The following is a 56,753-nucleotide window of genomic DNA, read 5'->3' as shown; positions in this document are numbered from 1 at the left end:
CGAAGGTCCGGCGCACGCCCCCAGTATCGCTGTCAGCCGTCCTGCTCGTGGCGGGGACGCATCGCCTGCCGCTGGACGCGCCGCCCGAACGCGGACAGCAGCGGCTCGACGGCGGCGCGCGGGAGCACCACCTTCTGCCGGCCCGTGGGCGGGGCCGCCACCTCGCCCCGGTCGAACGTCACGACCAGGTTCCCGCAGCCGGTGAAGGCCAGGTCGTCCAGGACGGCGCGGCGTGCCGCCGGGTCCTGCAGCGCGCGGAGCCCGCGCGGGTCGTGGCCGGCGCGGGCGGCGAGCGCCCGGACCAGGTGCCCGGCGAGGTCGCCGGCCGCGTCCGGACCGAGCATGGCGAGGGCGGGAAGCACCTCGCCGGAGCGGCCGTCGTACCAGTACGTGGCCGTCGTGGTGCCGCTCCCGGAGGTGGTGCCGTTCCCGGCGGCGGTGCCCTCGGCCGTCGTCAGCTGGACGCCGAGCACGTCCCCGGAGGCGGCCAGGAACGTGTACGAGATGGTGAACTCGCCCGCGCAGCCGGCATCGTGCCCGTGCGCGGCCAGGAAGTCCCGCAGCCCGCGGTGCACCTCGCGGTCGAGCGTCCGGGTCAGTGTCCGTGCGCCCGGCACGGACGGGTAGCTCGTCGACCAGCGGCAGGCGCCGCCGGTGCCCCGGGCGCCGATGACCCGCAGCCCGTGGATCCAGGTGGGCATGACCGCCCTGACCTCCTGTCCGTCGGCGGACGCGGTCGCGGGGGAGGGCTGCCCGCCGGAGGGCGACGTGCACGCGGGGACGGCCAGCAGCGCGGCCACGGCGACGGCGGCGATCGGCACGGACTTCACCCGGCGACCGTAACCACCCTCGGGGCCGGGGCGGTTGGCGGTGCCGTATCCGGACCGGGATGTGACAGGTTCGCGACATCGCGGCGGTCCCCCGCCCGGGGTCCTGGTGCTACAGTGCGAGGAGCACGGCTGTGCGCCCCTCTTCGGCGCCGGTGCTCACCGCGTGACCGCCCGGCGGTCCGCTCCCGCAGTCCACTGCGGTGTTCCCCTTCGCCCACGCCCCGCGTCGGCGATCTCCCCGAGGCTCCGCCTCTTGCGCCGCGTGTCCCGGCGGCCGGCCGATTCCGCCGCCGTACGCGCCCTTCCCCCGAGGACGACGTATGTCCACAGCTCCCACCACCACCCCCACCCCCGCTCCCGCTTCCTCCCCCTCGGGCGAACGGCTCGTCGCCGTCGCCGGGGTCCTCGACGTCGAGGGCGGGCGCGGCTTCCTGCGCACCGCCGGTTACGCGCAGGGTCCGCACGACGTCCCGGTGCCGCCGGAGGTGATCAGGCGGCACGGGCTGCGCAAGGGCGACGCCGTCGAAGGCGTGGCCACGGCCGGTCGCTCCCGCGCCCTCGTACGGGCCGACCAGGTCGGCGGGCTGCCCGCCGGCCTGGCCCGCGGGCGACGGCACTTCGCGGACCTGACCCCGCTCCACCCGTCCGAGCGGCTGCGCCTGGAGTGCCCGCAGGGCGGTCTGACCACCCGTGTCGTGGACCTGCTGGCCCCCGTCGGCAAGGGCCAGCGCGGGCTGATCGTGGCGCCGCCGAAGGCCGGCAAGACGATGCTGCTGCGGCGGCTGGCCGGCGCCGTCGCGGACAACCACCCCGAGTGCCACCTGATGGTGGTGCTCCTGGACGAACGGCCGGAGGAGGTCACCGACATGCGGCGCTCGGTGCGGGGCGAGGTCGTCGCCTCGACCTTCGACCGCACGCCCAGGCAGCACATCGCCGTCGCCGAACTGGCCGTCGAGCGGGCCAAGCGCCTGGTCGAGACCGGCCGGGACGTGGTCGTGCTGCTGGACTCCCTCACCCGGCTGTGCCGGGCGCACAACAACGCGGCGTCCTCGGGCGGCCGGACGCTGTCCGGCGGTGTCGACGCGGCGGCGCTGCTCGGCCCGAAGCGGCTGTTCGGCTCGGCGCGCCTCGCGGAGGAGGGCGGTTCGCTGACCATCCTGGCCACCGCGCTGGTCGACACCGGATCGCGCGCCGACGACTACTTCTTCGAGGAGATGAAGAGCACCGGCAACATGGAGTTGCGGCTGGACCGGGGGCTGGCCGACCGGCGGGTCTTCCCGGCGGTGGACGTCGGCCCGTCGGGGACCCGGCGTGAGGAATTGCTCCTCAGCCCTGCGGAGCTGGCGGCCGCGCGCGGTCTGCGGCGGGTGCTGCGTGGTGCGGGGAGTTTCGAGACGCTGCTGGAGCGGATGCGGGCGACCCCGGACAACGCGGCCTTCCTGCGGCAGATCCGCGGCACGGTGCCGGCCGCCTGACCCCGCGGCGCCCTCATCATGGAGCGGTGACCACACCGCAGCGCGTGGGGCCCCGGGGTGCCGTGCGGCGGGACCGGCCGCCCGGTTTCGTCTGGTACGCGGCCTACGGCTCCAACACCCACCTCGTGCGCCTCAACAGCTACCTCGCCGGCGGGGTGCCCCCCGGCGGCGGCCGGGAGTACCCGGGCTGCCGGGACGCGCGCCCGCCGCTGCGGTCGGTGCCGCTGGAACTGCCGGGGCGGATGTACTTCGCGACGCTGTCGCCGGTCTGGTCGGGCGGCCGGGCCTTCTACGACGGCGACGTGCCGGGCGGCGGGGTGCGCGCCAGAGCCCATCTGCTGACGGTCGGTCAGTTCTCCGACATCGCCGCCCAGGAGATGTACCGGTCGCCGGGCTCCGACCTCGACCTCGCCGAGGTGCTGCGCTGCGGCAGGGCCCGGCTGGGCGAGGGGCGGTACGAGACGCTGCTGTACCCCGGGGACGTGGACGGGCACCCGGTGCTCACCTTCACCGCCCCCTGGGGCTCCGGCGGGGCCGAGCACGTCAGGCCGTCCGGGACCTACCTGCGGCACATCGCCGAGGGCCTGGCCGAGACGGGCGCCTGGGACCTGCCCGGCATCGCGGCCTACCTCGCGGAGTGCGCCGACGGGGCCTGGGACCCGCGGGAGATCACGGCTCTGCTCGGACGGTGACGCGCGGCGCCGATGGATTACGGCGCCGCCGCCGGTCCTAGGGACGTACGCGGTACGCATCCCCGCATCCGCCCCAGGAGGTCGCCCATGGCCCGGCCCGCGCCGCCCCCGCCCGCGTCCCGACCGGGCGGTGGGCCCGCCGTGCTCGTCCTGACCGGGAGGCTCGACCGCGCCGGGATCCCGCCGCTGGTCGAGCGGCTGCACGCGCTGCTGGCCGAGCGGGGCGGCGGGACGGTGCTGTGCGACGTGGGCGGGCTCGACGGCGCTCCGGACGTCGTGCTGGTCGACGCCATCGCGCGGTTGCAGCTGACCGCCCGGCGCCACGGCGGCCGGATCCGGCTGCGGGGCGCCGGGGGCGCGCTGCGGGAACTGCTGGCGCTCACCGGGCTGGGCGGGCTAGCGGGCCTCGGGTGCGAGGCGCGCGGGGAGGCCGAACAGCGGGAAGAGCCGCTCGGTGTCGAGGAAGGAGTTGAGCCCGGTGATCCGGCCGTCTGATATCTCGATGACCTGCAGCGCCCACGGCTCGTGACCCCCGTCGGGGCTGGGCCGGTACTGCCCGAAGCCCGGTGTGCCGTTGGCCGTGACCGGGACGAGCCGCGAACCGCGGCAGCCGGAGCCGAGCCCGAGCATCCAGGCCTTGATGTCCGCCGATCCGCGCAGCCACAGGCCGAAGGGCGGCATGGACAGCGTGGCGTCCTCGTGGAGCAGTGAGGTGAGGGCGTCGAGGTCGTAGGACTCGAAGGCGGCGACGTAGCGGCCGAGCAGGGCGCGCTGCTCCTCGTCGAGCGGACGGGCCGGGTCGGTCGTGGCGGGGGCGGCCGCGGCGAGGGCGGCGCGGGCCCGCTGCAACGCGCTGTTGACCGAGGCGACGGTGGTGTCGAGCAATTCGGCGACCTCGGCCGCCTTCCAGGCCAGCACCTCCCGCAGGATGAGCACGGCCCGCTGGCGCGGCGCGAGGTGCTGCAGGGCGGCGACGAAGGCCAGGCGCACGCTCTCGCGCTGGTCGGCGAGGTCGGCGGGGTCGCCCGTCTCCGGCAGGACGCGGCCGTCGGGGGCGGGGGAGATCCAGGTGCTCTCCGGCAGGGTGCCGGGCAGCGGGCCCTCGGCGCTGCCGGGCGAGGCCAGGTCCATCGGGCGGGCCCGGCGTCCGGTGCCGCCCAGGATGTCCAGGCACGCGTTGGTGGCGATGCGGTACAGCCAGGAACGCAGGCTGGAGCGGCCCTCGAAGCGGTCGTACGCCCGCCAGGCCCGCACCATCGTCTCCTGGACGGCGTCCTCCGCCTCGAAGGCCGAGCCCAGCATCCGGTAGCAGTAGCCGGTCAGCTCCGCGCGGTAGCGCTCCAGCTCCTGCGCCACGTCCGGGGGTGCAGCGAGATCGCTCATGGTTCTCCTCCGCCTTCCGATGAGTTCCGGAGCGTCCACGGGTCTACTTCAGCACAGACCACTGACACAGACCCCGGAACGGAACGAGGCGGACCATGCCGACCCAGATCTTCGTCAACCTCCCCGTGCAGGACCTGCCCAGGTCGAAGGCCTTCTTCGGCGGCCTCGGCTTCTCCTTCGACCCCCGGTTCACCGACGACAACGCCGCGTGCATGGTGATCGGCGAGGGCATCTTCGCGATGCTGCTCGTCGAGCCCTTCTTCCGGCAGTTCACCAAGAAGGAGGTCGCGGACGCCACGAAGACCACCGAGTCCATCCTCTGCCTGGGCGTCGAGTCGCGGGAGCGCGTGGACGAGCTGGCCGACGCGGCCCTGGCCACGGGCGGGTCGCCCTCGAACGAGCCCATGGACCAGGGGCCGATGTACGGCCGCAGCTTCCAGGACCCGGACGGCCACCTGTGGGAGGTCGTGCACATGGACCCGGCCGCCCTCCAGGACTGACGCGCCGCCCGCTCAGCCCGGGTGGACGTCCGGGATCTCCTGCTCCGCCCAGATCAGCTTGCCGTCCGCGGTGTAGCGGGTGCCCCACCGGCGGGTCAGCTGGGCGACGAGGAAGAGCCCGCGGCCGCCCTCGTCGGTGGTCCGGGCGTGCCGCAGCCGCGGCACGGTGTTGCTGCCGTCGTAGACCTCGCAGATGAAGACCGACTGCCGGATCAGCCGCAGCCGGATCGGGCCCGAGGCGTGCCGGATGGCGTTGGTGACCAGCTCGCTGACGACCAGTTCGGTGGTCGTCCGCAGCTCCTCCAGCCCCCACTCGGCGAGTTGGCGCGTGGCCAGCGCCCGGGCCCGGCTGACGACCGCCGGGTCGACCGGCAGGTCCCAGGCGACGAACCGGTCCGTGGTGAGCGCGTGCGTACGGGCGACGAGCAGGGCGACGTCGTCGGCGGGCGGACCGGGCAGCAGACGCTCCAGCACGGCGGAGCACAGGTCCTGCAGCGGCAGTTCGGGGTGGGCCAGGGCGTGCGCGAGCCGCTCCAGGCCCACGTCGACGTCCTCGCCGAAGGTCTCGATCAGGCCGTCGGTGTAGAGGGCGACGATGCTGCCCTCGGCCAGTTCGAGCTCGGCGGACTCGAAGGGCATGGCGCCCAGGCCGAGCGGCGGGCCGGCGGGCAGTTCGGCGAAGGTGACCCGGCCGGAGGGGTCGACGACCGCGGGCGGCGGGTGCCCGGCGCGGGCCATCGTCAGCCGCCGGGTCACCGGGTCGTAGACGGCGTAGAGGCAGGTGGCGCCGGTGACGGTGGTGGCCACGGACGCGTCGGCGCTCTCCTCCTCGGTGAGCCGCATGATGAGGTCGTCCAGGTGCGCCAGCAGTTCGTCGGGCGGCAGGTCCATGTCGGCGAGGGTGTGGACGGCCGTCCGCAGCCGTCCCATCGTCGCCGCCGCGGTGAGCCCGTGCCCTACGACGTCCCCGACCACCAGCGCGATCCGCGCCCCGGACAGCGGGATGACGTCGAACCAGTCGCCGCCCACGCCGTCCTGGATGTCGGTGGGCAGGTAGCGGGAGGCGACCTCCAGCGCCGTGCCGCCGGTCAGGGTCTGCGGCAGCAGGCTGCGCTGCAGGGCGAGCGCCGCCTCGTGCTCGCGGGTCCAGCGCCGGGCGTTGTCCACGCACACCGCGGCGCGGGCCACGAGCTCCTCGGCGAGCAGCAGGTCGTCCGGCTCGAAGGCGCCGGGCCGGCGGTGCCGGATGAAGGTCACCACGCCGAGGACCGTGCCCCGGGCCCGCAGCGGCACCCACATCACCGACCGCATCCCGAACTCGCGGATCTTGGCCGCGCGGGCCGGGTCGTCGGTGAGCCACGACGCGCGGTCGATGGCGATGTCGGCCTCGATCTCGGGCCGGCCGGAGGTCATGCAGCGCACGTGCGGCGAGGTGTCGCCGGCGTTGATCCGCTCGCCGAGCGCGACGATCGACTCCGGGGTGCCCGGGTGCACCGAGCGCATGCCGGCGCGGCGCAGCGGCACGCGGCCCAGCGCCCCGCCGGCCGGCGGCTCGTCGCCGCGCAGCACCGGCTCCAGCAGGTCGACGGTGACGAAGTCGGCGAGCCGCGGGACCGACACGTCGGCCAGTTCCTGGGCGGTGCGGGTGACGTCCAGGGTGCTGCCGATGCAGGCCCCGGCCTCGTTGAGGAGCGCGAGCCGGCCCTGGGCGCGCCAGCGGTCGGTGACGTCCATGCCCATGTAGCAGACGCCCATCACCCGGCCCTCGGCGTCGTCCAGGCGGTAGAAGGAGGTGGAGAAGGACCGCTCCCGGTAGGGGGCGGCCAGCGTCCAGCCCTGGTACTCGTGGTCGATCACCGGCTCACCGGTCAGCAGCACCTCGCGCATGATGTTCTCCAGCGCCTCGGTGTCCAGACCGGGCAGGGAGTCGCTCATGCGCATCCCGATGCGGTGCTCGCGCGGCACGCCGGCGAAACGCTCCAGGGTGTCGTTGATCCACACGTACCGCAGGTCGGGGGTGAGCACGGCCATGCCGATCGGGGACCGGGTGAGGAAGCCCTCCAGGATGGCGCTGCTCACCGCCCAGGACGGGGTCCTGGCCAGGTCGATCCCGGACACCAGCCAGCGCTCGTGCCCGTCGGGCGCCGCCAGCGTGGACACCCGCAGGCCCAGCTCGATCCGGCGTCCGTCGCGGTGCCGGGCGGCTACGAGACCGCCCCAGATGTCCTGGTCGTGCCACTGGGCGGCGACCTCCGCGGCCTTGGCGGCCTGTTCGGAGGAGGCGAGCAGCTGCGCGGCGGGGCGGTGCAGCGCTTCCGCGGCCGGGTAGCCCAGCAGGTGCTCCGCGGCGGCCGTCCAGCCGACGATCGTCCCCTCGCCGTCGATCAGCGCCGACGCGGCGTAGGCAAGGTCGAACGGCGCCTTCGCCGGCGCCGCAGCGCTTCCCTCCGGCATGACCATCAGGGGCGTCCCATTTCCGCCGATCCGTGTCTTTCATGCTAGGACGTCCTGTGCGCGGGGGCTCCTCGCGCGGACCGGCCCCGGACCGGCTCCGGACCGGCCTCGACCCGGCCTCGACCCGGCCTCGGCCCGGCCTCGGCCCGGCCTCGGCCCGGCCTCGGCCCGGGCACCGCTCAGGGCAGCGGTCCCGGGGGAAGGGGCGGAGGGGTGGGACGCAGCGCGTGCAGGCCGCCGTCCACGGGGAGCGCGGTGCCGGTGACCGCCGCGGCCGAGGGTCCGGCGAGGTAGGCGACGGCGTCGGCGACCTGCTGGGCGGTGACCAGGCGCCCGCTGGGCTGGCGGGCCTGGAGCGCGGCCCGCTCGGCCGCCGGGTCGGGGGCTGCCGCGATCAGCCGCTCCACCCAGGGAGTGTCGACGGTGCCGGGGGTGACGCAGTTGACCCGGACGCCCTCGGGCAGGTGGTCGGCGGCCATGGCCAGGGTGAGCGCGAGGACGGCGCCCTCGCTCGCCGCGTACAGCGCCTGGCGCGGGAGCCCCGCCGTGGCCGTCACCGAGGAGATGTTGACGATCGACGCGTAGCGGGAGCGGCGCAGGTACGGCAGCGCGGCCCGGCTCGCCCGGACCACGCCGAGGAGGTTGACCTCCAGCACCCGGCGCCACTCGCCGTCCGGGTTCTCCTCCACGGTGCCGACGGCCCCGGTGCCCGCGTTGTTGACCAGGATGTCCAGCCCGCCCAGGTCCTCCACGGCCCGGCCGACCGCCCACCGCACGGAGGCGTCGTCGGCCATGTCGGCGGCGAGCGCGTGCACGTGTGCCGGTGCCCGGCCGGGGGCCTGGTCCAGCACGGCGACCCGTGCGCCGCGCGCCGCCAGTGTCTCCGCCGTGGCGAGCCCGATCCCGGTGGCACCTCCGGTGACGATCGCGGCGAGCCCCTGCAGTTCCCCGGCGGTCATCGGCCGGCCCCGGTCTCCGCGCGCGTGACATTGCTCCCTGAACGGGCCGGGCGCAAGTACCCATCACTCTTAAGAGTGAAGCCAATTTTCGTGCCCCTCCGGGGTCCTCCGGCGCGGGCGCACCGCGCGCGGCCGGACGGCGCACGCCGGGGCTTTCCCGTCGTGCCGCCGTGGGTCTCGCCGTACCGCCCGGGCACCTGCCGTGGAGCCGGTCGCTCCGGTTCGGCCCCGCCGCCCTCCGCGGCGCCCGCCCGTACCGCCCGCCCGCGCCCGCGGCCCGGCCCGGTGCGGATCCCGCGGGGGGCGCGTGACGTGGGGAAGCGGCGTTCCGGGGTCCTCGCTGGGGGGTTCGGCCCGGCGTGTTCCTGCTCGCCCATGAGGGCCTCCCGGGGCGCGGGGACCGGCGTCGCCGTCGATCGAGCCATCCGTGGTCAAACAGTTTATATCGGTCATTGCTCATGATCGAATCGTGGACGCACAGATGGTGAGGGAGCGCCCGGGAGGGGTTTGCGTCGACGCCGAAGAACCGATAACCATACGTCAAACGGCATGTGCCAAAGGCATCGTGAGGCGGCATCAGCCACGGAATGGAAGCGGCTATGCTACTTGCGGCTCAGCGTGTTGTAGCAATTACGCCAGGTCAGGCGCGGCCTGCTGATTGCCCACTCCGTTGACGCCGCAATCCGCTGCTCGTGCCGTGTTCGTTCCATGACTAGCGATCACCTGAGGATGCTGATGGTTCGTGCTGGATCGTCCCCCGGAGACCACCGGCCCACCGCGACGTCCGCGTGGTTATTGCCGGTCGTCATAGTCGCGGCGGTCGCGACCGTCGCCGTATGGACCGTCCCCTCGTCCGCCAGGGTTGCGGTGCTGTGGTGTGGGGTGACCGCCACGGTGGCCGTCGCCGTCCTCGCCGTCGAGGTCGCGCGCCGAGGGCACCTGACCGCGGAACTCCGTGCCGAGGTGGCCCGTCACGACGCCGAGCTGCGGTACCGGCTGGCCCAGCAGGAGGCCGAGACCGTACGCCTCGCCAAGGAACAGCTGCCCGACGCCATGGCGAGGCTCCAGCGCGGCGAGTTCCTGGAGGACGTGCTCAAGAGCGTCGAGACCCGCACCGAGGGCCTCACCGCAGAATTCCACAGCGCGCACCAAGCCGTTCTCCACTCCGTCCTCACGGCCGTCTCCGCCGAGGAGGACATCCGGGAGTCGTCGCAGCGCGCCTTCGTGAACATCGCCCGCCGCGTGCAGGCCATCGTCCACCAGCAGGCGAGTGCCCTGCGGGAGATGGAGGACCGCCACGGCCAGAGCCCGGAGGTCTTCGGCGATCTGCTCCGCCTCGACCACGGCACCGCCCTGATCGGCCGTCTCGCCGACAGCATCGCCGTCCTCGGCGGGGCCCGCCCCGGGCGTCAGTGGAGCAAGGCCGTTCCTCTCTTCAGCGTGCTGCGCGGCGCGATGTCGCGGATCACCGACTACCAACGGGTCGAGCTGCACTCGGTCTCCGAGGTCGCGATCATCGGCCCCGCGGTCGAGCCGCTGATCCACGCGGTTGCCGAGCTGCTGGACAACGCAACCCGCTACTCCCCGCCGCAGACCCGGGTCCACCTGACCGCGGTCGAGGTGCAGTCGGGCATCGCGATCGAGATCGAGGACGGCGGCGTCAGCCTGAGCGAGGAGGCCCGTCAGCGCGCCGAGCAGATGCTCGCCCAGGCGCAGGCCGGCATCGACCTCAACGGCCTCGGTGAGACGCCCCGTCTGGGCCTGGCCGTGGTGGGCCGTCTGTCGAAGGCCTACGGATTCCAGGTCTCGCTGCGGACCTCCGCCTACGGCGGTGTGCGCGCGGTCCTGATCGTCCCGCAGGACCTGATCACCACCACCACCAACGCGACGGGCCTGGCGCACGGCATCGGTGCCGCCTCCGGTCCGCGGTCGGTGCCGGCGCCGCGCACCGGTTCGGATTCCGGTTCCGGTGCCGCGCGAACGACGGGGCCCCAGGCCTCGGCGCCCGTGACGGCCGACATGGCGGACGACATCCCCGTCGTCCACGAGCGCACCTCGAACGGGCTGCCCCAGCGGCGTCGGCGCATCCCGCCCGCCCAGTCCGCCCCCGCGGGCTCGGCCGCCGGTTCCGTCACTGCTTCCCATGCCAAACCACCGGCCCAAGAGCCGGTGCAGCCCGGCATGTGGTTGGCCGCCTTCCAGAGCGGCGTTTCCGGGGAGACGCCCGCTGCCGCTCCCGTCAGCAACAGTGACGAGTCGTTAGATAAGGGTGAGTAGCCGTGATTCAGCAGCGGGCCAACATGGACTGGATGCTCAAGGACCTGGCGACCAGCGTTCCGCAGACCCGCCACGTGGTGGTGCTTTCCGCGGACGGCTTGCGCATGGCTCAGTGGGGAACGGACACGGACGCGGCCGACCGGATCGCCGCGGCCTGTGCCGGTCTGCAGAGCCTGGCGGCGGCCGTCGCGTCGGAGTTCCCGCACGGTGACGGCCGCATGAGGCTGGTCGTGATCGAGATGTCGGGCGGTTTCTTCTACCTGATGGCGGCCGGCGCCGGGGCGTACCTCGCGGTGCTCGCCGACGAGGGGGTCGATGCCGGACTGATGGGGCAGCGGATGCGCGACCTCGTGGCGCGCATCGGTGAGCACCTGAGCAGTCCGCCGCGTAGCGACGAGCATGCCGGATGAGCGAATCGGGTCAGGGATGGGAGGAAGGAAGCCCCGAGCGGCTCTACGTGATCACGGGAGGTCGGAGCGGGGGCTCCGACACTTCCACCCTCGACCTGGTCACGCTGGTCCGGGCGCGTACCGGGCCACCGCCGGGGATGCCGCCGGAGCAGGCGGCGATCGTGCGACTGTGCACTTCGCCCCTCTCCGTGGCTGAGATCTCCGCTTACCTCAATCTTCCGGTCAGCGTGGTCACGGTGCTCCTCACCGACCTGCTGGCCGAGAAAAGGGTGGAGGCGCGCTCGCCGATTCCGCCCGCCAACCTTCCCGACGTCGCTCTTATTGAGGCGGTGATGCATGGACTTGAGAAGCTCTGACCCCCTCGTCGTCACCGGGCCGCGGAGCGAGGACGCACTGCCGGAAACCGCCACCGCCGCGGTCAAGATAGTGATCGTCGGGGGTTTCGGGGTCGGCAAGACGACCCTGGTCCGATCGGTGAGTGAGATCAGGCCGTTGACGACCGAGGAGACCATGACCCAGGCGGGTGTCGGTGTGGACGACACCGCCGGAGTGGAACGCAAGACCGCCACCACGGTCGCCATGGACTTCGGCCGGATCAGCATCAACCGGGAACTGGTGCTGTACCTCTTCGGCACCCCCGGCCAGCAGCGTTTCTGGTTCCTCTGGAACGGGCTCTTCGAGGGGGCGCTGGGCGCGGTCGTCCTTGTCGACACCCGCCGCCTCGAAGTCAGTTTCGACGTCATAGGGCGGCTGGAGGAGCGCGGGGTGCCGTTCGTGGTGGCCATCAACACCTTCCCGGAGGCGCCTCCGCACCCCGTCGAGGACCTGCGGGCCGCCCTCGACCTTCCCGAGCACGTCCCGATCGTGCACTGCGACGCTCGCAAGCGGGACTCCAGCCGCGACGTGTTGCTCACCCTGATGCGATATCTGCACTCCCTCGCCCTCTCCACGGAGGCATCGTGACAACCCCACCCCCCGAGTGCCCCGCCCACGCCTCCGGTGCCGGCGGCATACGCCGCCTCTACGACCCCGAGGCCGAGGCCGACCCGATGGGCGTCTACGAGAAGCTCCGGGCCGAGCACGGAGCCGTGGCTCCCGTCCTGCTCCACGACGACCTGCCGGCGTGGCTGGTGCTTGGCTACCGGGAGAACCTCGAGGTGCTCCGCACCCCGTCCCGGTTCTCCTCCGATTCCCGGCGCTGGAACGTCTTCCAGCGAGGGGAGCTCAAGCCGGAGCACCCGCTCGCCCCCACCATCACCTGGCAGCCCTTGGTCGTCTTCGCCGACGGTGAGGACCAGAAGCGGCTGCGCGGCGCGGTCAGCCGCGGCATGGGGCGCTTCAACCGCCATGGCATCCGACGCCACGTGACGCGGGTCTCGAACCAGCTGATCGACGAGTTCGCCGCCGCCGGCAATGCCGACCTGGTGCCCCAGTTCGCCGAGCAGCTTCCTCTGCTCGTCATGACGAACCTGCTCGGTCTCCCCGAGGAGGAAGGGCCACGGCTCGCGGAGGCGTGCCGTGACCTGATGAAGGGCACCGAGACCTCCGGTGCCAGTTACGTCCACATCCTGGAGTCGCTGACCCGGCTGGTGGCGGAGAAGCACGCCGACTCGGGCCCCGACCTGGCGTCCTGGCTCATCGACGACGCCGCCGGTTTCAGCGACGACGAGGTCATCCAGCACCTGCGCCTCGTGCTCGTGGCCGCGAACGAGACCACCGCGAACCTGATCGCGGGCATGGTGAAACTGGTGCTCACCGATCCACGGTTCCGTGGCAACCTGTCGGGCGGCCACATGACGCTGCCTGACGGCCTGGAACAGGTGCTGTGGGACGAGCCCCCGCTCTGGGTGATGCCTGCCCGGTACGCCACGGGCCCGATGGAACTGGGCAACCAGCGCATCGAAGAGGGGGACATGCTCCTCCTGGGGCTTGCCGCGGGGAACACCGACCCCGCGATCCGTCCCGACCTCGTGACCCCGATGCACGGCAACCGGTCCCACCTCGCCTTCGGCGGCGGTCCGCACGAGTGCCCGGGCCAGGACATCGGTCGTGCGATCGCCGAGACCGGCATCGACGTCCTGCTGGCGCGGCTTCCCGATCTGCGGCTCACGGTCGACCCGGGCGAGCTCGCCCGGATTCCGGCGTGGACCTCGCACCATCTCGCGGAACTCCCCGTGGAATTCACGCCGCGCCGACCGCGCGAGGAGGAGGACACCGGGGCCAGCGTGAAGCCGGCACCGCGCGAAGTGATTCCCCAGCCGCTGCCGCAGGCGGTGCCCCAGCCCTCTGTGGCACCGGTTGCGCAGGTGGCCGCAGCGCCGATGCCCTCGGTTCCGGCGGGCAGGCGGTCTTGGTGGAGCGCTCTGCGGAGCTGGCTGCGCCGGTAGACCGAGCGTCTCATTCTGTGACCCGCGCACGGCGGGCGCACGGGCGGATGCGCCCGTGCGCCCGCCGTGCGCCTCTGTGTATACGGAGAGCCGTTTCCGCCTGGTGACGGCGCGAGGGCGCGCCGTCCGCGCACACGGCGCACGCCCGGCGCAAGCATTGCGTGGGCCAACTACCTTCCACATGGCGAGATCTGGCCACTTGACTGCATGGCCATATGCCGGAGTAATGGTCGCTGTAAATGATCCACTCGTGTTCCGCTTGGGCATGTGCCAGGCGAAATTGCCGGTGGTCAGAGGGTTGACAACTGAGAGGTGACCGTCAGTGGGGCCCGACCTGATAGTTCCACCGATCTACTCTCCACTCAGTCCGGCCATCCATCCCAGCCACGCCGCCATCGACGCGCGGACCGCCGAATGGGCCGACCACTTCTCCATCGGCTCCGACGCGCTCCGCAGCCGCCTCGTGCAGCACGACATCGGTACCTTCGCGGCACGCATCCTCCCGGATGGCCGCGAGGAGGTCATCACCATCACCGCGGACTTCATCATCTGGCTCTTCGGCGTTGACGACGGCTACTGCGAGGAAGGCGACATCGGGACCCGGCCGGGCGATCTCATGGGGGCGCTCTCCCGCTTGCTGCGCATAGCCCAGAACCCCGAGGTCTCGATGCTGGCGGACGATCCGCTGGCGCAGGGGCTGCGGGACCTCCGCTACCGGATGGACGTGTTCGGCACTCCAGGTCAGGTCGCCCGCTGGGTCGACGCCCTGCGCGAGTACTTCTCCTCCGTCGTGTGGGAGGCGTCCTTCAGGAGTCGCGGCACCGTACCGGACCTCAACGACTACACGCTCATGCGGATCTACGACGGCGCCACGTCCGTGATGATGCCGCTGCTGGAGATGGGGCACGGCTACGAGCTCCAGCCGCTGGAGAGGGACCTCACCGCGGTGCGTGCCGCGGCCGAGATGGCGTACTTCATCATCTGCTGGGACAACGACATCTTCTCGCACCACAAGGAGGAGCGGGCAGGCGGCTTCTACCTGAACGTGGTGCGCGTGCTCGCCGAGGAGCGGGGGCTTCCGCAGGACAAGGCCCTCACCCTGGCCATCGCACAGCGTGACCGCGTGATGAACCTCTTCCTCCGTGTCTCGGACCATCTGAGGATCTTCGGCAGTCCACAGCTGCGACAGTTCCTCGACAGCCTCGGCCACTTCATACGCGGGGCCCAGGACTGGGGCGTCAGCTCGGTCCGCTACACCACACCCGATGATCCGGCGAACCTCCCCTCGACCTTCTGTGACACACCCAGCGACGACAGTCTGGATCCGCTGGGCATCCCGGCGATCGACTGGTGGTGGGATCTGCTTCCCGAGAGGGAACCGTCCCGTCCGTCACACGAGTTCACCCAAACGGCAACCCTCGACTCCTTCATACACCCGATCGCACAGCGCACGGCGTAGATTCCGCGAAAGAAGAGGAGTTCTCGGGGTGAATGCAGACTTGCGCTCGGTTCCGCGCGCCCCCGGTCGGCTTCCGCTCATCGGCCACGTCTGGCCGCTGGCGCGCAATGCCCTTGGTTTTGTCACGTCGCTCCGCGACACCGGTGACCTGGTCCGGGTCGACGTCGGCACGATGCCCGTCTACTTCGTGAACAGCCCCGCGCTGGTGAACGAGTTGCTGGTCACCAAGGGGCGCAGCTTCGAGAAGGGGCGCTTCTTCGACCGGCTGAAGGTCCTGGTGGGGGAGGGGCTGGTCACCGCCGGGGGAGACACCCACCGCAGGCACCGCCGCCTGATGCAGCCGATGTTCCACCGGACCCGCATCGCCGGCTACGCCGAAGTCATGGCAACTCAGGCACGGGCGACGGCCGACTCGTGGCGCCCGGGGGACACCGTCGCCGTGGAGCGGGAGATGGCCGCCATGGTGGTCAACACGCTTGCGGGGACGATGTTCTCGACGGACATCGGCAAGCCCGCGGTCGACGCCATACGGGTGCACCTGCCGGTCATCGTCAACACCCTGCTCCTGCGCACCGCCTCACCCAAGTTCCTCGACAGGGTTCCCATCCCGGCCAACCGCCGTTTCGACGCCGCGGCGGGCGCACTCCTCCGGGTCATCGACGAGGTCGTCGCAGCCGCCCGCGAATCCGGCGACACGGACCGGCCCGACCTGCTGTCGACACTGCTCGCGGCGCGTGACGCGGACACCGGCGAGGCCCTGACGGACGTGGAGGTCAGGGACGAACTCAGCACCATCCTCTTCGCCGGTGCGGAGAACACCGCGACCACGCTCACCTGGGCGTTCCACGAGATCGCACGGCACCCCGAGGTCGAGGAGCGGCTGCTGGCCGAGATCGCGGCGGTATCGGGGTCCGGCCCGGTTGGGCTGGAGCACGTCGCCGCGTACGAGTACCTGTCGCGGGTCATCAACGAAGTGGTCAGGCTGCACGGTGTCACCCTGCTGATGCGCCGTGCCGTCGAGCCCGTCGAACTCGGTGGGGTGACCCTGCCCGCCGGCACCGAGGTCGCCTTCAGCCTCTACGCCCTGCACCGGGACCGCCGTTCGTTCCCGGACCCGGAGCGGTTCGACCCGGACCGGTGGCTGCCGGAGCGCAGTGCGGACCTGCCGCGGGGGGCGTTCGTCCCGTTCGGCTCGGGGACCCGCAAGTGCATAGGGGATTCCTTCGCCTGGACGCAGATGATCATCTCGCTGGCCACGGTGCTGGGCCGGCGGCGGCTGCGGCCGGCCCCGGGCCACACGGCACGGGAGGTCACCGCGGCGGTGCCGCACCCCGACCGGCTGCCGATGGTGGTCGAGGCCCGGGAGCGGGTCGAGGTCTAGGGGCCGTCCGCGCCCCGGGCCGGGTGGGTGTGCGCCGTCTCGCCGATCAACGGCGGCGCACAACCGCTCGGCCTTTGCCGTGCTGAACGCCGCGGCGACTTGATCCGTACCGGAGCGCGGCGGGCGCCGGCGCCTCCTAGGATCACGCCATGGAACTGACGTTCGTGGACGTGAAGTCTGGTGAACCGGCCATGACCGCTGAAGTCGGGCCGCTGATCAGGGCGTTGAGACCGGCTCTGACCGCCGACGGGTTCGCGGCCTTCGCCGCCGAGGCGCATGACCAGGGGGTGGTCTTCACGGCGGCGCTGGACGAGCGGGAGCGCTACCTGGGGGTGGCCACGCACCGGGTGCTGACCACCAGCAGGGGGCGGCTGCTGCTGGTCGACGACCTGGTCACGGCGCTGGACGCGCGTGGCGCGGGGGTGGGCACGCGGTTGCTGGCGGAGGTGGAGGCCAGGGCCCGGGCGGCGGGCTGCGAGCGGCTGGAGCTGGACGCGGGCGTCGCCAACCACGGGGCGCACCGCTTCTTCCACGCCCGCCGCATGGCGATCACGGCGCTGCACCTCGCGCGCGAACTCACCTGACGGGCGGGGCGCGGGACGGCGGGGCCGTTCAGAGGTCCCCGGCGAAGGCCACCAGCTGCGGGGTGCCCCACGGTTCGGGGACCGCGGTCCGGGTGGCGTGGTCGAGGAGCCACTTCTTCAGCACCTCGAAGCCGGCGTCCCCGTAGGTGTCCTTGTAGAGCGCGGCGATGCCGGTGACGTGGGGGGCCGCCATCGACGTGCCGCTCATGATCGCGTAGAGCCCGCCGGGGAAGGCGGAGGCGATGTCGACACCGGGCGCGTTCAGGTTGACGCAGCTGCCGAAGTTGCTGAACGCCGCCCGGTGGTCGGCCCGGTCGGTCGCGGCGACGGTGAAGGACTCCGTCGCGCTCGCCGGGGAGATGACGCAGGAGCTGACGTCGTCGTTGCCGGCCGCGACGACCGGGAAGACCCCGGCCCGGGCCAGCGCGTCCAGGGTCTCGTTCATCGTCGGGGAGTAGAGGCCGCCCAGCGAGATGTTGGCCACGGCGGGCTTCACCGCGTGCTGGGCGACCCAGTTGATCCCGGCGATGATGCCGGAGTTGGGGCCGCGCGCCTCGCAGTCCAGCACGCGTACGGAGACCAGCGAGACCGCCCGGGCGACCCCGGTGTGCTCGCCGCCGACCGTGCCGGCGACGTGCGTGCCGTGGCCCGCGCAGTCCGCGGCGTTGCGGCCGTCGTCCATCTCGTCGATGCCGGGCCTGGCGCGGCCGCCGAACTCCGGGTGGGTGAAGTCGATCCCGCTGTCGATGATGTACGCGGTGACCTTGGCGCCGGTCGCGCGGACGGTGAAGCCGTGCGTGGCCGGGGCGCGGTTGCTCACGCGCTCCAGGCCCCAGAACCGGCCGGTGCCGTCGGCCGGGGGCGGGCTGCCCGGCATCCGGCGGCTGGTCGACACCGGGATCCGGTCCTCCGCGGGCAGGGTGACCGTGGTGTCCTGCTCGACGCCGCGCACCGAGGGCAGCGCCCGTACCCGGGCCAGTTGCCGTCCGGTGAGCGGGGCGGCGAAGCCCCGCATCACGCTGTCGTACACGTGGGCCGGGGTGATCCCGGCCGCGCTCGCGACGGCGGAGGGGTCGCTGTCCGGGGCCAGGGTGACGATGTAGCGGCCGGGGATGGAGTTCGGCGCCCCGACGCCGAGCAGGGGTGCCAGGGCGACGGAGGAGTGCGCCTGTGCGGGCACCGGCGCGGGGAGGGCGGCCAGCGCGGGGACGGCGGTGATCAGCAGCGCGGCGAACGTCCGGCGCAGGGACACACGCATGTGTCGATCTCCTCGGGACTCGGCGGACGGCTCGGCCGACGGGCCGTCAGCCGGCCCTCTCCCCCACCCTGTCAGCCAGGATCGGACGCGGGCGCGCCCTGCTACGCCATCCGGGCCGGGGCGCGACGAGCAGCCCCAGGCCGATCCACACGTAGGCGCTGCCGCCCACGAGGGTGCCCGGGCCGCCGGTGCCGGGGTCGCCCCGCCACAGCCACACGACGCTGCTGCAGAGCAGGACGTAGCTGCCGACCGCCGCGACCGTCAGGCCCCGGGTCCGTACCCGCAGCGCCTCGCCGGCCAGCGCCGCCAACGCCGGGATCAGCCACACCAGGTGGTGCACCCAGGTCACCGGGCTGACCAGGCAGGCCGTCACCCCCGTGAGGGCGACGCCCGTCGTGACGCCGGACCGGCGCACCTTGTACGCCCACACCGCCAGCACCGCGACCACGGCCACCGCCCACACCCACGTGGGTGCGTCGAGCCGGGCGAAGGTGCCGCGCAGCGACTGGTTCGAGGCGTACGACAGCGAGCCGACGCGGTCGGTGTCCCACATCGCCCGGGTCCAGAAGTCGCGGGACGCGCCGGGCGCGGCCAGCGCCGCCAGCAGGGTCGCCCCGGTCGCGGTGGCGGCCGCGGTGAGGCCGGCGCGGCGGTGCCCGGCGAGCAGCAGCCACCCGATGAACAGCGCGGGCGTCAGCTTCACGGCGGCGGCGAGGCCGATCGCGCACCCGGCCCAGCGGCTGCCGCGGCGCAGCAGTTCGGCGTCGGCGAGCACCAGGGCGAGCAGGACCAGGTTGACCTGCCCGAAGGTGAAGGTGTCGTGGACCGGCTCCAGGAGCGCCATCAGGCACACGGCCAGCACCATCGCGTACCAGGGGGTCCAGCCCTCGCGGCGCACGATCGGCCACACCGTCCACCACAGGACGGCCGCCGCGGCGCAGATGTTGAGGGCGGCCGCGCAGACGACGGCCGCGGGCCAGCTCACCAGGGTCAGCGGCAGCATGCACAGCGCGGCGAACGGCGGGTAGGTGAAGCCGTACGTCGTCCCGGGACTGAGGTAGTCGTAGACGCCGACGCCGTCGTGCGTCCAGGCGTTGACGGTGCCCCAGTACACGCCGAGGTCGAACCAGTGCCGGTGCAGCGGCACGGTGGCCAGGAAGAGCGCGGTCGCGACCACGGCGGCGGCCGCCGTCACGATCCGCCTCATGAGGCGAACGCGGGACGTACGAGCCGGACCAGCCGCAGCGCGGCGAGCGGGAGCAGCGCGAGGGCCGCACCCGTGGCCGCCAGGGCGATCTGACGGGGCGTCGCGGCGAACCCGCTGGGCAGCACCACGAGCGCCAGCACCGCGCTGGCGAGCGCGGCGATCCGCCGCACCCGGCCGTCGGGTGCGGCCACGGCGAGCGGCACGAGTCCCCACAGCAGGTACCAGGGGCGGATGGCCGGGCCCAGCAGCGCCACCGCGAGCAGGCTGATCCCCAGGGCGTACACCGGCCCGAGCCGTTCGCGGTACAGCCACACGGCGGCGATGACGAGCGCGGCCGCGGCCATGCCGAGCAGCCGCCACACGTCCGGGGTGCCGACGAACCGTCCCAGGACGTTGACCAGGGACCAGTTGGAGGCCGAGGCGGGCGTGGTCAGCGCGCCGATCCAGCCGTAGCCGACGCCGGTGACGGCGGTGACCGCCACAGTGGCCGCGCCGGCGACCGCCGCCGTGGCCGCCCCGGCGCGTGCCAGGCGCCGGCGGCCCTCCAGGTGTTCGGCCCACAGGCTGGCCACGACCAGCAGTCCGAGCGCCGCGGGCGCCTTGACCAGGGCGGCCAGGGTGACCAGCGTGGCGGCCACGACCGGGCGTCGGGCGAGTGCCGCGCCCAGGCCCGCGCCGAGCAGGCCCAGCATCACGGCGTCGTTGTGCGCCCCCGCCACCAGGTGCAGCAGCACCAGCGGGTTGAGCGCCCCCAGCCACACGGCCGCGGCCGGGTCCGCGCCGCAGCGCCGGGCGAGCCGCGGCAGCAGCGTGGCCAGCAGGGCCACCCCCAGCAGCGCCAGTGCCCGCATCCCGGCGACCCCGGCGTGCGCCCCGAAGCGCGCCAGCGCCAGGAACGCCGGCCCGTAGGGCGCGGGGCTGTTCCGCCAGATCGCCGGCACCTCGGCCGCCGCCGTACCTCCCAGCACGCCCGGCCCGTGCGTGTAGGCGTCGATGCCCGCGTTCACCATCGTGCCCTGCGCCAGGTAGCTGTAGACGTCCCTGCTGAACAGCGGCGGGGCCAGCAGCAGCGGTGCCGCCCACACGGCGAACGTCGTCAGCAGCGCGCGTATCGACGGGGGCCGGGGCCCGCGCACCAGCCGGCCGAGCTGCCACCACGCCGCGACGAGCAGCCCGAGGCCGAAGTACGCCACCAGCAGTCCGGCCGCCGCCTGCCCCTGCGGCAGCGCGATCCCGTCCCGTACCGGCAGCGCCCCCGCGGCCCTGCCGCCGACCGCCAGCGCGGCGGTACCGGCCAGTCCGAGAGCCATCGTGCGAGTCACGCCCGCACGTTCCCATCACCGGATGTCCGCCGGACGACCGGCGGGCGACCGGCGGATGACCGGCCCGGACGCGCGGCGCCCGCTTCGCTACGGTGAGGGCATGTTCACACCCGGGGAACGCGACCGCCTGCGGGCCCGGCTGCTCGGTCTGGCCGCGGACGACCCGGACGTCACCGGGGCCGCGCTCACCGGTTCGCTCGCGGTCCCGGGCGGCGGCGACCGGTGGTCCGACGTCGACCTGGTGCTCGGGGTGCGGGGCGAGGTGGGCACGGCGCTGGCCCGCTGGACGGCGTGGCTGTACGGGGTCGGGTTCGGTGCGCTGCACCACTGGGAGCTGCCGGCGGGGGCGACCGTCTACCGGGTGTTCTTGCTGCCGGGGGCGCTGGAGGCGGACCTGGCGTTCACGCCGGAGGAGGAGTTCGGGCCCCGGGGGCCGCAGTGGCGGACGGTGTTCGGCGCCGCGGGCCGGGCGCCGGAGGCGGCGCCGGCCGACCCGGGGACGCCGGCGGGGCTCGGCTGGCACCACGTCCTGCACGCCGCGGCGAGCATCGAGCGGGGCCGGCTGTGGCAGGCCGAGCACTGGATCGGAGCGGTGCGCACCCAGGTCATCGCCCTCGCCTGCCTGCGCCTTGGGCACCCCGCGGCCTACGCCAAGGGCGCCGACCTGCTGCCGGACGAGGTCACGGGGCCGCTGCACGCGACGCTGGTGCGCTCGGCGGAGCCGGCCGAACTGCGCCGCGCGCTCGCCGCGGCCGCGTCCGCCCTCGGGCGTGAAGTGGCCCGCGCCGACCCGGAACTGGCGCAGCGCCTGTGGCCGGTCCTGGTGGAGCGGGGCGGCGCGGCCGGCTGATCCCGGCGGCGGCCGCCACGATGATCTCCGTGACGTGGCCGGGTTGTTCGAGGAGGACGCCGTGCCCGGCCGGTGAGGTCGATGTCGTCGGCGGTGCCGCCGACGGCGCGCAGCCGGGCGACGAGGGAGCGGCGGGGCAGGGTCTTCAGCGCGACCGCCCAGGCCGCCGTGCCCAGCACTGGTGGCTGGTCGAGCCGGCAGGCTGCGGCCGACGACGACGTCGCAGCCCGTGTCGGCGGCGAGCCGTCCCATGAGGCGGGCGCGGTTCCCGATCGACAGGTCCCCGGGAGTGGGGCCGCGCCCGTGACCGGGCAGGGCGACGGCCACCGGGCCGCATCCGGCGGCCGCCGGCGCGGGCTCGGCCGTGACGTCGGCGTGGAACCCGGTCGTGTGGATGTCCCGGCCCGCCGGGGCGGGCGGGCACGGTGCTCCGTGCGCGGCGTGTCGGTGCGATCCTGAACCGCGTGCGAGATGCGATGACGGTGGTCGAGGCGGCGTTCGCCGGTGTCCTGGGGGCGCCGGAGGGGGACGTCGAGACGGCGCTGGACGCCGGGGCGTCGGCGATGGCGGCGGCGGAGGCCGGGTGGGACGAGGTCGGCCGGGCGGTGGCGACCGCGGTGGGCGGGCTGCTGCGGGGTTGCCGGGCGCGCGGCTGGGAGGACGCCGACCTGCTGCGGATGGTGCGCCGCGAACTGCGCCCGGAGCACGTGCGGCTCGCCGGGCGCCTGACCGCCGACGGGGGCGGTGACCCGGCGGGCCTCCTGACGGCGTACGGGGCGGCCGAACGGCTGGACCGCTTCACCGTGGCGACGGCCGTGCTGGAGCTCGTCCGCCTGCTGGGGCGGCTGCCCGGGATCACGCCGCCGGCGGCGCCCGCGCCCGCCGCGGGAGGTGCCGGCGGTGCGGGGCATCCGATGCTGCGGCGGATCAGGGCGCTGCTGGCGAAGGCGGAGTCCACGGCCTTCCCCGAGGAGGCGGAGGCGCTGAGCGCGAAGGCCCAGCACCTGATGGCACGGCACAGCGTGGACGAGGCGCTGGTCGCGGGTACGGCACCGGGCGGCGGCGGTCCCGGCGCGCGGCGGATCGGCGTGGAGCGTCCGTACGAGGCGCCGAAGGCGCTGCTGCTGGACGCGGTCGCGGCGGCGAACCGCTGCCGTGCCGTGTGGTCGGCGGAGTTCGGCTTCTCGACCGTCGTGGGCTGGGAGGCCGACCTGGAGGCCGTGGAGGTGCTGTACACCTCGCTGCTGGTGCAGGCCGAGGCGGCCATGCGCGGCGGCGGCGCCCCGGGGCCGGCCACGCGTCGCCCGGGACGCAGGGGCGGCAAGGGCGGCGCCAGGGGCGGGGACCTGTCGCGGGACTTCCGCGAGTCCTTCCTCATCGCCTACGCGGGCCGGATCGGCGAGCGCCTGGCCGCGGCCGCCCGTGACGCGACGGAGGAAGCCGCGGAGGCGGGCGGGTCCACGGAGGTGCTCCCCGTGCTGGCGGCCCGCGAGGTCGCCGTCGGCCGCGCCGTGGACGCGATGTTCCCCGAGACCCGCACGGAGCGGCTCAGGGGCCGCGACCGCGAGGGCTGGGAACGCGGTACCGCCGCCGCCGACCGTGCCGCCTTCCACGGCCCGGCCGGCGCCGGACCGGGACGGGCGCGTGGCCGGGGCCCGGGTCCGGCCCCGGGCTCCCGGGGGTGAGGCCGGACCTCCGGCACGGCCTGCGCCACGTCCCGGCCACGTGCGCCTAGAACAGCCACCGGGTCTGGCTGTAGGTGGTGCCGCGGGCGTAGGCGAAGGCCGTGGTGGGTTCCACCTCGTACACCAGGGCCTCGTGGCCCTCGCCGACGAGGACCTGGTCGCCGACGTCGAAGTGCCATCCGGAGCCGTACTTGGTCTCGTACGCCGCGGCGATCCGGTGCAGCTGGTTCTCGCTGCGCACGCGGGCCGCCTTGCCCTCGAGCACCACGTCCAGGCCCTCGCCGAGCGCGTTGTTGCCGGTGGTGAGGACGACCCGGCCGTTGCGGGCGAGGTTCTTGGCCTTGCGCTCGTCGGCGCCGGTGCAGAAGTGCAGGGCGTCGTCCAGCCAGACCCCGATGAGCGGGGTGACGTGGGGGCGGCCGTCGGGACGGACGGTGGTCAGCCAGTAGATCTCGGCTCCGGCCAGGTGCCCGCGGGCGTCGTGCCAGGTGGTGGGGGCCGCGCCGGTGCTGCTGAAGCGGGCGTCGAGCCGCGGCTCGGGTTCCTTCTCTTCTGTCATGGGTTCACTGATACTCCATCAGCCCGCGCGCAGCGCGTACGCGCTGTCCACGGCTTCCGCCAGGTCGCGTACCGCGGGGTCCTCGGTGGTCGCCGCCAGGGCGTGCGCGCGGTCGCCGAGGCGGGCGAGGCCGGGGGCGCCGGGCAGCTGCTCCTCGCCGGTGTCGTAGGTGCGCAGCGCGTCGGCGAAGTAGGCGGCCACCGCGTCCACCCGGAGCCGCGGCGAGGTGCCGGAGTCCCACAGCCGGCCGGCCAGCCGGTCCGCCTCGACGGCGCCCGACGCCTCGTGCGGGGAGCGGTCGTGCGGGTCGAGCCAGCGCACGGTCGCGGTGGCGACGTGGCCGCGGGCGCCCGCCTTCAGGCGTACGGCGTAGAGCGCGGTGACGGTGTGGCCGGGGCCGACCTCGCCGCCGTCGACGCGGTCGTCGCGGAAGTCCTCGTCGGCGACGGCGCGGTCCTCGAAGCCGATCAGGCGGTAGCGCTCGACGGTGTTCGGGTCGAAGGAGACCTGGGCCTTGGCGTCGCGGGCGCGCAGGCCGATGTTGACGGGCAGCTGGTCCACGAACAGGGCACGGGCCTCGGCCGGGGTGGAGACGTACGAGGTGTGGCCGTCGCCCTTGTCGACCAGCCGCTCCATCAGTTCGTCGCCGTACTCGCTGCCGACGCCGACCCCGAACAGGGCGACGCCGTGCTGTGAGCGGGCCCGGTCGATCCGCTCCAGGAGGGCGTCGGGGTCCGTCTGCCCGGTGTTGGCGAGGGCGTCGGAGAGCAGGACGACCCGGTTGGTGGCTCCGCGCCGGGCGCTCTCCAGGGCCACGTCGTAGCCGGTGCGCAGGCCCGCCTCCAGGTTGGTGGAGTCCTCCGGCGCGAGGCGGTCGACGACGGACAGGGCGCGCTGCCGGGCGCCCCCGGTGCCGAGCCGGGTCGCCGGCAGGGCGACCCGCGCGCGGTCGCTGAAGGTCACCACGGCCAGGGAGTCGTCGTCCCGCAGCTCGCCGACCGCGGCACGGAGCGCCTTCTGGACGAGGTCCAGCCGGCCCGGGTCGCCCATGGAGCCGGAGACGTCCACGACGAAGGTGAGCACGGCCGGCGGCCGGTTCCCCTCGTCGGCGGGGCGGGTGGCGAGGCCGACCCGCAGGAGGGACCAGCCCTCCTCGTCGCCGATGCGGGCGCCGTCGACGGTGACGGAGAAGCCGTCGCCCTCGGGGGCGGGGTAGTCCTGGCGGAAGCTGTTGACGAACTCCTCGTGGCGCACGTCCGCGGGGGAGGGCAGCGAGCCCTCGTCGAGCCGCCGCTTGGCGTAGCCGTACGAGGCGGTGTCGACGTCCAGCGCGAAGGTCGACAGCTGTGACGCGTCGGGCGCCCGCTCCAGGCCCCGGTCCTCGTCCGTGCCCTGCCCGTTCCACTCGGAGCCGCCGTCCTTGGGGGCGCCGTCCGCGCCCCGCACCGGTCCGGGCCGCCGCGTGTCACCGGCGTGGCCCCGGTCCGTGTTCGCGCCGCAACCCGTCAGGACCGCTCCGGCCGCCACCGCCGCCAGCACCGCCGCCGTGATCCGCCGCATCACCGTCACCTGCTTCCCCCGGGGGCGCCCCCTGCGCCTTCTGCGACTGTGACGCAGGACGGGGCGGACGGGTGGCATCGGGGCCGTTGCGGATGGATCTCAGTCGGGCAACGCCCCCTCGCCCGGGACGGCTTGGCGGGCGTGGCCGGCCGGTGGGGAGTTGGCCTGCGGGGTGGGGTGGGCGTCAGGCGGGCCGGGTGTGGCGGGCGCGTGCCGCGTACAGCGCCGCCCCGGTGGCGAGGACGGCGGCGCCCGCGGCGACGGAGGTCCAGGGGAGGGCGAAGGCCAGGGCGAGGCAGCCGAGCAGCCCGAGGGCGGGGACGGCGCGCCGGACGCCGGGGCCCACGGTCCAGGCGGAGGCGTTGGCGACGGCGTAGTAGGCGAGGACGCCGAAGGAGGAGAAGCCGATCGCCCCGCGCAGGTCGGCGGTGGCGGCGAGCACGGCGACGACCGCGCCGACGGCGAGTTCGGCGTGGTGCGGCACCCCGGACCGGGGGTGCACCGCGGCCAGGGTCCGCGGCAGGTGCCCGTCGCGGGCCATGGCCAGGGTGGTGCGGGAGACCCCGAGGATCAGCGCGAGCAGGGATCCGGTGGCGGCGACCGCCGCGCCCACCCGCATCAGCGGCGCGAGGCCGTCCGCGGCGTCGGCCAGGGGCGCCGCGGAACGGGCGAGCCCCTGCGGGCCCAGCACCGCGAGGAGGGCGACGGCGACGGCGGCGTAGACGGCCAGGGTGATGCCGAGGGCGAGCGGGATGGCCCGGGGGATGGTGCGCGCCGGGTCCTTGACCTCCTCGCCGAGCGTGGCGATCCTGGCGTACCCGGCGAAGGCGAAGAAGAGCAGGCCGGCCGCCTGCAGCACCCCGCCGGCGGTCGCGTCGGCCCCGATGTCCAGCCGGGCGGCGTCCGCGTCGCCGCCGGTGAACGCGGCGACCACGAAGGCCGCGAGCACCGCGAGGACGACCGCGACGATGCCCCGGGTGAGCCAGGCCGCCTTCTGCACGCCCGCGTAGTTGACGGCGGTGAGCGCCACGACCGCGGCGACGCCGACCGCCCGTTGCTGCTCCGGCCAGGCGTACGCGCCGATCGTCAGGGCCATCGCCCCGCAGGAGGCGGTCTTGCCGACGACGAAGGACCAGCCCGCCAGGTAGCCCCAGAACGGCCCGAGTCGCTCGCGCCCGTAGACGTAGGTCCCGCCCGAGGCGGGGTGGAGCGCGGCGAGCCGGGCCGAGGACATGGCGTTGCAGTAGGCGACGACGGCGGCCGCCGCGAGCCCGAGCAGCAGCCCGGACCCCGCCGCGCGGGCGGCCGGGGCGAAGGCCGCGAAGACCCCGGCGCCGATCATCGAGCCGAGCCCGACGACGGTGGCGTCGAAGACGCCGAGCCGTCGTCGCAGTATCGCGTTCTCACCGGTCACGGCGCCAAAGCTATACCGTCCCACTGCTAGACACCGCGTCAACAAGCTGCCATCGTGGCCGCCGGGAACGGCGACGCGACGACGGCGCAACAAGGACGCGACGACCGACCGACGACGCGGTGACGCGAAGGCGAAGACGAAGGGCGGCGGACATGGCGCAGCGCTGGGTCACGGCCTCCGACGGGGTGCGGCTGGCGGTGTACGAGCAGGGGGACCCGGCCGGGACCACGGTGCTGTGCGTGCACGGCTTCCCCGACGACCACGGTGTGTGGGACGGCGTCGCGGGGCGCCTCGCCGCCCGCGGCTTCCACGTCGTGACCTACGACGTGCGCGGCTCGGGCGCCTCGGACGTCCCACGCCGTACCCGCGCCTACCGGCTGCCGCAGCTCGCCGCCGACACCACCGCCGTCGCCGACGCGGTCAGCCCGCGGGCCCCGGTCCACCTGCTCACCCACGACTGGGGGTCGGTGCAGAGCTGGCACACCGTCAGCACCCCGGAGCTCGCCCACCGCTACGCCTCGATCACCTCGATCTCCGGCCCCGACCTGGACCACACCGGCCGCTGGTACCGCGCCCAGCTGCGCCGGCCGACGCCCGCCCGCCTGCTGAAGCTCGCCAAGCAGTCGCTGGCCTCGCAGTACGTCGGCTTCTTCCACCTGGCGGGGGTCGCCGAGCTCGCCTGCCGCAGCGGCTTCCTGGACAGCGTCGTCACGGCCCTGCGCCGCCTGGAGACCGGCGAGGGCCCCTCCGGCTACGGCCCAGGGCTCGCCGCCCGCAACCGTGCCGGGCTCAAGCTCTACCGCGCCAACGTGCTGCCCCGCATGTTCCGCCCCCGGGTCCGGCACGCCGCGCTCCCCGCGGTCGTGCTGGCCCCGTCCAAGGACGTGTTCGTCCTGCCGCCCTGGCAGGCCGAGATCACCGACTGGGCACCCGGGGCCGAGGTCCACCACGTCGACGGCGGCCACTGGCTGCCGTCCCACCGCCCGGACCTCGTCGCCGAGCACGCCGCCCGCCTGGTCGAACGTGTCGAGAAGGAAGGGACCGCGGCATGACCGCCGAGCCCGAGCACCTCGTCCTCAAGCCGCGCGACGTGCACTGGGACTGGGACGGCCTGCCCGTCCGCTACCTGGACGACGACGCCTTCCTCACCCACTTCGCCAACGTCCTCAACATCCTGCTGCCCGAGGGCGAGGACTGGTTCCTCACCGTCTTCCAGCAGACCGTGCCGATGATCGGGGACGACCGGCTGCGCGAGGACGTCATCGGCTTCATCGGCCAGGAGGCGATGCACTCCCAGGCCCACCAGTCACTGCTGGGCCACTTCAACGACGCGGGTCTGGACACCGAGGGGTTCGTCGCCCAACTGCGCTGGTTCTTCCAGGAGATGCTCGGCGACCGCGGTCTGACCGGCAGGGCCGCCCACGGCTGGCTCGTCGAGCGCGTCGCGATCATCGCCGCCATCGAGCACGTGACGTCCTTCCTCGGCGACTGGATCCTGAACGCGCACGCGCTGGACGCCCTCGACAAGCACGAGAAGGCCGGGGCCGTCCTCGACCTCTACCGCTGGCACGGGGCGGAGGAGGTCGAGCACCGCGCCGTCGCGTACGACCTGTTCACCCATCTTGACGGCCGCTACCGGCACCGGGTGCGGGCGCACCTGGTCGCCTTCCCCGTGTTGCTCTACTGGTGGGTGCGCGGACTGCGCTGCCTCATGGCCGAGGACCCGGTGGGCGCCGGGAAGCCGCGCTGGCGCGACTGGTACCGCGGTGCCCGGCGGGGGCTGCTGCCGCCGCCGCGCGCGGTCGTCCGGCTCTTCTTCTCCTACCTGCGGCCCGGCTACCACCCGTCGCGGTACGGGTCCACCACGCAGGCCGTCGCCTACCTCGCGTCCTCGCCCGCCGCGCGCGCGGCGCTCCACTAGGGGGTCCCCGCACGTGTCCCTGCCCGACCCGAGCACCCTTCCCCCGCATCCGGCATGGGCGACCCCGCCGCCCCGCCGGGCCGGCGGCTCCCGTCCGGAGCCGCTGCTCGCGCTGCTCGCCCGGATCACCCCGCTGCTGGTGCGCGGCAGCGGGCGGCGGCCGGCGCGCGAACCGGCCGCCGTGGACCGCTCGCTGGCCCTGCGCGTCGCCGAGGTCACCGCGGCGGCCGAGGGCGTCGTGGGGCTGCGGCTGGTACGGGCGGACGGCGGCACCGCCGCGCTGCCTGCCTGGCACCCCGGTGCCCACCTCGACCTCGACCTGCCGTCCGGGCGCCGCCGCCAGTACAGCCTGTGCGGCGACCCGGCCGAACGGGACGCCTACCGGGTGGCGGTGCGGCTCGTCCCGGACGGGGAGGGCGGGTCCCGCGAGATGCACGCCCTCGCCCCGGGCGCGGTCCTGCGCACCCTCGGCCCGCGCAACGCCTTCCCCCTGGCCCTGACCGGCTCCGGGTCGCTGCTCTTCCTCGCGGGCGGCATCGGGATCACGCCGATCCTGCCGATGGTGCGCGCCGCGGCCGCCGCCGGGGCGGACTGGCGCCTGGTGTACGCGGGGCGCAGCAGGGCGACGCTGCCGTTCCTGGCGGAGCTGGCCGGGCTCGCGGGGCGCGAGCCGTGGCGGGTGCGGGTCCGCACCGACGAGGAGGCCGGTGGTCCCCTGACGGGGGCGGAGCTGCTGGCGGGCGCGGACGTGGGTACGGCGGTCTACTTCTGCGGTCCGCCCGCGCTGATCCCCGCGCTGCGCCCGGCCCCGGTGCTGCACGTGGAGCGCTTCTCGCCGCCGCCGATCACGGACGGCACCGCCTTCGAGATGCAGCTCGGCCGGGACGGGGAGGTGCTCCCCGTCCCGGCCGACCGCACCGCGCTCTCCGTCCTGACGGGGGCGCGGCCCGCGACGTCGTACTCCTGCCGCCAGGGCTTCTGCGGCACGTGCCGGGTCCGGGTCCTGGCGGGCGCGGACGCGGTCCGCCACGGCGGCAGTGCGACCGCCCGCCGCACGGACGACGCGATGCTCGTCTGCGTCTCGCGGGGAGCCGCCGGCTCCCGTCTCGTCCTGGACGTCTGAACCCGGCCCGGGGCCTACACGGACAGCGGGTCGAGCGGCATCGGGACGGGGTGGCCCTCCATCATCGCGCCCAGCCCGCGCACCGCGCAGACGTCGGGCCGGTCCGCGATCGTGACCGGCATCCCGGTGGCCTGACGGAGCATCATGTCCAGGCCGGGCAGCAGCGCGCTGCCGCCCGCGAGCATGATGCCGCGGTCGGTGAGGTCGGCGACCAGGTCCGGCGGGCACCGCCTGAGCGTCTGGCCGATCCCGTCGACCAGCGTCGCCATGGGCATCCGGATCGCCTGCCGCACCGCCTCGGTGTCGACGCGGACCGTACGGGCGATGCCGCTGGCGACGTCGCGCCCCTGGACCTCGGCGCTGGGCGCGGTGGGGCCGGGCGCCGAGAGGATCTCGTGCAGCGGCCGTACCGACTGGCTGGGCAGCACCAGTTCGTGGGTGTTGCGCAGGTGCTGGACGACGGCGTGGTCGATCGCCTCGCCGCCCACCGCGATGGTCTCCGCCGCGACGATCGCGCCCATCGACATGACCGCGATCTGCGTGGTGCTCGCCCCGGCCAGCATGATCATCGTCGCCTCGGGCTGCTCGACCGGCAGTCCGCACCCGATGGCGGCCGCGATGACGGAGTCGACGAGCTCGACCCGCCGCGAACCGAGGCCGTACATCGTCTCGACGGCGGCCCGCTGGGCCAGCGGTCCGCTGCCGTTGGGGGTGCAGACGGCCGCCCGGAGCATCGGCTTGCGCCGCCAGGCCTTGCGGAGCTGACCGCCCAGCAGGTGACGGAGCATGCGCTGGGCCATCTCGATGTCGACGACCATGCCGGCCTGGATGGGGCGGACCACGCGGATGTGCTCGGGCGTGCGGCCCGTCATCTTCTCGGCGAGCGAGCCGACCGCGATGAGGGCACCGCTGTGCGCGTTGACGGCGGCCACGCTGGGCTCGTCCACGACGAGTCCCTGGTGCTTGAGGTAGACACGGGTGCGCGACGCCCCGAGGTCGACGGCAACGGAGCAACGACGCAGATGCGCCAGACTGACGGTCACGGCAGATCCTCCCCGAGGGGCCGGTTCCCGGGCCCGCCCCTGCGGCGGCCCGTTTGATCATCGTGCGGGCGCAAGTCGAGATCCGCCTGTTGTGGTACTCCGAGCGGTTGATCCGCCTATCGCATGATCCGTGCCGCGAGGACCGCGATGTCGTCGTCGGCCGGCTCCACGACCAGCAGGGACAGCACCCGGTCGACCAGTCCGCCCAGATCACCGTCGGAGTGCAGGCGCAACCCGGCGAGGCGGTCGAGCGAAGCGTCGATGTCCTCCCCGCGCCGCTCCACCAGACCGTCGGTGTACAGCAGCAGGACGTCACCGGCCCGGCAGGAGGCCGCGACGGGCTCGTAGCCTCCGTGGCCGGTGCCCAGCGGCGGCCCGACCGGCACGTCGACGATGTCGACCGTGCCGTCCGGCCGGATGACCGCGGGCGGCAGGTGACCGGCGCTGGAGAAGGTGCACGTGTTGCGCACCGGGTCGACGAGGGCCAGCAGGCAGCTCGCCGGACGGCCCGACTCGGTCTCCGAGATGAGGGTGTCCAGTCGGCGCAGGATGCGGTGCGGCGGCAGGTCGGCCGCGGCCACGAAGCGCAGCATCGAGCGGTACTGGCTCATGTCGACCGAGGCCTCCACCCCGTGCCCCATGACGTCGCCCATGGCCAGCAGGGTGCGCCCGTAGGACAGCCGTACGGCGTCGTACCAGTCGCCGCCCACCAGCGCGGTGCTGCCGGCCGGCTGGTAGCGGAACGCGGCCTCCACCGAGGGGTGCGGGGAGCCCGGCTCCGACATCAGGGCGCGCTGCAACTCCAGGGCGATGCCGTGCTCGTGGGTGTAGCGGCGGGCGTTGTCGAGGTAGATCGCGGCCCGCCGGACGATGTCCTGGACGGTCTCGGTGTCCCGCTCGGTGAACCCCGGCGACTCGCCGCAGCGGACCAGGGTCACCGTGCCGATGGGCTCGCCGCGCGCCGCGAGCGGCACGACGAGCGCCGAGTGGATGCCCACCGAGCGGAAGGCGGCCATCCGCTCGCGGGCCGACCCGCCGTGGCCCAGGGCGTCGTCCTCGAAGAGGCTCTGCACCACCGGGCTGCCCGACTGCAGGCAGCGCGGGATGGTCGTGCCCGACGGGTACTCCACGTACTCCCCGGGCTCGCCGAAGATCTTGACCTGCTCGCGCAGGTTCGGCAGCGCGGCCATCGCCGCCCGGCGCAGCCGCAGCACACCGCGGTTGTAGGGGGTGGAGCGCTCGGTGGGGAAGACCTCGACGGTGGCGATGTCGGCGAGCAGCGGCACGAGGAACCCGGCGAGCTCGGCGCAGGTCTCGTCCATCTCCAGGGTGGTGCCGATGAAGGTGGCGGCGCGGTCCAGGATCGCCAGCCGCTCCCGGGCCCGTTCCAGTTCCTGCTGGTGCTGGCGCGACGCGCTGACCTCCAGCATGATCCCGACGAGGCCGAGCACCGTGCCGTCCGCCGCGTCCAGCCGGTGGTACGCGCCCTGCCAGTAGCGCCGGCCCGTCCCGGACTCGGCGTGCGTGCGGCCGCTGGAGGGCACCTCGCGCGACTTGCCGTCGGACAGGACCTGGCGCAGCGCCTCCTCGCCCGCGTCGTCCAGGTCCGGCAGCACCTCGGTGATCCGGCGGCCGAGGTGCGCCTCGGCGGGCAGGCCGTTCATCCGGGCGAGGGCGGGGTTGACGTAGACGTAGCGCAGTTGCGGGTCGTAGATGCCCACGCCCGCGGGGGTGCCGTCCAGCACCTGCCGCAGGACCCCGTCGTCCGGCGGTGACCAGCCGCCGGGCTCACCGTCACCGCTCACCCGGTCACCCTCCTGTCCGCCGAGTGCGCCCGTTCCCATGATCGGGCGGTCCCCCGCCGGGCGCACGCCCGGATGCGGTCACCCCGCCGGGTGGCCGCCGGGCGGCGGGGCGTGTCGTCCGGGCCCCGCGGTGACCGGCCCGAAAGGATCGGGCGATGCGATGGAGGACGGCGGCCGTGGCCCTCTGCCTGCTGCTGACCGCCTCGCCGGCGGTGGCCGGCGAGCACCCCGGGCCGCGCCCGGGCCCCCCGGCCCGGGTGGAGCGGCTGTACGCGCAGGCGGCCCGCGCGGTGCAGGCGTACGAGGACGCGGAGCGGGCGGTCCGCCGCAAGCGGGCCGACCTGCGCCTGCTGCACCGGGCCGCGGCGGTGGAACGGCGGCGGCTGGACGTGCTGCGGGACCGGATCGGGGCGATGGCGCGCAGCGAGTACCGCAACGGGGGGCTGGGACCCTCGGCGCGGCTGCTGCTGTCCGGGCGGCCCGACCGGTTGCTGGAGGGCGCGACGCTGGCCCGGCAGGGCGACCACGCGCAGGCGGCGCTGCTGGCCGAGCGGATGCTGGCCGAGCGCCGGCTGGCGGCGGACACCGAGGCCGTCCGCCGGACGCTGGCGGTGCTGGCCCGCGAGGCCCGCCGCAAGGACGCTCTCCGCCGGCGCATCGAGGCGCGGCTGCTGCGCGCCCGGGCCGGGCTGTCCGCCCGGGACCTGGCGCTCATGGCCCACGAGGGACTCTCGGCGGACTGCCCGCGCGACCTCCCCCGGACCCCGCCCCGGTCGTCCGCCGCCGCCCACCGGCCGGGCGCCCCGCACTGGGTGCGCCCGGTGGCGCACTACACGCTCACCGCGGGCTACGACGCCTCCGGGGCGCACTGGGCGCACCGTCACACCGGCCAGGACTTCGCGGTGCCGCCGGGCACCCCGGTCCGCGCGGTGGGCGACGGCACGGTGGTGGTGGCCGCGTGCGGTGACGGCTTCGGCAACCAGGTCGTCGTCCGGCACGACGACGGCTACTGCACGCACTACGCCCATCTGTCCGTCCTGGAGGTCGTTCCCGGGCAGCGGGTCCGCGCCGGCGAGCGGATCGGCCGGTCCGGCAACTCCGGCAACTCCACCGGTCCGCACCTGCACTTCGAGGTCCGTGTCACGCCGCAGATGGGTTCGTCGGTCGCCCCGCTGCCCTGGCTGGCCCGGCACGGCGTGCGGATCGGCGGCTGACGGCCGCCGACGGCCCACCGACGACCGGCACGGGAACCCCACCCCCCACGGTTTCCCCACAGGTTCGCTATTGTTCGGCCTCCGGCGCTGACCGTTTCGGCGCCGCTTTCTGACCTGTGGGGGGTCCTGCATGCGCATTTCGCGCGCACATCGGGCTGCCGTCCTCCGAAGTGCATCCGTTCTCCTTCTCACCACCGGCCTCGCGGCCGGGCCGCTGGCCGCTGGGCCCGCCTTCGCCGACGACGTGACGGTCAGCGGCCTGACCACCGGCGACGACGGCACCCTGGCCGTGGGCCTGGCCGACGGCCAGGCGCTGTGGGTCAAGGTGAGCGTCCGGGCCTCCGCGGCCGTGGACGCGCCCGTACTGGCCTCGACCGACGACCTGTCCTTCTCGTGGCAGCGCGGCTGGTACACCGACCGGCCCGTCGGCCTGCCCGCGGGCACGGCGTTCGGCGACTACCCGGTGGACGTCGACTACCGCCTGCCCGGCGGCACCGTCCAGCACTGGAACGGCGCCGCACACGGCGGGGCGGGGCTCTTCGGCTACCGGCTGCACACCGGGGTCGGCACGCTCGCCTACGACCGCGACCACACCGACTTCGACCACCAGTCGGCGGTGCTCACCGGCGCCGTCACGACCTTCGACCCGGCGACGGGCACGACCGGCCCGGCCGCGCCCGGCACTCCGGTGCGGGTCAACTGGACCGCCCGCGTCGGGGTCGACACCAAGCACGGCTCGGCGACGGCGACGTCCGGAGCCGACGGCACCTTCTCGGTCGGCGTGACGCCCGGCGGCGCGCTCACCGCGGGCACCGCCGTCGTCAGCGGCGGGGCCGACACCGACCCGGTGGCCCCGGCCGCCCTCCCGGAGCTGCCGGCCAAGGCGGTGCAGTACCGGATCAGCGCCGATCCGTCGGCCAAGCGGGTCCACCAGGGCAAGACCTTCACCATGCGGGGCACCGTCCAGCGGCTGACCGACGAGGGCTGGAAGCCGTTCGCCGGCGCGCCCCTGGTCACCACCCCGCAGCCGCCGGACGTGTACCGGTACACCACGCCCGGCCTGATGGGCACGGGCACCGCGGACGCCTCGGGGAACTTCTCGCTCGCGGCGACGGCGACGAAGACGACGTACCACTACACCTACGTCAAGCCGTCGGAGTACGTGTCCGGCTTCGCCTACGCCGAGCACCTGGTCAACGTGCCCACGGCCGGCTCCTACTCGGGCGTCACGATGTCGCTGGACGCCTACAAGAAGGTCACCGCCAAGGGCAAGCTGGCGGGTTCCTGCTGGAACGCGCAGGTCTCCCTGCAGTACTCCAAGAACGGCAGCACCGGCTGGAAGACCCTCAAGTCGGGCTCCGCGGGGGACTCCTCCGGCGGCAAGTGCTCCTTCTCGGTGAGCGCCTACGGCTACACGGACGGCTACTACCGCCTGTACCACGCCGAGTCGGACGGGATGCTCGCGGTGGCCTCGGCCAAGAAGCGCCTGCACCGCACGGTGACCCGGATCGTCTCCTTCGACATGACGCCCAACAGCCCGCGCGTGGGCGGTGCGCTGAAGGCCCGCGGCACGCTGCAGTACCAGTCGGGCGGCAAGTGGAAGGCGTACAAGGGCGGGAAGGTCGTCATCGTCTTCCGGCCCAAGGGCGAGAGCACCTGGTACTGGACCGTGAAGGGGAGGACCGACTCCTCGGGCCGTTTCAGCCTCAACACCAAGGCCTACGGCGACGGCACGTGGGGCGCCTACCTGGAGGCCGACTCCACGCACTTCTACAGCGAGTCGAAGACGGAGTACGTCAATGCCCGTTGAGTCCCGGCGCGCCCTCGCGCTGATCGCCTCGGTGGCCGCGCTCTCCGGCGGTCTCGCCGTCACCCCCGCCCTCGCCGACGACGCGGGCCCGGTCGGCATCGGTGTGGCCCGTACGGCCGACGCCGAGCGCGGCTCCTTCACGGTGCCGGTGTGGACGGACGTCCCCGGCGCCGCGGTCACCTCGGTCACGGCGACGGTGCGCGACGGCGACGCGGTCGTCGTGGACGCGCTGTCGCTCGCCGGCTCCGGGGAGCGGTGGTCGGTGCCGTCCGGCGCCCCGCTGAAGCTGACCGAGGACGGCGGCGCCATGCCGCACCTGGGCCGGTACACCATCGACGTCACCGCCACCGACGACCAGGGCCACACCGTCACCCGCACGGGCGCCGGCACCCTGGACTTCACCCTGCGGCCGGTCCTCACCGGCACCGCGCTGACGCGGACGGTGCTGGACAAGGACCACCGCACGACGGCCGTCACCGGCACGCTCCTCGGCGTCCAGCCGGGCAGCGGCGACCAGGTGCCCGTCGAGGGCGCCACGGTCGACGTGACCCGCACCTACTACTCCGTCGACGGGCGGCCCGACAGCACCGGGCAGGCCGTGACCGGGGCGGACGGGTCCTTCACCTCCCAGGAGTTCCCGGTCGTCACCTGGTCCGGGCTGAGGGCGGCGCTCTCCGTGGACGACGGGCGGGTGCACGGGTCCGTCACCGCGGAGGCCGGGAGCCCGGAGATCCGGCAGACCGACGTGATCGTCACCGCCACGGCCGACCGCACCCGCGCGGTGCCCGGCCAGGCGGTGACGATCAGCGGCCACGTCAAGGACACCACGGGCGCGCCGGTCGCCGGGGTGCCGGTGGCGCTGGCGCTCAGCGGCACGGGTCAGGTCACGGTCACCACCGACGCCTCGGGCGCCTTCACCGGCAAGGTGATCGCGGCACCCGCCACGTACGGTTCCTGGTCGGCCGGAGAGGCGGACCCCTACCTGTCCGCCTCCGTCTCCGCCGGCGGCTCGATCGTCCTCCCGGCGGACTCCGTCTTCACCGAGGCGAGCGCCAAGATCGCCGCGGACACCAAGGTGACCCTGTCCGCCCGGCTGTACGCCGCATACGACCGGGTGACGTCCGTCTACCAGCCCCAGGTCGTCCACCTGGAGTACTCCAAGGACGGCAAGACGGGCTGGCAGGACCTCGGCACCGCGCACGCCGACAACAACGGCAGCGTGGTGACGATCACCAAGTGGGGCCACCTCGACGGCTACTACCGGCTGCACCACTACGTCTCCGACCAGCTCGCCGAGAGCACCACCAAGCCGGTCCGGCTGACCCGCACCAACACCCGGATGTACTCGATCAAGGCGTCCGCGACGAAGGTGAAGAAGGGTGCCACCGTCACCTTCACCGGCACGCTGAAGGAGTACGTCTCCGGTTCCTGGCGGCCGTACAAGGGCCGGCACGTCGAGCTGTTCTTCCAGAAGAAGGGCTCGACGAAGTGGACGTACGTCGCGTCGGGCACCACGAGCTCGACGGGCAAGGCCACCGTGAAGGGCAAGCCGTCCTCCGACGGCAAGTGGCTGATCCAGTACTTCGGTGACTCCAAGCACTTCGACAGCGACGGCACCGCCGTCTACGTCGACGTGCGCTGACGCACGCGGCACCACCCGTACGAGGGCGGGGGCCGGCCGGGCGACCGGTCAGCCCCCGCCCTCGCCCTTGCCCGCCTCGGCGCGCAGGGACCGCCGCAGCCGGTGCGCCGCGCGGCGGTCCTCGTCGGAGGCGTCCGTGACGTCCAGGAAGATCTGGTCCAGTTCGGGGAACTCCTCGGCCAGGGTGCGCTTGATGCGGACCGCGGCCTCCTCCACGGTCTCGCTGTCGATGCCCTCGGTCAGGTCCACCCGGGCTGCCAGCAGCACCGAGTCGACCCCGAGGCGCATCGTGAGCAGCGCGGTGACCGTGTCGATCTCCGGCTGCAGGGTCAGCAGTTCGTGCGCCCGCTGCCGCAGCCGGGGGTCGGCGGCCTCACCGATGAGGGTGTCCCGGCAGTCCTTGCCGAGCCGGTAGGCGACGTACATCAGCAGGGCGGCGATCGCCAGGGACGCGTACGCCTCCCACGTGCGGTCGCCGGTCGTCCAGTGCAGCACCACGCCGGCGAGCGCCAGCAGCACGCCGAGCACCGCGGCGCTGTCCTCGCCGAGCACGGTGCGCAGGGTGGGGTCGTCGCCCTCGCGCAGTTCGGTGCGGAAGGGGCGGCCGTGCTCGCGGGCCCCGCCGCGCACCTGCAGCAGCGCCCTGAGCAGTGAGGATCCCTCGGCGAGCAGGGAGACGACCAGGACGGCCACGGCGGTCAGGAAGGCCTGCGTGGTGTGCGGCTCGCGCTCGTGGAACGCGGACAGGCCCTGGTAGAAGGAGAAGCAGCCGCCCATCACGAAGATCCCCACGGCGGCGAGCAGCGACCAGAACCAGCGCTCCTTGCCGTAGCCGAAAGGGTGCCGCGCGTCGGGTCTGCGCCGGCTGCGGCGCAGCGCGGCCAGCAGGAAGACCTCGTTGAGGGTGTCGGCCACCGAGTGCGCGGCCTCCGACAGCAGCGCCGGCGAGGTGGTGAGCAGCCCGCCGACCGCCTTCGCCACGGCGATCACCAGGTTCGCGGCGAGGGCGATGAAGACGGTGCCCTTGGTCCGTTCGTCCTTCCCCATGGGGAGCGTGTGCCCCGCCGCGCGGCGCTCAGTGGTGGAAGGCGGTGGGTGCCTCGCCGGGCGGGTGGAGCGGGTGTTCCTGTTCGCGCAGCTGGGGGAGGTAGCGCTTGAGGTCGGCGAGGAAAAGGTCGGCGAGGTCCTCGGAGAAGCCGTTGCGGACCACGATGCGCAGCACCGCCAGGTCCTCGCGGTCGGCCGGATAGGTGTAGGCGGGCACCAGCCAGCCGCGCTCGCGCATCCGCCGGGAGACGTCGAAGACGTCGTAGGCGGTGACGTGGTCGGCGGTGGTGAAGGCGAAGACCGGCAACTGGTCGCCTCGGGTGATCAGCCGGAAGTCCCCGCACTCCTCGATCCGCGAGGCGAGGTAGACGGCCACGTCGCGGGCGGTCTGCTGGACGGTGCGGAAGCCGTCCCGGCCCAGGCGCAGGAAGGTGTAGTACTGGGCGACGACCTGCGCGCCCGGCCGGGAGAAGTTCAGGGCGAAGGTCGGCATGTCGCCGCCGAGGTAGTTGACCCGGAAGACCAGTTCCTCGGGCAGGGCGTCGCTGTCCCGCCACAGCGCCCAGCCGACGCCGGGGTAGACCAGCCCGTACTTGTGGCCGGAGGTGTTGATCGAGGCCACCCGGGGCAGCCGGAAGTCCCAGACCAGGTCCTCGTCGAGGAAGGGCGCGATCATGCCCCCGGAGGCCCCGTCGACGTGGACGGGGACGTCCAGCCCGGTCCGCTCCTGGAAGGCGTCGAGCGCCGCGCAGATCTCGGCCACGGGCTCGTAGGAGCCGTCGAAGGTCGAGCCGAGGACGGCCACGACCCCGATGGTGTTCTCGTCGCACATCGCGACGGCCGTGTCCGCTTCCAGGTGCAGCCGGTCGCCCTCCATCGGCACCAGGCGCGGCTCGACCTCCCAGAAGTTGCAGAACTTCTCCCAGCAGACCTGCACGTTGGCGCCCATGACCAGGTTCGGGCGGCCGGTGCCCGGGTGGCGGTCGCCGGCGCGCCTGGTCAGGCGGCGTGCGAGGGACGTGCGGGTGCCGTCACCCGCACGCCTCATCCAGCGGCGCTTGAGGGCCATCCCGGCGAGCATGCAGGCTTCGGAGGAGCCGGTGGTGGAGCAGCCGACGGCGCTCTCCGGATCGGGGGCGTGCCACAGGTCGGCGAGCATCGACACGCAGCGCCGCTCCAGTTCGGCGGTGCGCGGGTACTCGTCCTTGTCGATCATGTTCTTGTCGAGGCACTCGCCCATCAGCACCCCGGCCTCGGGCTCCATCCACGTGGTGACGAAGGTGGCGAGGTTGAGCCGGGCGTTGCCGTCGAGCATCAGCTCGTCGTGGACGAGCTGGTACGCCGTGGCGGGCGCCATCGGGCCGTCGGGCAGCCGGTGCTTCGGTGGCGCCGCGCGCATCCCGGCGACCGGGTCGGCCCCGGCGTAGAAGGGGTTCACGGCGAGCTTCGGCAGGCCCTCGGCACCTTTGTGCAGCGACATACCGTCACGATACGTGTGAAACCCGTCACCGGCAGGTCGGCGGCGACCGGCCCCGGCCGGGGGCCGCTCAGCCCGCCGAGGACATCGACAGCTTCGCCGCGAAGCCCAGGAAGAGCGCCGCGGCGCCCGAGGTCAGTCCCGCCGCCAGGTGCCTGCGACGGCGGAACTGGGCGGCCAGGTAGGTGCCGCCGAAGATCAGCAGCGTCAGGTAGCAGAAGCTGAAGACCTGCGCGATGGCGCCCAGCGCGAGGAAGGACAGCGCGGGGTGGGCGTAGCCGGGGTCCACGAACTGCACGAAGAAGGAGATGAAGAACAGGATCGCCTTGGGGTTGAGCAGGCTGATCACCAGCGCCCGCCGGAACGGCCGCTCCGCGTCCGCCACCTCCTCGGCCGCGGTGGCCGGCGCCACCGGCTGGGTGCCCCGGGAGCGCCACATGCCCCAGGCGGCCCGCGCCATGCCGACGGCGATCCACGCCAGGTAGCCGGCGCCCGCGTACTTCACGATGCCGAACAGCACGGCGTTGGCCTGGAGCAGCCCGGCCACGCCCGCCGCCGAAGCGGTCATCAGCACGGTGTCGCCGAGGAAGACGCCCAGGGCCGCGCGGTACGCCGTCCGGACGCCGCGGCGCGCCGCGACGGACAGGGTGTACAGCGAGTTCGGCCCCGGCAGCAGCACGATCAGTACGGTGCCCAGGACGTACGTCGACAGGTCGGTGATTCCCAGCATGCGCACCAATATGGCACTTGCACCTCACGTGGCGTGAGGCCGGAGGGTGTGGTCATGAACACGAGCACGGGCTACCCGGTCGGGCAGGTGGCGGGTTTCGCCGGCGTGACCGTCCGCACGCTGCACCACTACGACGAGATCGGACTGCTCTCGCCCAGCGCCCGCAGCCACGCGGGCCACCGGCGCTACAGCGACGCCGACCTCGACCGGCTGCAGCAGATCCTCTTCTACCGGGAGCTCGGCTTCCCCCTGGACCAGGTGGCGGTCCTCCTCGACGACCCGGCCGCGGACCCGCGGGAGCACCTGCGGCGCCAGCACGAGCTGCTGACCGCGCGGATCGGGAAGCTGACGGAGATGGCCGACGCCGTCCAACGAGCCATGGAGGCACGCACGATGGGCATCAACCTCACGCCCGAGGAGAAGTTCGAGGTCTTCGGGGACTACGACCCCGACCGGCACGCCGAGGAGACCCGGGAGCGCTGGGGCGACACCGAGGCGTACGAGCAGTCGCAGCGCCGTGCCGCCTCCTACACCAAGGAGGACTGGCTGCGCATCAAGGCCGAACAGGAGGACTGGGGCGCCCGGCTGGTCGCGCTGCGCGGGTCCGGCGCCCCGGCGGACGGCGAGGCGGCGATGGACCTGGCCGAGGAGCACCGGCAGTTCATCGCGGACCACTACTACGACTGCACGTACGAGATCCACACCGGTCTCGCCGGGATGTACCTGGCGGACCCGCGCTTCAACGCCTTCTACGAGGCGATCGCGCCGGGCACCGCGCAGTACGTCCACGACGCGATCGTCGCCAACGCTAGGCGGGCGCGGGGCTGATCACCACCGCCGTGCCGTAAGCGCACACCTCGGTGCCGGCGTCGGCGGCCTCGCCGACGTCGAAGCGCATCGCCAGCACCGCGTTGGCGCCGCGCGACTGCGCCTGTTCCACCAGCCGCTCCATCGCCTCGGTGCGGGTCTGGGCCAGGGTCTTGGTGAGGCCCTTCAGCTCGCCGCCGATCAGGGACTTCAGGCCCGCGCCGATCTGGCTGCCCAGGTGGCGGGAGCGCACGGTGAGGCCGAACACCTCACCGATCACCCGTTCCACCCGGTGGCCCGGCACGTCGTTCGTGGTGACCACCAGGACGGCGGACCGGGGCGACTGTCCGCCGCCGTACTCGTCGATACCCATACGGGCATCGTCGCCCCTGCCCGCCGTCCCGCGCAGTCTCAGTACTCCAGGTGCGGTGCCCGGTCCGGGGCCGGGCAGATCCGGTGGCCCGCGTGGTCGAAGACGTACAGGTGCGCGAGGTCGACCAGCAGCGGCACGTGCTGGCCGGCGCGGAGCCGCAGGTCGGGCCCGGTGCGCACGACCAGGTCGCCGCCCCCGCCGGCGTGCCGCTCGGTCTCCGGCCGCTGCCCCGGCGGGTCCAGTACGGCCGTCTGGCCCTGGCCGGAGACCCGGGCGGCGGCCTTCTGCACCAACCGGCCCAGGCCTGCCGCGCCGCCCTGCCGGGACGCCGCACGGGAGCGCTGCCGCCCGGTGCCCGGACGGGCGGACTCCAGTTCGGGCACGACGGCCGCGCGGGCGCCGGTGCCCAGGTGCACCAGCGACTCGTGGCCCTGGTACTCCACGTGCTCCACGACACCGCTCAGCACCACCTCGCCCGGCCGCGCGCTGCTCGGCCGGTCGATGCGCACGGCCTCCGAACGCAGGCCGACGATGACCGGCCGGCCCTGCTGGATGCGGAGCATCTGGTGGTCCCTGCTCAGCGGCTGGGGGAGGACGAGCCGCTGCCGCCCGAGGTCGATCCACATCCCGCCGTCCAGCGGTGCCACCACGGTCGCCTCCATGAGGTTGATCCGCGGGGTGCCGATGAAGGCGGCCACGAAGACGTTCTGCGGCAGGTGGTACGCCGCACGCGGGGTGCCCACCTGCTGCAGCACGCCGTTGCGCATGATCGCCACGCGGTCGCCCAGGGACATCGCCTCGGCCTGGTCGTGGGTGACGTACACGGTCGTCACGCCCATGCCGCGGGTCAGCCGGGCGATCTCGGCGCGCAGGTGCGAGCGGAGCTTGGCGTCGAGGTTGGACAGCGGCTCGTCCATCAGGAAGACGGACGGGCGCCGCGAGATGGCCCGGCCCATCGCGACCCGCTGCCGCTCGCCGCCGGACAGCTGGCCCGGGTAGCGGTCGAGGATGTCCTCGATGCCCAGGGTCCGCGCGGTCTCGGCGACCCGGGGCCCGGTGTCCTGCCCGGGCATCTCGAAGCGCAGCGGGAAGCCGATGTTCTCCCGGCTGGTCATGCTCGGGTAGAGGGCGAAGTTCTGGAAGACCATGGCCATCCTCCGGTCGCCCGGCGCCAGGTCGTTGGCGTACTCGCCGTCCAGGAGCAGCTCGCCGGAGGTGATGTCCTCCAGGCCGGCGATCATGCGCAGCACCGTGGACTTGCCGCAGCCCGAGGGGCCGAGCAGCACCAGGAACTCGCCGGGGGCGATGTCCAGGGAGAAGCGGTCCACGGCGCGCACGCCGCGGCCGTAGGTCTTCGAGACGTCGTGCAGGGAAATGGCGCGAGTCATGTGGGTTCCGCCGGATCATGATGATTCAGGAGTGACGGGCGACTTGCGGTGTTGCACGGTAAAACGCTTGGGAGGACCGTAGCCGAGCGTTCGCGGGCTGGGAACGGTTCGGTCGCGACCACGTTGATACTTTTGGCGCGTGACGACTCTCGCCCTGGGCCCGCAATGGCTCGACCCCGATTACCTCATCTCGTCAGCGGGCCTGATCGGCCTGCTGGCGATCGTCTTCGCCGAGTCGGGTCTGCTCATCGGCTTCTTCCTGCCAGGTGACTCCCTGCTCTTCACCGGCGGCCTGCTGGTCGCGGGCGGCAAGCTCGACTATCCGATCTGGCTGGTCTGCGTGCTGGTCGTGCTCGCCGCGGTCGCCGGCGACCAGGTGGGCTACCTCTTCGGCCGCAAGGTCGGGCCCTCGCTCTTCCGGCGCCCCGACTCCAGGCTCTTCAAGCAGGAGAACGTCGAGAAGGCCCACGAGTTCTTCGAGCGGCACGGCGCCAAGTCGATCGTGCTCGCCCGCTTCGTGCCGATCGTGCGCACCTTCACCCCGATCATCGCCGGCGTCAGCCGCATGAACTACCGCGTCTTCGTGACGTACAACATCGTCGGCGGCCTGATGTGGGGCGCCGGCGTGACCCTGCTCGGCTACTGGCTGGGCCAGATCGCGTTCGTCCACGAGCACATCGAGCTGATCCTGGTCGGCATCGTGCTGCTCTCGGTCGTCCCGATCGCGATCGAGTTCCTGCGCGCCCGCGCGGCCTCCCGCAAGGCCGGCCCCGGGCCGCTGCCCGGCGCACACGAGTACGAGGCCGAGGACGAGGCCGGCCAGCCCCCGCTCCAGCGGGGCTCCGGCGGGCGGCACCGCGCGAACCGCCGTTAGCCGACGGAGGGAGTGGGCAGTCGTCCCGCTGTGCCAGAGGGGAGGGTGACCGCACCCTCCCCTCTGGCACACCCCGGCACCGTCCAGTGATCACGCGTCGAAAGGAGGATCCCGTGGCGCACCCCAAGGAGCCCGACGAGCCCGAGCAGCCGGCCGGCGGCTCGGAGTTCACCCCGCCCCTGGGCGTGGAACTGCCCAGGCCCGAACCGCAGGGTTCCGCCTTCGCCCGCCCCGGGACGCGGACCTCGTCGCAGCTGTCCCACCCGGCCTTCACGCCCCCCGAGGGCATCCCGGTCGTCAGCCTCTCCAAGGAGACCCCCTGGCCCGACCGGATGCGCACGATGCTGCGCATGCCCGTCGGCGAGCGCCCCGCTCCCGAGCAGCCCGCCCGGCGGCCGGAGGCGGAGGGCGGCCCACCGGTCCCGCGCGTGCTCGACCTCACGCTGCGCATCGGTGAGCTGCTGCTCGCCGGCGGCGAGGGCGCGGAGGACGTCGAGGCCGCGATGCTCGGCGTCGCCCACGCCTACGGGCTCGGACGGGTCGAGCCGACCGTGACGTTCACCCTGCTGGGCATCTCGTACCAGCCCTCGCTCGTGGACGCGCCGGTCACCGCCAACCGCACGGTGCGCCGCCGGGCCACCGACTACACCCGTCTCGCGGCCGTCTTCCGGCTGATCAACGACGTCACCGCGGCCGACCTCAGCCTGGAGGACGCCTACCGGCGGCTCGCCGAGATCCGCCGCAACCGGCACCCGTACCCGGGCTGGCTGCTGACCGGGGCGGCCGGGCTCCTCGCCGGCGCGGCGAGCATGCTGGTCGGCGGCGGCGGTCCGCTGGTGTTCGCGATCGCCGCGCTCGGCGCGATGCTGGGCGACCGGCTGGCCTGGCTGTGCGCGGGCCGCGGGCTGCCGGAGTTCTACCAGTTCGTCGCCGCGGCGATGCCCGCCGCCGTGATGGGGGTGCTGGTCGCCCGGTTCGGCCAGCACCTGCCCGGTACGAGCACCCTGCAGGCCTCGGCGGTCATCACCGGTGGGCTCTTCGCGCTGATCCCGGGAAGGGCCCTGGTCGCGGCCGTCCAGGACGGCCTGACCGGCTTCTACATCACCGCCTCCGCGCGCCTGCTGGAGGTGATGTACCTCTTCACCGGCATCGTGGTCGGCGTGACGCTGATCCTCTACGCCGGGGTCAGCCTGGGCGCCGGACTCGACCCCGACCAGGTCTTCCGGGCCTACGAGAACCCGCCGGTGCAACTGGTCGCCGCGATGGTGCTGAGCCTGGCCTTCGCCGTGTTGCTGCAGTGCGAGCGCGGCGTGCTGGTGGTCGCCGCGCTCAACGGCGGTGTCGCCTGGACGGTCTACGCGGCGCTGCACCAGGAGAAGATCGGCATCGGCATGTCGCCGGTCGCGGCCACCGCCGTCGCCGCCGGCCTGGTGGGTCTCTTCGGCCAGGTGCTCTCCCGCTACCGGTACGCCTCCGCGCTGCCGTATGTGACGGCGGCCATCGGCCCGCTGCTGCCGGGTTCCGCGACGTACTTCGGGCTCCTCGGGCTGACCCGCGGTCACCTGGACCAGGGATTCGCCTCGCTGACGAAGGCGGCGGCGCTGGCCCTCGCCGTGGCCATCGGGGTGAACCTGGGAGGAGAGATCGCGCGGCTGTTCATCAAGCTGCCCGGTGGCGCTGACCAGGCACGACGCCGCGCGGCGGCCAAGCGGACCCGAGGCTTCTGAGCCTTCCGGGCCCCGTCGCCTCGCCGCCCGGCGATCGCACGGGCAACCTGATGTTAACTGTCCGTATCGTGGTCGTAGTTGACTGTAATCGGTTTTAGGGGTTTCACTTCACCAACTGGAGTCCGTTCCGGGGCAAAACCCGACCTTTCGGAGGCATGGAGCCTTGGCAGACGAGCACCTGAGCCCGCTGGACCTCGCCTTCTGGAACCTGGACTCGCCGGGTCACCCCATGCACCTGGGCGCCGTGGCCGTCTTCGACCGCGACCCGGAGCACCCGGTCGACGCCGACGGACTCGCCGCGCTGCTCACCGCCCGGGCCGAGGCCGTACCGCGGATGCGGCAGCGCGTGAAGGACGTCTGGTACGGCGTCGGCGGCGCCGCCTGGGCGGCCGACGAGCACTTCGACGCCCGGCACCACGTCCACGCCGTCCGGCGGGCCGACGCCCGGGCCGCCGTCGCCGAACTGATGTCCCGGCCCATGGACCGCGACCGGCCGCCGTGGGAGGTCTACGTCATCGAGGGTGCCCCCGACGCGCCCTTCTCCGTCCTGGTCAAGCTGCACCACGCCCTCGCCGACGGCCTGCGTGCCGTGGAGTTCGGCGCCGCCCTGCTCGACCAGGGGGCCCGCACCACGGCGGCCGCCCCCGCCCCGGCGGGTCCGGCGCCGGGGGCTCCGGCGCCGCGGCCCGGCGTCGAGGCGGCCGTACCGGCCCAGGTACGGGGGCCCGGCATCCACCTGCCCGCGCTGCCGCTGCCCGATCCGTGGCAGGTCGTCGCCTCCCTGCCGGACCGGGTGCGCGAGGCCGGGCGCGCCCTGGGCATCGGTTCGGCCGTGCTGCGCGCCTCCCTCGACCCCGGCGGGCCCGCCGCGCTGGGCGCGGCCTGGACGCCCGGTGGCGCGGAGCGGCGCTTCGCCACTGCCTCCCTCGACGTCGACGACCTGCACCGGGTCCGCAAGACCAGCGGCGGGACCGTCAACGACGTCGTCATGGCCGTCGTCGCCGGGGCGCTGCGGCGCTGGATGCAGGCCCGCGGCGACGACCCGGCGGGTCCGGGCCCGCGCGCCCTGATCCCGGTGGCGCGGCGCCGCCGCAGAGGCGTGCGCGGCGGCCGGGGCAACCGCATCTCCGGCTACCTGCTGCGGCTGCCGGTCGGCGAGCCCGACCCGCTCGCCCGGCTGCGCGACGTCCGCGCGGGCATGGACCGCAACAAGGACGCCGGACCCGACTCGGGGCCCGGTGCCGTCGCGCTGCTGGCCGACAGCGTGCCGCCGCTCGCGCACCGCTTCGCCGCGCCGCTGCTCGCCGCCTCGGCGCGACTGCTGTTCGACGTGCTGGTCACCAACGTGCCGATGCTCGACGTGCCGCTCACCCTGGACGGCTGCCGTATGACGGAGCTCTACCCGATCGCCCCGCTCGCCCGCGGGCAGTCGCTGGCGGTCGCCGTCTCCACGTACCGCCGCCGGGTCCACATCGGGCTGCTCGCGGACGCGGAGTCCCTGCCGGACGCCGACACGCTCGCCGGGGCCCTGCACGGCGCGCTGGCCGAACTGCTCGACGCCTGCGGGTGACGCCCCCGGACACGCCTGAGGGCGGCCCGCCCCGGCAGGGAGCGCGCCGCCCTCATGGCCGCGGGAGCGTACGGGGTCAGTGACCGCCGTGCTCCTTCAGGCGCTTGTAGGACGCCTCGATCTCGGCCTCGGCCTCGGCGCGGCCCACCCAGTTGGCGCCCTCGACGGACTTGCCGGGCTCCAGGTCCTTGTAGACCTCGAAGAAGTGCTGGATCTCCAGGCGGTCGAACTCGGAGACGTGGTGGATGTCACGCAGGTGCTCGACCCGCGGGTCCGAGGCGGGCACGCACAGGAGCTTGTCGTCGCCGCCGGCCTCGTCCGTCATGCGGAACATGCCGATCGCGCGGCAGCGCACGAGGACGCCGGGGAAGGTCGGCTCGTCGAGCAGGACCAGGGCGTCCAGCGGGTCGCCGTCCTCGCCCAGGGTGTTCTCCACGAAGCCGTAGTCGGCCGGGTAGACCGTCGAGGTGAACAGGTGCCGGTCCAGGCGGATACGACCGGTCTCGTGGTCCACCTCGTACTTGTTGCGGGAACCCTTCGGGATCTCGATCGTTACGTCGAACTCGAGCACAGCCTGTCCTCCATGATCAGCACATACTTCTGGTGATTAAGTGTCTCCCACGCTTGTGTGTGGTCGCGAAAGGGGCTGGTCCGGGGTGCCCGTTCCGAAGAACTGGCAGGTGGTGGCAGGGTCGGCTGCCGCAGGACTTGCCGTGGCGCTGACGGCTGTGGCCGCAGCAGGACCGTGGGAGTCAGGCCAGCGTACGGCCGAACGGGCGATCGCCGCCTCCCGGGACGGTCAGGGGAAGCAGGCGCGTCCCCACAAGAAGGGCGGCGGGGGCGGCCACAAGGGGGCGGTCGCCCCGGTGCCGCCCGCCCCCGAGGTGCTCACCGCCGTGTCCGGGCCGCAGGGCGCGCCGCTGCCGACCATGGCCGGACTGGCGGGCCGGCTCGGCCCGTTGCTGCACGACCCCGCGCTCGGCGCGCTGACGACGGGCGCCGTCGTCGACGCCGTGTCGGGCCGGACCGTGTGGGGGCAGGGCACCGCCACGGCCGCCGTCCCCGCCTCCACCACGAAGGTCGCCACGGCCGTCGCGGCCCTCTCGCTGCTCGGGGCCGACCACCGGCTCACCACCTCCGTGGTCGCCGCGGGCAAGGACCGCGTCGTCCTGGTCGGCGGCGGCGACCCCACCCTGACCGCCCGCGCGAAGCCCGGCGGCGGATGGACGGCGGCCTCCCTGGGCACCCTCGCCTCCGACACCGCCCGCGCGCTGCGCGCCAAGGGCGTCCGCTCGGTGAAGCTCACGTACGACACCTCGCTCTTCACCGGCCCCGCCGTCCACCCCATCGGGCACAACGACAACATCGCGCCCGTCACCGCCCTGATGGCCGACGAGGGCCGCACCGACGGCAAGAGCTTCAAGGGCCCGGCCGCCCGCGGGTGGGACCCGGCGGCGGACGCGGCGGCGGCCTTCGCGGACCTGCTGCGCAAGCGCGGCATCGAGATCGACGGCGCGGTGAAGGCCGGCAAGGCGCCCACGCGCACGCACGCGGCCGACCGGCTGGCGGAGGCGCGGTCCGCGCCCCTGGCCGACCTGGTCGAGCGCATGCTCACCAACAGCGACAACGACATCGCCGAGGCCCTCGCCCGGCACACCGCCCTCGCCGCGGACCGCCCGGGGTCCTTCTCCGGCGGCGCCAAGGCCATCGGCTCCGCACTCCGCGAACTCGGACTCCCGCTGAAGGGGGCCCGCTTCGTGGACGGCAGCGGGCTCAACCGCGCCGGGCACCTCACAGCGGAGCAGCTGGCGCGGATGCTGGCGCTGGCGGCCGACTCCGACCACCCGGAACTCCGCCCCGTCCTCACCGGGCTGCCGGTGGCGGGCTTCACCGGGTCCCTGCGGGAACGCTTCACCTCCGCGGGCGGGGGCGCGGGGCTCGTCCGCGCGAAGACGGGCACGCTCACGGGGGTCAACGCGCTCGCCGGGACGGTGGTCGACGCGGACGGCCGCCTGCTCACGTTCGCCTTCCTGACCAACGGCACGACCGACCCCGTTGCCGCGCAGTCCGCCCTCGACCGCCTCGCCGCCGGCCTCGCCACGTGCGGCTGCCGCACATAGCCGAACCTGGTTGCGGGTCGGCCGCTCGCCGGAGGCTGGGGGCACCCCCAGCGGTAGCTGGGGGAGGGCTGGCGCAACCCCACGACGGCGCCGCACCTGTGCGGCACCCCGGGTTGCGCCGGCGTCTGCACGCCGGTGGGTGGGGGTGTGCCAACCCGTTCCGCCTTGCGGAACGACTTCCCACAACCCCCACGAGGCACGGGGACGTGCCGCGGGCGAGGAACGCTCCCGGGGAGGGGGACAAGCACGTACCGTGAAGGGATGACGAGCATCGGTGGTGCGGAGATGGTCGACTGGAACCTCGCGGTCGCGACCGCGACCCGCTTCGTGCGGCCCGGACCGGACGTGAGCCGGGACGAGGCGCGCGCGGTCGTGGCGGAACTGCGGCGGCACGCAAAGGAGTCGGAGGCGCACGTCCGGGCCTTCACCAGGATGTTCGGCGATCAGGAGGACCCGGCCGACACCGGGACCCCGGTGCTGATCGTGGACCGCCCGGGGTGGATCAGGGCCAACGTCGCCGGCTTCCGCGAAGTGCTCAAGCCGCTGCTGGACAAGATGCAGGCCCGCAAGCCGGGAGGCCCCGGCGGCGCCGTGCTGGGCACCGTCGGCGGGAAGGTGACCGGCGTCGAGGTCGGGATGCTGCTGAGCTTCCTGGCCTCCCGCGTGCTGGGCCAGTACGAGACCTTCGCCCCCGCGACCCGCGACATGCCGGCCGGTCCCGCCGCGCCCGGTCCGGGTGAGCCGCGCACCGGGCGGCTCCTGCTGGTGGCCCCCAACATCGTCCACGTGGAGCGCGAACTCGACGTGGACCCGCACGACTTCCGGCTGTGGGTGTGCCTGCACGAGGAGACCCACCGCACCCAGTTCACGGCCGTGCCGTGGCTGCGGGACCACATCGAGCAGGAGATCCAGGCCTTCCTCGGCGAGACCGAGATCGACCCGTCGACGCTGATCGAGCGGCTGCGCGAGGCGTTCCAGGCCTTCTCCTCCGGCAACCGGCCCGACGCGGAGGAGGCGTCGGTCGACGCGGACGGCGACGAGGGCCGCAGCCTGATCGACCTGGTGCAGACCCCGAACCAGCGGGAGATCCTGGGGCGGCTGACCGCGGTCATGTCGCTGCTGGAGGGGCACGCCGACTACGTGATGGACGGGGTGGGCCCGGACGTCGTGCCGTCCGTGGCGGAGATCCGGGAGAAGTTCCAGCGCCGCAGGCAGAGCGGTGCCGGGCGGATGGACATGGCGCTGCGCAAGCTGCTGGGGCTGGACGCCAAGCTGCGCCAGTACCGTGACGGCGAGCGTTTCGTGCGGGCCGTGGTGGACGGGGCCGGGATGGACGGCTTCAACCGGATCTGGACCTCGCCCAACACCCTGCCCACCAAGCAGGAGATCGCCAAACCCGCGGACTGGGTGGCACGGGTGCACGGGCGGAGCGAAACCTGAGTCGACCCGGGGCACAACAGGCCCCGGGGCCTCCCGGTTCACCCTTCCGAGGGACCGTGGGCGCAGGGTAAGCGTGCGATGCTCGAGTATTGCCCGCTGTCTGTCACCATCTAGCTACCCTGCGTCATCTTCACCGTCCCGACGCCTCCCCCAGCCTCTCCAGGAGGGAAACCGGACATGGGTCCCCACCCCGCGGTCGCGGCGATACGCCTGGCGGTCCGCCGCGTACTCCAGGACGTCCTGACCGACCACCCCGGCGGCAGCCCACTCGTGCTGGCCGCCTGCAGCGGCGGAGCCGATTCGATGGCCCTCGCCACCGCCCTCGCCTTCGAAGCGCCCAAGCTCGGCATCCGGGCCGGCGGCGTCACCGTCGACCACGGCCTGCAGGACGGCTCGGCGGCCCGCGCCGTCGACGTGGCCGACCGGCTGCGCGGTCTCGGACTCGACCCGGTGGACGCCGTCGCGGTCACCGTGGGCCGCCAGGGCGGCCCGGAGGCCGCCGCCCGCGACGCCCGGTACGCGGCCCTCGACGCCGCCGCGGAACGCGCCGGCGCCGCCGCCGTGCTGCTCGGGCACACCAGGGACGACCAGGCCGAAACGGTGCTGCTGGGGCTGGCCCGCGGCTCCGGCATCCGGTCGCTGTCCGGCATGCCCGCCGTCAACGGCCGTTACCGCCGTCCCTTCCTGCTGCTGGACCGTGACACGGTCCGCAAGGCCTGCCTCGCACAGGGCATCGACGTGTGGGAGGACCCGCACAACCAGGACCCGGCCTACACCCGCTCCCGGGTCCGCCACGAGGCGCTGCCGGTGCTGGAGAAGTCCCTGGGCAAGGGCGTCGTGGAGGCGCTGGCCCGCACCGCCCAGCTCTCCCGGGACGACGCCGACGCCCTCGACCAGTGGGCGGCCCAGGCCGAGCGGACCGCCGTCGACGCCGACGGCGGGCTGGACGTCGCCCGGCTGCTGACCCTCCCCGCCGCCGTGCGCCGCCGGGTGCTGCGCCGTGCGGCCGTCGCGGCGGGCTCTCCCGCAGGTTCGCTCTTCGCCCGGCACGTCGAGGAGACCGACCGCCTGCTCACCGCGTGGCGCGGTCAGAAGCCGCTCAACCTCCCGGGCGGCGTCGTCGTCGGCCGGCGGAATGGCAGACTGTTCTTCCAGGCCCTGTAGACCGAGCCGGAAGTTGTGCGGGTGAACGAGAACGACATGGGCACCGACCTCGAGAAGGTGCTCATCTCCAAGCAAGAGATCGACGCCAAGCTGGCGGAGCTGGCTGCGCAGATCGACAAGGACTACGAGGGCAAGGACCTCCTGATCGTCGGCGTCCTCAAGGGCGCCGTCATGGTGATGGCGGACCTCGCGAGATCCCTGTCCTCCCAGGTCACCATGGACTGGATGGCGGTGTCCTCGTACGGCGCCGGGACCAAGTCCTCGGGTGTCGTGCGGATCCTCAAGGACCTGGACACCGACATCGCCGGCCGGGACGTCCTGATCGTCGAGGACATCATCGACTCCGGACTGACCCTGTCCTGGCTGATCAGCAACCTCGGCTCGCGCCGTCCGGCCTCGCTCGAGGTCTGCACGCTGCTGCGCAAGCCGGACGCCGCCAAGGTCGAGATCGATGTGAAGTACGTCGGCTTCGACATCCCCAACGAGTTCGTGGTCGGATACGGCCTGGACTTCGCGGAGAAGTACCGGAACCTGCCGTTCATCGGCACCCTTGCGCCGCACGTGTACGGCGGCTGAGGCTCCGGGAACCCCGACGCCCTCCTCCGCGTTGGAGGGTGGTAACGCTGTTTGTTTATGGTCTCCGGCGACTTCGGGTGACAATGCTGGGGTACCGTCCGAAGGTCGGTTCATACACCGGATGCACCGGCGGCCCCCAGGCCGCGGTGCCTCACTGTGGCAGGAGGGACGGGGCGATTTCGCCCCGCATGGATGGACGTGAAGCGCTATTTCCGTGGGCCAGTCATGTGGATCGTGCTGGCTGTCCTCGCCGTGGTCGTATTGATGCAGGTCGTCGGTTCTTCCGGTGGCTACAAGACGGTGGACACCGGCCAGGCCATTGAGGCGATCAACAGCAACCAGGCCAAGTCCGCCGAGCTGACCACCGGCGACGAGAACACGATCAAGGTCGAGCTCAAGGACGGCGCCAAGGTAGGCGACAAGGACCTGGGCTCCAAGATCAAGGCGAGCTACATCGGCGACCAGGGCGTCGACGTGGCGAAGATCCTGCAGGCGAAGGTCGACGACGGCGACAAGAGCACGCTGCCCGACGGCTACACCGTCGCGCCCTCGAAGCAGAACGCCTTCGTCGGCATCCTGCTCTCGCTGCTGCCCTTCGTCCTCATCGTCGTGGTCTTCCTGTTCCTGATGAACCAGATGCAGGGCGGCGGCTCCCGGGTGATGAACTTCGGGAAGTCCAAGGCCAAGCTGATCACCAAGGACACCCCGAAGACCACCTTCGCCGACGTGGCGGGCTCGGACGAGGCCGTCGAGGAACTCCAGGAGATCAAGGAGTTCCTGCAGGAGCCGGCGAAGTTCCAGGCCGTGGGCGCCAAGATCCCCAAGGGTGTGCTGCTCTACGGCCCGCCCGGAACCGGCAAGACCCTGCTCGCGCGCGCCGTCGCCGGCGAGGCGGGGGTCCCGTTCTACTCGATCTCCGGCTCCGACTTCGTCGAGATGTTCGTGGGTGTCGGCGCCTCGCGTGTCCGCGACCTGTTCGAGCAGGCCAAGGCGAACGCCCCGGCCATCGTCTTCGTCGACGAGATCGACGCCGTCGGCCGGCACCGCGGTGCGGGCCTCGGCGGCGGCCACGACGAGCGCGAGCAGACGCTGAACCAGCTGCTGGTCGAGATGGACGGCTTCGACGTCAAGGGCGGCGTCATCCTGATCGCCGCCACCAACCGCCCGGACATCCTGGACCCGGCGCTGCTGCGCCCGGGCCGGTTCGACCGGCAGATCGCCGTCGACCGCCCCGACCTGCAGGGCCGCCTGGAGATCCTCCGGGTCCACCAGAAGGGCAAGCCGGTCGCCCCGGACGTCGACCTCAAGGCCGTCGCCCGCCGGACCCCCGGCTTCACCGGCGCGGACCTCGCGAACGTGCTCAACGAGGCGGCGCTGCTCACCGCGCGCAGCGACAAGAAGCTGGTCGACAACGCGATGCTGGACGAGGCCATCGACCGTGTCGTGGCCGGCCCGCAGAAGCGCACCCGGATCATGTCCGAGAAGGAGAAGAAGATCACCGCGTACCACGAGGGCGGTCACGCCCTGGTCGCGGCGGCTTCTCCGAACAGCGACCCGGTCCACAAGATCACGATCTTGTCCCGCGGCCGTGCCCTCGGCTACACGATGGTCCTGCCCGACGAGGACAAGTACTCCACCACCCGCAACGAGATGCTCGACCGGCTCGCCATGACCATGGGCGGCCGCGCGGCGGAGGAGCTCGTCTTCCACGACCCCACCACGGGTGCCGCGGACGACATCGAGAAGGCCACCACCACGGCCCGCGCGATGGTCACCCAGTACGGCATGACCGAGCGGCTGGGCGCGATCAAGTTCGGGTCGAGCGACGGGGAGCCCTTCCTCGGCCGTGAGATGTCCCACCAGCGCGACTACTCGGAAGAGGTCGCCGGGCTGGTCGACGAAGAGGTCAAGAAGCTCATCGAGACCGCGCACAACGAGGCGTGGGAGATCCTGGTCGAGAACCGCGACGTCCTCGACAACCTCGTTCTGGCCCTCCTGGAGAAGGAGACGCTGAACAAGGAGGAGATCGCCGAGATCTTCAAGTCGATCGTCAAGCGTCCGGCGCGTCCGGCCTGGACGGGTTCCTCGCGGCGCACGCCGTCGACCCGCCCGCCGGTGCTCTCGCCCAAGGAGCTCGCCCTGACCAACGGCACCCAGCCGACGGCCAACGGCAGCACCACGGCGTCCTCCCTGAGCAAGTCCGCCGAGACGGTGGAGCTTCCGGAGGAGCCCAGCGCGGAGTCCTGACGTCCGCGACGTGGCCTTGGTCACGGACATCGGAATGCGTGCCGCGCCCCCCAGGTTTCCTATCCTGGGGGGCGCGGCGTTTCCGCGGTTCCCGCGGTCCGCGCATTTCGGCACGTCTGAGGAACGAGGCACACATGACCGACCCGGTGACCCTGGAGGGCGATCTGCGCCCCATCGGCGAGTTCGACGAGAAGCGTGCCGAGAACGCCATCCGTGAGCTGCTGATCGCCGTCGGGGAGGACCCCGACCGCGAGGGACTGCGGGAGACCCCCGGCCGGGTCGCGCGGGCGTACCGGGAGATCTTCGCCGGGCTCTACCAGGAGCCGGAGGACGTCCTGACGACCACCTTCGACCTCGGGCACGACGAGATGGTCCTGGTGAAGGACATCGAGGTGCTGTCGAGCTGCGAGCACCACCTGGTGCCGTTCGTGGGCGTCGCCCACGTCGGCTACATCCCCTCCGTGGACGGCAAGATCACCGGTCTGTCGAAGCTGGCCCGCCTGGTCGACGTCTTCGCCCGCCGCCCGCAGGTGCAGGAGCGGCTGACCACGCAGATCGCGGACTCGCTCATGCGGATACTCGAACCGCGCGGTGTGATCGTGGTCATCGAGTGCGAGCACATGTGCATGACGATGCGCGGGGTTCGCAAGCCCGGCGCGAAGACCATCACCTCGGCGGTGCGGGGCCAGTTGCGCGACCCCGCGACCCGCGCGGAGGCGATGAGCCTGATCATGGCCCAGTGACCTGAGGGGCCGCGGGCCCCGGCCCCCGGCCCGGTCGGCGTTCCCGTTTCCCGTTCCCCGGTCCCCGTTACCGTTCCGGGCTTCCCGCCCGGGGACGGAACCCGCCCGCCGGAGTTCACGTCCTACAGGGCGCAAATCTCCGACGAGAGCGGGGCGTGCGGTGGTGAACCGCACTGCCGGGGCGTGGTGGCTGATGTCTGTCGTGGCAGAGGAAGATCCCGCTGTCCGGGTTCCCCGGGACAGGGTGCGACGGCTCCCACGGCTGATGCCGGGGTCGGCGGCGCCCCGCGCGGTGGGGAGGGCGTGCGCGCTGGTGGGGCTGCTGGACCTCGCGGCGGCGGTGTTCCCCGGGTTCCGGCACAGCCGGATGCACGTGCTCGCCGGGGTCTTCCCGGGCACGGTCACCTCGGTGGCCGCGGCGGCGGGGGTGGTCACCGGCATCCTGATGCTGATGCTGGCGCACGCCCTCAAGCGGGGGAAGAAGCGCGCCTGGCGGGCGGCCGTGCTGCTGCTGCCGGCGGGCGCGGTGGCGCAGGTGCTGCACCGGCACTCGCTGGGCGGTGCCGTGCTGTCGGCGGTGCTGCTGGCCCTGCTGATCGGGTACCGGGCGGAGTTCTCGGCGCTCGGCGACCCCCGTACCCGGCTGAAGTCGGTCGCGGCCTTCGCGGGGCTGAGCGCGCTCAGCCTGGTGGTGGGACTGGTCATCGTCAGCGCCCACCCGGCGGCGGAGATGGGCGACCCGTCCTGGACGGACCGGCTGGCCGAGGTGGTCTGCGGGCTCTTCGGCTTCGACGGGCCGGTCTCCTACGCCACCGGCCAGGCCTTCGACGTCGTCGCGTACTCGCTGGGCGGGCTGGGGTTCCTGATCGCCGCCACCACCGCGTACCTGGCGCTGCGCCCGGCCCATCCGGTCGCCGAGCTGACGACCGGGGACGAGGAGCGGCTGCGGGCGCTGCTGCGCCGGCACGGGGCCCGCGACTCCCTGGGGCACTTCGCGCTGCGCAGGGACAAGAGCGTGGTCTTCTCGCCGAGCGGCAAGGCCGCGGTCTGCTACCGCGTGGTGTCGGGGGTGATGCTCGCCAGCGGCGACCCGATCGGCGACGTGGAGGCCTGGCCGGGGGCGATACAGCGGTTCATGGCCGAGGCCCGGGCGCACGCCTGGATCCCCGCGGTCATGGGCTGCAGCGAGACCGGCGGGGAGGTGTGGACCCGGGAGACCGGTCTGGACGCCCTGGAGCTGGGCGACGAGGCGGTGGTGGAGACCTC

At 73.5% G+C, this 56,753-nt stretch carries 50 protein-coding genes (2 of these 50 only partly in view); 31 read left to right on the top strand and 19 right to left on the bottom strand.

Annotated elements, in window-relative coordinates; genetic code table 11:
• Together AC1VWI_RS21040 and AC1VWI_RS21035 are read right to left on the bottom strand one after the other, a co-directional pair.
• On the bottom strand, positions 1–16 hold the start of the coding sequence (locus AC1VWI_RS21040) for a hypothetical protein (RefSeq protein ID WP_499512564.1). Its footprint begins 329 nt before the window's first position; 16 of the gene's 345 nt are visible here — the first part of the coding sequence; its start codon is at positions 14–16; the stop codon falls past the left edge of the window.
• 16 nt (positions 17–32) lie between these two features.
• The gene (locus AC1VWI_RS21035; RefSeq protein WP_499512563.1) at positions 33–830 is read right to left on the bottom strand and encodes a hypothetical protein; all 798 of its coding nucleotides are present in this window, start codon (positions 828–830) and stop codon (positions 33–35) included.
• Between the two features lie 320 nt (positions 831–1,150).
• Here AC1VWI_RS21035 and rho point away from each other — a divergent pair, with 320 nt between their 5' ends.
• From rho to AC1VWI_RS21020, 3 genes are all read left to right on the top strand, one after another.
• Complete coding sequence (gene rho / locus AC1VWI_RS21030) at positions 1,151–2,305, top strand: transcription termination factor Rho (protein ID WP_499512562.1); 1,155 nt, start codon at positions 1,151–1,153, stop codon at positions 2,303–2,305.
• Positions 2,306–2,331: 26 nt separating this feature from the next.
• Positions 2,332–2,997: a histone deacetylase gene (locus tag AC1VWI_RS21025; protein WP_499512561.1), complete on the top strand. Its 666-nt coding sequence runs from the start codon at positions 2,332–2,334 to the stop codon at positions 2,995–2,997.
• Positions 2,998–3,084: 87 nt separating this feature from the next.
• A complete protein-coding gene (locus AC1VWI_RS21020) occupies positions 3,085–3,492 on the top strand; it encodes an STAS domain-containing protein (protein WP_499512560.1) in 408 nt (135 codons plus the stop codon).
• Here the strand turns inward: AC1VWI_RS21020 and AC1VWI_RS21015 are convergent.
• Entirely contained in the window at positions 3,394–4,380 is a 987-nt protein-coding gene (locus AC1VWI_RS21015) for a sigma-70 family RNA polymerase sigma factor (RefSeq protein WP_499512559.1), read from the bottom strand. The genes AC1VWI_RS21020 and AC1VWI_RS21015 overlap by 99 nt on opposite strands.
• 95 nt (positions 4,381–4,475) lie before the next feature.
• Between AC1VWI_RS21015 and AC1VWI_RS21010 the strand changes: the two genes are divergently transcribed.
• A complete protein-coding gene (locus AC1VWI_RS21010) occupies positions 4,476–4,880 on the top strand; it encodes a VOC family protein (protein ID WP_499512558.1) in 405 nt (134 codons plus the stop codon).
• Positions 4,881–4,892: 12 nt separating this feature from the next.
• Here the strand turns inward: AC1VWI_RS21010 and AC1VWI_RS21005 are convergent, their stop codons facing one another.
• On the bottom strand, positions 4,893–7,340 hold the full coding sequence (locus AC1VWI_RS21005; protein ID WP_499512557.1) for a SpoIIE family protein phosphatase: 2,448 nt from the start codon (positions 7,338–7,340) through the stop codon (positions 4,893–4,895).
• 173 nt (positions 7,341–7,513) lie between these two features.
• Entirely contained in the window at positions 7,514–8,293 is a 780-nt protein-coding gene (locus AC1VWI_RS21000; RefSeq protein ID WP_499512556.1) for an SDR family NAD(P)-dependent oxidoreductase, read from the bottom strand.
• Between the two features lie 735 nt (positions 8,294–9,028).
• Between AC1VWI_RS21000 and AC1VWI_RS20995 the strand changes: the two genes are divergently transcribed.
• The 8 genes from AC1VWI_RS20995 (at position 9,029) to AC1VWI_RS20960 (ending at position 16,791) form a co-directional block, all read left to right on the top strand.
• The gene (locus AC1VWI_RS20995) at positions 9,029–10,570 is read left to right on the top strand and encodes a sensor histidine kinase (protein WP_499512555.1); all 1,542 of its coding nucleotides are present in this window, start codon (positions 9,029–9,031) and stop codon (positions 10,568–10,570) included.
• Positions 10,571–10,593: 23 nt separating this feature from the next.
• Positions 10,594–10,980, top strand: coding sequence for a roadblock/LC7 domain-containing protein (locus AC1VWI_RS20990; RefSeq protein ID WP_499512554.1), 387 nt, complete (start codon positions 10,594–10,596; stop codon positions 10,978–10,980).
• Entirely contained in the window at positions 10,977–11,336 is a 360-nt protein-coding gene (locus AC1VWI_RS20985) for a DUF742 domain-containing protein (protein ID WP_499512553.1), read from the top strand. Before AC1VWI_RS20990 ends, AC1VWI_RS20985 begins: the two co-directional genes overlap by 4 nt.
• The gene (locus tag AC1VWI_RS20980; RefSeq protein WP_499512552.1) at positions 11,317–11,943 is read left to right on the top strand and encodes a GTP-binding protein; all 627 of its coding nucleotides are present in this window, start codon (positions 11,317–11,319) and stop codon (positions 11,941–11,943) included. The genes AC1VWI_RS20985 and AC1VWI_RS20980 overlap by 20 nt, the downstream gene beginning before the upstream one ends.
• The gene (locus AC1VWI_RS20975; protein WP_499512551.1) at positions 11,940–13,367 is read left to right on the top strand and encodes a cytochrome P450; all 1,428 of its coding nucleotides are present in this window, start codon (positions 11,940–11,942) and stop codon (positions 13,365–13,367) included. Before AC1VWI_RS20980 ends, AC1VWI_RS20975 begins: the two co-directional genes overlap by 4 nt.
• 322 nt (positions 13,368–13,689) lie before the next feature.
• A complete protein-coding gene (locus AC1VWI_RS20970) occupies positions 13,690–14,826 on the top strand; it encodes a selina-4(15),7(11)-diene synthase (RefSeq protein ID WP_499512550.1) in 1,137 nt (378 codons plus the stop codon).
• A gap of 28 nt (positions 14,827–14,854) precedes the next feature.
• Entirely contained in the window at positions 14,855–16,207 is a 1,353-nt protein-coding gene (locus tag AC1VWI_RS20965) for a cytochrome P450 (protein WP_499512549.1), read from the top strand.
• Positions 16,208–16,356: 149 nt separating this feature from the next.
• A complete protein-coding gene (locus tag AC1VWI_RS20960; RefSeq protein ID WP_499512548.1) occupies positions 16,357–16,791 on the top strand; it encodes a GNAT family N-acetyltransferase in 435 nt (144 codons plus the stop codon).
• Between the two features lie 28 nt (positions 16,792–16,819).
• Here the strand turns inward: AC1VWI_RS20960 and AC1VWI_RS20955 are convergent, their stop codons facing one another.
• Genes AC1VWI_RS20955 through mptB form a run of 3 tightly spaced genes read right to left on the bottom strand, consistent with a single transcriptional unit; the run spans position 16,820 to position 20,566 of the window.
• Positions 16,820–18,049, bottom strand: coding sequence for a S8 family peptidase (locus AC1VWI_RS20955; protein ID WP_499512547.1), 1,230 nt, complete (start codon positions 18,047–18,049; stop codon positions 16,820–16,822).
• Between the two features lie 46 nt (positions 18,050–18,095).
• The gene (locus AC1VWI_RS20950) at positions 18,096–19,256 is read right to left on the bottom strand and encodes a glycosyltransferase 87 family protein (protein ID WP_499512546.1); all 1,161 of its coding nucleotides are present in this window, start codon (positions 19,254–19,256) and stop codon (positions 18,096–18,098) included.
• Entirely contained in the window at positions 19,253–20,566 is a 1,314-nt protein-coding gene (gene mptB, locus AC1VWI_RS20945) for a polyprenol phosphomannose-dependent alpha 1,6 mannosyltransferase MptB (RefSeq protein WP_499516877.1), read from the bottom strand. The genes AC1VWI_RS20950 and mptB overlap by 4 nt, the downstream gene beginning before the upstream one ends.
• A gap of 112 nt (positions 20,567–20,678) precedes the next feature.
• Here mptB and AC1VWI_RS20940 point away from each other — a divergent pair, with 112 nt between their 5' ends.
• Positions 20,679–21,428, top strand: a complete 750-nt coding sequence (locus tag AC1VWI_RS20940; protein ID WP_499512545.1) for a hypothetical protein — start codon at positions 20,679–20,681, stop codon at positions 21,426–21,428.
• Between the two features lie 476 nt (positions 21,429–21,904).
• On the top strand, positions 21,905–23,113 hold the full coding sequence (locus AC1VWI_RS20935; RefSeq protein ID WP_499516876.1) for a DUF2786 domain-containing protein: 1,209 nt from the start codon (positions 21,905–21,907) through the stop codon (positions 23,111–23,113).
• A 46-nt stretch (positions 23,114–23,159) separates the two neighbouring features.
• Here AC1VWI_RS20935 and AC1VWI_RS20930 read toward each other — a convergent pair whose 3' ends face one another.
• The 3 genes from AC1VWI_RS20930 to AC1VWI_RS20920 all read right to left on the bottom strand — a co-directional run bounded on the left by AC1VWI_RS20930 (position 23,160) and on the right by AC1VWI_RS20920 (position 26,646).
• Positions 23,160–23,672, bottom strand: coding sequence for a pyridoxamine 5'-phosphate oxidase family protein (locus AC1VWI_RS20930; protein ID WP_499512544.1), 513 nt, complete (start codon positions 23,670–23,672; stop codon positions 23,160–23,162).
• 18 nt (positions 23,673–23,690) lie between these two features.
• Complete coding sequence (locus AC1VWI_RS20925) at positions 23,691–25,232, bottom strand: vWA domain-containing protein (protein ID WP_499512543.1); 1,542 nt, start codon at positions 25,230–25,232, stop codon at positions 23,691–23,693.
• A gap of 184 nt (positions 25,233–25,416) precedes the next feature.
• Positions 25,417–26,646 (bottom strand): APC family permease, encoded by a 1,230-nt coding sequence (locus AC1VWI_RS20920; RefSeq protein WP_499512542.1) that lies wholly within the window; start codon positions 26,644–26,646, stop codon positions 25,417–25,419.
• 152 nt (positions 26,647–26,798) lie between these two features.
• On the opposite strand from AC1VWI_RS20920, the gene AC1VWI_RS20915 reads away from it, so the two are divergent.
• From AC1VWI_RS20915 to AC1VWI_RS20905, 3 genes are read left to right on the top strand one after another with little or no spacing between them, the layout of a single operon-like run.
• A complete protein-coding gene (locus AC1VWI_RS20915; RefSeq protein WP_499512541.1) occupies positions 26,799–27,698 on the top strand; it encodes an alpha/beta fold hydrolase in 900 nt (299 codons plus the stop codon).
• Complete coding sequence (locus AC1VWI_RS20910; protein WP_499512540.1) at positions 27,695–28,567, top strand: metal-dependent hydrolase; 873 nt, start codon at positions 27,695–27,697, stop codon at positions 28,565–28,567. Before AC1VWI_RS20915 ends, AC1VWI_RS20910 begins: the two co-directional genes overlap by 4 nt.
• Positions 28,568–28,580: 13 nt before the next feature.
• Positions 28,581–29,690: a PDR/VanB family oxidoreductase gene (locus tag AC1VWI_RS20905; protein WP_499512539.1), complete on the top strand. Its 1,110-nt coding sequence runs from the start codon at positions 28,581–28,583 to the stop codon at positions 29,688–29,690.
• Between the two features lie 14 nt (positions 29,691–29,704).
• Here the strand turns inward: AC1VWI_RS20905 and AC1VWI_RS20900 are convergent, their stop codons facing one another.
• The gene (locus tag AC1VWI_RS20900) at positions 29,705–30,733 is read right to left on the bottom strand and encodes a rod shape-determining protein (protein WP_499512538.1); all 1,029 of its coding nucleotides are present in this window, start codon (positions 30,731–30,733) and stop codon (positions 29,705–29,707) included.
• A gap of 116 nt (positions 30,734–30,849) precedes the next feature.
• On the bottom strand, positions 30,850–32,538 hold the full coding sequence (locus tag AC1VWI_RS20895; RefSeq protein ID WP_499512537.1) for a SpoIIE family protein phosphatase: 1,689 nt from the start codon (positions 32,536–32,538) through the stop codon (positions 30,850–30,852).
• Between the two features lie 155 nt (positions 32,539–32,693).
• Between AC1VWI_RS20895 and AC1VWI_RS20890 the strand changes: the two genes are divergently transcribed.
• The 3 genes from AC1VWI_RS20890 to AC1VWI_RS20880 all read left to right on the top strand — a co-directional run bounded on the left by AC1VWI_RS20890 (position 32,694) and on the right by AC1VWI_RS20880 (position 37,204).
• On the top strand, positions 32,694–33,752 hold the full coding sequence (locus AC1VWI_RS20890) for a M23 family metallopeptidase (protein WP_499512536.1): 1,059 nt from the start codon (positions 32,694–32,696) through the stop codon (positions 33,750–33,752).
• A gap of 130 nt (positions 33,753–33,882) precedes the next feature.
• Positions 33,883–35,562: a hypothetical protein gene (locus AC1VWI_RS20885; protein ID WP_499512535.1), complete on the top strand. Its 1,680-nt coding sequence runs from the start codon at positions 33,883–33,885 to the stop codon at positions 35,560–35,562.
• A complete protein-coding gene (locus AC1VWI_RS20880; protein ID WP_499512534.1) occupies positions 35,552–37,204 on the top strand; it encodes a carboxypeptidase-like regulatory domain-containing protein in 1,653 nt (550 codons plus the stop codon). Before AC1VWI_RS20885 ends, AC1VWI_RS20880 begins: the two co-directional genes overlap by 11 nt.
• A 48-nt stretch (positions 37,205–37,252) precedes the next feature.
• On the opposite strand, the gene AC1VWI_RS20875 is transcribed toward AC1VWI_RS20880, so the two are convergent.
• From AC1VWI_RS20875 to leuE, 3 genes are all read right to left on the bottom strand, one after another.
• Positions 37,253–38,251 carry a cation diffusion facilitator family transporter gene (locus tag AC1VWI_RS20875; RefSeq protein ID WP_499512533.1) on the bottom strand — a complete coding sequence of 333 codons (999 nt, stop codon included), beginning with the start codon at positions 38,249–38,251 and terminating at the stop codon, positions 37,253–37,255.
• A 28-nt stretch (positions 38,252–38,279) separates the two neighbouring features.
• Positions 38,280–39,731, bottom strand: a complete 1,452-nt coding sequence (gad, locus tag AC1VWI_RS20870; RefSeq protein ID WP_499512532.1) for a glutamate decarboxylase — start codon at positions 39,729–39,731, stop codon at positions 38,280–38,282.
• Between the two features lie 67 nt (positions 39,732–39,798).
• Positions 39,799–40,458: a leucine efflux protein LeuE gene (gene leuE / locus AC1VWI_RS20865; protein ID WP_499512531.1), complete on the bottom strand. Its 660-nt coding sequence runs from the start codon at positions 40,456–40,458 to the stop codon at positions 39,799–39,801.
• Positions 40,459–40,512: 54 nt separating this feature from the next.
• Here leuE and AC1VWI_RS20860 point away from each other — a divergent pair, with 54 nt between their 5' ends.
• The gene (locus tag AC1VWI_RS20860; RefSeq protein WP_499512530.1) at positions 40,513–41,286 is read left to right on the top strand and encodes a MerR family transcriptional regulator; all 774 of its coding nucleotides are present in this window, start codon (positions 40,513–40,515) and stop codon (positions 41,284–41,286) included.
• On the opposite strand, the gene AC1VWI_RS20855 is transcribed toward AC1VWI_RS20860, so the two are convergent.
• Entirely contained in the window at positions 41,267–41,638 is a 372-nt protein-coding gene (locus AC1VWI_RS20855; protein ID WP_499512529.1) for a YbjQ family protein, read from the bottom strand. The genes AC1VWI_RS20860 and AC1VWI_RS20855 overlap by 20 nt on opposite strands.
• A gap of 38 nt (positions 41,639–41,676) precedes the next feature.
• Positions 41,677–43,026, bottom strand: coding sequence for an ABC transporter ATP-binding protein (locus AC1VWI_RS20850; RefSeq protein ID WP_499512528.1), 1,350 nt, complete (start codon positions 43,024–43,026; stop codon positions 41,677–41,679).
• A 139-nt stretch (positions 43,027–43,165) separates the two neighbouring features.
• Here AC1VWI_RS20850 and AC1VWI_RS20845 point away from each other — a divergent pair, with 139 nt between their 5' ends.
• The 3 genes from AC1VWI_RS20845 to AC1VWI_RS20835 all read left to right on the top strand — a co-directional run bounded on the left by AC1VWI_RS20845 (position 43,166) and on the right by AC1VWI_RS20835 (position 47,197).
• Entirely contained in the window at positions 43,166–43,900 is a 735-nt protein-coding gene (locus tag AC1VWI_RS20845; RefSeq protein ID WP_499512527.1) for a DedA family protein, read from the top strand.
• Positions 43,901–44,013: 113 nt separating this feature from the next.
• A complete protein-coding gene (locus AC1VWI_RS20840; protein ID WP_499512526.1) occupies positions 44,014–45,627 on the top strand; it encodes a threonine/serine exporter family protein in 1,614 nt (537 codons plus the stop codon).
• A 163-nt stretch (positions 45,628–45,790) separates the two neighbouring features.
• The gene (locus AC1VWI_RS20835) at positions 45,791–47,197 is read left to right on the top strand and encodes a wax ester/triacylglycerol synthase family O-acyltransferase (protein ID WP_499512525.1); all 1,407 of its coding nucleotides are present in this window, start codon (positions 45,791–45,793) and stop codon (positions 47,195–47,197) included.
• A gap of 76 nt (positions 47,198–47,273) precedes the next feature.
• Here the strand turns inward: AC1VWI_RS20835 and AC1VWI_RS20830 are convergent, their stop codons facing one another.
• A complete protein-coding gene (locus AC1VWI_RS20830) occupies positions 47,274–47,768 on the bottom strand; it encodes an inorganic diphosphatase (RefSeq protein ID WP_319139054.1) in 495 nt (164 codons plus the stop codon).
• A gap of 142 nt (positions 47,769–47,910) precedes the next feature.
• Here AC1VWI_RS20830 and dacB point away from each other — a divergent pair, with 142 nt between their 5' ends.
• From dacB to AC1VWI_RS20795, 7 genes are all read left to right on the top strand, one after another.
• Positions 47,911–49,317: a D-alanyl-D-alanine carboxypeptidase/D-alanyl-D-alanine endopeptidase gene (dacB, locus tag AC1VWI_RS20825; protein ID WP_499512524.1), complete on the top strand. Its 1,407-nt coding sequence runs from the start codon at positions 47,911–47,913 to the stop codon at positions 49,315–49,317.
• Positions 49,318–49,578: 261 nt separating this feature from the next.
• Positions 49,579–50,757 carry a zinc-dependent metalloprotease gene (locus tag AC1VWI_RS20820; protein WP_499512523.1) on the top strand — a complete coding sequence of 393 codons (1,179 nt, stop codon included), beginning with the start codon at positions 49,579–49,581 and terminating at the stop codon, positions 50,755–50,757.
• 177 nt (positions 50,758–50,934) lie between these two features.
• Positions 50,935–51,921, top strand: coding sequence for a tRNA lysidine(34) synthetase TilS (gene tilS, locus AC1VWI_RS20815; RefSeq protein WP_499512522.1), 987 nt, complete (start codon positions 50,935–50,937; stop codon positions 51,919–51,921).
• Positions 51,922–51,957: 36 nt separating this feature from the next.
• Complete coding sequence (gene hpt / locus AC1VWI_RS20810; RefSeq protein WP_499516875.1) at positions 51,958–52,497, top strand: hypoxanthine phosphoribosyltransferase; 540 nt, start codon at positions 51,958–51,960, stop codon at positions 52,495–52,497.
• Between the two features lie 192 nt (positions 52,498–52,689).
• A complete protein-coding gene (ftsH, locus tag AC1VWI_RS20805) occupies positions 52,690–54,744 on the top strand; it encodes an ATP-dependent zinc metalloprotease FtsH (RefSeq protein WP_499512521.1) in 2,055 nt (684 codons plus the stop codon).
• Positions 54,745–54,878: 134 nt separating this feature from the next.
• Positions 54,879–55,487: a GTP cyclohydrolase I FolE gene (folE, locus tag AC1VWI_RS20800; protein WP_499512520.1), complete on the top strand. Its 609-nt coding sequence runs from the start codon at positions 54,879–54,881 to the stop codon at positions 55,485–55,487.
• Between the two features lie 193 nt (positions 55,488–55,680).
• Positions 55,681–56,753, top strand: partial view of a phosphatidylglycerol lysyltransferase domain-containing protein gene (locus tag AC1VWI_RS20795; protein ID WP_499512519.1) — the 5' portion only. The gene runs 685 nt beyond the window's last position; only the first 1,073 of its 1,758 coding nucleotides appear in the window; its start codon is at positions 55,681–55,683; its stop codon lies beyond the right edge, outside the window.

This window comes from Streptomyces sp. TOM-9 (genome assembly GCF_056858595.1).
This window is presented reverse-complemented; position numbering and strand designations above follow the sequence as displayed.

Coding starts and splice junctions, on each gene's coding strand:
- AC1VWI_RS21015 (WP_499512559.1), bottom strand. CDS start 4,380: ATGAGCGATCTCGCTGCACCCCCGGACGTGGCGCAGGAGCTGGAGCGC.
- AC1VWI_RS20980 (WP_499512552.1), top strand. CDS start 11,317: ATGGACTTGAGAAGCTCTGACCCCCTCGTCGTCACCGGGCCGCGGAGC.
- mptB (WP_499516877.1), bottom strand. CDS start 20,566: ATGGCTCTCGGACTGGCCGGTACCGCCGCGCTGGCGGTCGGCGGCAGG.
- AC1VWI_RS20950 (WP_499512546.1), bottom strand. CDS start 19,256: ATGAGGCGGATCGTGACGGCGGCCGCCGCCGTGGTCGCGACCGCGCTC.
- AC1VWI_RS20915 (WP_499512541.1), top strand. CDS start 26,799: ATGGCGCAGCGCTGGGTCACGGCCTCCGACGGGGTGCGGCTGGCGGTG.
- AC1VWI_RS20955 (WP_499512547.1), bottom strand. CDS start 18,049: ATGCGTGTGTCCCTGCGCCGGACGTTCGCCGCGCTGCTGATCACCGCC.
- AC1VWI_RS20990 (WP_499512554.1), top strand. CDS start 10,594: ATGGACTGGATGCTCAAGGACCTGGCGACCAGCGTTCCGCAGACCCGC.
- gad (WP_499512532.1), bottom strand. CDS start 39,731: ATGTCGCTGCACAAAGGTGCCGAGGGCCTGCCGAAGCTCGCCGTGAAC.
- AC1VWI_RS20875 (WP_499512533.1), bottom strand. CDS start 38,251: ATGGGGAAGGACGAACGGACCAAGGGCACCGTCTTCATCGCCCTCGCC.
- AC1VWI_RS20880 (WP_499512534.1), top strand. CDS start 35,552: ATGCCCGTTGAGTCCCGGCGCGCCCTCGCGCTGATCGCCTCGGTGGCC.
- rho (WP_499512562.1), top strand. CDS start 1,151: ATGTCCACAGCTCCCACCACCACCCCCACCCCCGCTCCCGCTTCCTCC.
- AC1VWI_RS21010 (WP_499512558.1), top strand. CDS start 4,476: ATGCCGACCCAGATCTTCGTCAACCTCCCCGTGCAGGACCTGCCCAGG.
- tilS (WP_499512522.1), top strand. CDS start 50,935: ATGGGTCCCCACCCCGCGGTCGCGGCGATACGCCTGGCGGTCCGCCGC.
- AC1VWI_RS20890 (WP_499512536.1), top strand. CDS start 32,694: ATGCGATGGAGGACGGCGGCCGTGGCCCTCTGCCTGCTGCTGACCGCC.
- AC1VWI_RS20910 (WP_499512540.1), top strand. CDS start 27,695: ATGACCGCCGAGCCCGAGCACCTCGTCCTCAAGCCGCGCGACGTGCAC.
- AC1VWI_RS20885 (WP_499512535.1), top strand. CDS start 33,883: ATGCGCATTTCGCGCGCACATCGGGCTGCCGTCCTCCGAAGTGCATCC.
- folE (WP_499512520.1), top strand. CDS start 54,879: ATGACCGACCCGGTGACCCTGGAGGGCGATCTGCGCCCCATCGGCGAG.
- AC1VWI_RS20850 (WP_499512528.1), bottom strand. CDS start 43,026: ATGACTCGCGCCATTTCCCTGCACGACGTCTCGAAGACCTACGGCCGC.
- AC1VWI_RS20935 (WP_499516876.1), top strand. CDS start 21,905: ATGACGGTGGTCGAGGCGGCGTTCGCCGGTGTCCTGGGGGCGCCGGAG.
- AC1VWI_RS20820 (WP_499512523.1), top strand. CDS start 49,579: ATGACGAGCATCGGTGGTGCGGAGATGGTCGACTGGAACCTCGCGGTC.
- AC1VWI_RS21000 (WP_499512556.1), bottom strand. CDS start 8,293: ATGACCGCCGGGGAACTGCAGGGGCTCGCCGCGATCGTCACCGGAGGT.
- AC1VWI_RS20930 (WP_499512544.1), bottom strand. CDS start 23,672: ATGACAGAAGAGAAGGAACCCGAGCCGCGGCTCGACGCCCGCTTCAGC.
- AC1VWI_RS20925 (WP_499512543.1), bottom strand. CDS start 25,232: ATGCGGCGGATCACGGCGGCGGTGCTGGCGGCGGTGGCGGCCGGAGCG.
- leuE (WP_499512531.1), bottom strand. CDS start 40,458: ATGCTGGGAATCACCGACCTGTCGACGTACGTCCTGGGCACCGTACTG.
- AC1VWI_RS20960 (WP_499512548.1), top strand. CDS start 16,357: ATGGAACTGACGTTCGTGGACGTGAAGTCTGGTGAACCGGCCATGACC.
- AC1VWI_RS20940 (WP_499512545.1), top strand. CDS start 20,679: ATGTTCACACCCGGGGAACGCGACCGCCTGCGGGCCCGGCTGCTCGGT.
- ftsH (WP_499512521.1), top strand. CDS start 52,690: ATGGACGTGAAGCGCTATTTCCGTGGGCCAGTCATGTGGATCGTGCTG.
- hpt (WP_499516875.1), top strand. CDS start 51,958: ATGGGCACCGACCTCGAGAAGGTGCTCATCTCCAAGCAAGAGATCGAC.
- AC1VWI_RS21005 (WP_499512557.1), bottom strand. CDS start 7,340: ATGGTCATGCCGGAGGGAAGCGCTGCGGCGCCGGCGAAGGCGCCGTTC.
- AC1VWI_RS20855 (WP_499512529.1), bottom strand. CDS start 41,638: ATGGGTATCGACGAGTACGGCGGCGGACAGTCGCCCCGGTCCGCCGTC.
- AC1VWI_RS20985 (WP_499512553.1), top strand. CDS start 10,977: ATGAGCGAATCGGGTCAGGGATGGGAGGAAGGAAGCCCCGAGCGGCTC.
- AC1VWI_RS21020 (WP_499512560.1), top strand. CDS start 3,085: ATGGCCCGGCCCGCGCCGCCCCCGCCCGCGTCCCGACCGGGCGGTGGG.
- AC1VWI_RS20860 (WP_499512530.1), top strand. CDS start 40,513: ATGAACACGAGCACGGGCTACCCGGTCGGGCAGGTGGCGGGTTTCGCC.
- AC1VWI_RS20995 (WP_499512555.1), top strand. CDS start 9,029: ATGGTTCGTGCTGGATCGTCCCCCGGAGACCACCGGCCCACCGCGACG.